This is a genomic window from Elusimicrobiota bacterium, from assembly GCA_016180815.1.
In the GTDB taxonomy this organism is placed as follows: Bacteria; Elusimicrobiota; Elusimicrobia; order JACQPE01; family JACQPE01; genus JACPAN01.
Map to the genome: position 1 here is coordinate 114,880 of JACPAN010000010.1, position 42,604 is coordinate 157,483.

At 54.1% G+C, this 42,604-nt stretch carries 47 protein-coding genes and 3 tRNA genes (1 of these 50 cut by a window edge); 16 read left to right on the forward strand and 34 right to left on the reverse strand.

Annotation, left to right across the window (positions count from 1 at the left end; all coding sequences use genetic code 11):
* The 4 genes in view from HYT79_05565 to murJ are tightly spaced (each overlapping or abutting the next) and all read right to left on the reverse strand, a layout consistent with a single transcriptional unit that may run on beyond the window.
* Nucleotides 1–314: the beginning of an insulinase family protein gene (locus tag HYT79_05565; protein ID MBI2070053.1), read on the reverse strand. Its footprint begins 1,153 nt before the window's first position; only the first 314 of its 1,467 coding nucleotides appear in the window; it begins with the start codon at nucleotides 312–314; its stop codon lies off the left edge, out of view.
* Nucleotides 311–1,804: an insulinase family protein gene (locus HYT79_05570; protein ID MBI2070054.1), complete on the reverse strand. Its 1,494-nt coding sequence runs from the start codon at nucleotides 1,802–1,804 to the stop codon at nucleotides 311–313. The genes HYT79_05565 and HYT79_05570 overlap by 4 nt, the downstream gene beginning before the upstream one ends.
* Complete coding sequence (locus HYT79_05575; GenBank protein MBI2070055.1) at nucleotides 1,801–3,144, reverse strand: excinuclease ABC subunit UvrC; 1,344 nt, start codon at nucleotides 3,142–3,144, stop codon at nucleotides 1,801–1,803. The genes HYT79_05570 and HYT79_05575 overlap by 4 nt, the downstream gene beginning before the upstream one ends.
* Nucleotides 3,141–4,451, reverse strand: coding sequence for a murein biosynthesis integral membrane protein MurJ (gene murJ, locus HYT79_05580; protein MBI2070056.1), 1,311 nt, complete (start codon nucleotides 4,449–4,451; stop codon nucleotides 3,141–3,143). The genes HYT79_05575 and murJ overlap by 4 nt, the downstream gene beginning before the upstream one ends.
* A gap of 50 nt (nucleotides 4,452–4,501) precedes the next feature.
* Here murJ and HYT79_05585 point away from each other — a divergent pair, with 50 nt between their 5' ends.
* Complete coding sequence (locus HYT79_05585) at nucleotides 4,502–5,143, forward strand: lysophospholipid acyltransferase family protein (GenBank protein MBI2070057.1); 642 nt, start codon at nucleotides 4,502–4,504, stop codon at nucleotides 5,141–5,143.
* A gap of 127 nt (nucleotides 5,144–5,270) precedes the next feature.
* A complete protein-coding gene (locus HYT79_05590) occupies nucleotides 5,271–6,338 on the forward strand; it encodes a DUF3187 family protein (GenBank protein MBI2070058.1) in 1,068 nt (355 codons plus the stop codon).
* A gap of 22 nt (nucleotides 6,339–6,360) precedes the next feature.
* Here the strand turns inward: HYT79_05590 and HYT79_05595 are convergent, their stop codons facing one another.
* Entirely contained in the window at nucleotides 6,361–7,158 is a 798-nt protein-coding gene (locus HYT79_05595; protein MBI2070059.1) for a hypothetical protein, read from the reverse strand.
* A 113-nt stretch (nucleotides 7,159–7,271) separates the two neighbouring features.
* On the opposite strand from HYT79_05595, the gene rpsT reads away from it, so the two are divergent.
* The gene (rpsT, locus tag HYT79_05600; protein MBI2070060.1) at nucleotides 7,272–7,580 is read left to right on the forward strand and encodes a 30S ribosomal protein S20; all 309 of its coding nucleotides are present in this window, start codon (nucleotides 7,272–7,274) and stop codon (nucleotides 7,578–7,580) included.
* Here rpsT and HYT79_05605 read toward each other — a convergent pair.
* The 6 genes from HYT79_05605 to HYT79_05630 are packed head-to-tail and all read right to left on the reverse strand — an operon-like array spanning nucleotide 7,533 to nucleotide 14,702.
* Nucleotides 7,533–8,639 carry a hypothetical protein gene (locus tag HYT79_05605; GenBank protein ID MBI2070061.1) on the reverse strand — a complete coding sequence of 369 codons (1,107 nt, stop codon included), beginning with the start codon at nucleotides 8,637–8,639 and terminating at the stop codon, nucleotides 7,533–7,535. The two genes, rpsT and HYT79_05605, sit on opposite strands and share 48 nt — an antisense overlap.
* Before the next feature lie 3 nt (nucleotides 8,640–8,642).
* On the reverse strand, nucleotides 8,643–9,236 hold the full coding sequence (locus HYT79_05610) for an LptE family protein (protein MBI2070062.1): 594 nt from the start codon (nucleotides 9,234–9,236) through the stop codon (nucleotides 8,643–8,645).
* Nucleotides 9,220–11,778 carry a leucine--tRNA ligase gene (locus tag HYT79_05615; protein MBI2070063.1) on the reverse strand — a complete coding sequence of 853 codons (2,559 nt, stop codon included), beginning with the start codon at nucleotides 11,776–11,778 and terminating at the stop codon, nucleotides 9,220–9,222. The genes HYT79_05610 and HYT79_05615 overlap by 17 nt, the downstream gene beginning before the upstream one ends.
* A 5-nt stretch (nucleotides 11,779–11,783) precedes the next feature.
* Complete coding sequence (locus HYT79_05620) at nucleotides 11,784–13,130, reverse strand: hypothetical protein (protein ID MBI2070064.1); 1,347 nt, start codon at nucleotides 13,128–13,130, stop codon at nucleotides 11,784–11,786.
* Nucleotides 13,123–13,869 carry a TlyA family RNA methyltransferase gene (locus HYT79_05625; GenBank protein MBI2070065.1) on the reverse strand — a complete coding sequence of 249 codons (747 nt, stop codon included), beginning with the start codon at nucleotides 13,867–13,869 and terminating at the stop codon, nucleotides 13,123–13,125. The genes HYT79_05620 and HYT79_05625 overlap by 8 nt, the downstream gene beginning before the upstream one ends.
* A complete protein-coding gene (locus HYT79_05630; protein ID MBI2070066.1) occupies nucleotides 13,866–14,702 on the reverse strand; it encodes a polyprenyl synthetase family protein in 837 nt (278 codons plus the stop codon). Before HYT79_05630 ends, HYT79_05625 begins: the two co-directional genes overlap by 4 nt.
* 59 nt (nucleotides 14,703–14,761) lie before the next feature.
* On the opposite strand from HYT79_05630, the gene HYT79_05635 reads away from it, so the two are divergent.
* Entirely contained in the window at nucleotides 14,762–15,406 is a 645-nt protein-coding gene (locus tag HYT79_05635; GenBank protein MBI2070067.1) for a hypothetical protein, read from the forward strand.
* A gap of 6 nt (nucleotides 15,407–15,412) precedes the next feature.
* Here HYT79_05635 and HYT79_05640 read toward each other — a convergent pair whose 3' ends face one another.
* From HYT79_05640 to HYT79_05705, 14 genes are all read right to left on the reverse strand, one after another.
* A complete protein-coding gene (locus HYT79_05640) occupies nucleotides 15,413–16,144 on the reverse strand; it encodes a hypothetical protein (GenBank protein MBI2070068.1) in 732 nt (243 codons plus the stop codon).
* A 58-nt stretch (nucleotides 16,145–16,202) separates the two neighbouring features.
* Complete coding sequence (locus HYT79_05645) at nucleotides 16,203–16,658, reverse strand: hypothetical protein (protein ID MBI2070069.1); 456 nt, start codon at nucleotides 16,656–16,658, stop codon at nucleotides 16,203–16,205.
* Nucleotides 16,659–16,662: 4 nt separating this feature from the next.
* Nucleotides 16,663–17,013: a type II toxin-antitoxin system PemK/MazF family toxin gene (locus HYT79_05650; GenBank protein ID MBI2070070.1), complete on the reverse strand. Its 351-nt coding sequence runs from the start codon at nucleotides 17,011–17,013 to the stop codon at nucleotides 16,663–16,665.
* Nucleotides 17,013–17,267: a hypothetical protein gene (locus HYT79_05655; GenBank protein MBI2070071.1), complete on the reverse strand. Its 255-nt coding sequence runs from the start codon at nucleotides 17,265–17,267 to the stop codon at nucleotides 17,013–17,015. The genes HYT79_05650 and HYT79_05655 overlap by 1 nt, the downstream gene beginning before the upstream one ends.
* Nucleotides 17,268–17,360: 93 nt before the next feature.
* The gene (locus tag HYT79_05660) at nucleotides 17,361–18,644 is read right to left on the reverse strand and encodes a replication-associated recombination protein A (protein MBI2070072.1); all 1,284 of its coding nucleotides are present in this window, start codon (nucleotides 18,642–18,644) and stop codon (nucleotides 17,361–17,363) included.
* Nucleotides 18,644–18,949, reverse strand: coding sequence for a hypothetical protein (locus HYT79_05665; protein MBI2070073.1), 306 nt, complete (start codon nucleotides 18,947–18,949; stop codon nucleotides 18,644–18,646). Before HYT79_05665 ends, HYT79_05660 begins: the two co-directional genes overlap by 1 nt.
* Entirely contained in the window at nucleotides 18,946–19,233 is a 288-nt protein-coding gene (locus HYT79_05670; protein MBI2070074.1) for a cell division protein ZapA, read from the reverse strand. Before HYT79_05670 ends, HYT79_05665 begins: the two co-directional genes overlap by 4 nt.
* A 3-nt stretch (nucleotides 19,234–19,236) precedes the next feature.
* Entirely contained in the window at nucleotides 19,237–19,479 is a 243-nt protein-coding gene (locus HYT79_05675) for a hypothetical protein (GenBank protein ID MBI2070075.1), read from the reverse strand.
* Nucleotides 19,479–21,923, reverse strand: a complete 2,445-nt coding sequence (locus HYT79_05680; protein MBI2070076.1) for a phenylalanine--tRNA ligase subunit beta — start codon at nucleotides 21,921–21,923, stop codon at nucleotides 19,479–19,481. The genes HYT79_05675 and HYT79_05680 overlap by 1 nt, the downstream gene beginning before the upstream one ends.
* Nucleotides 21,923–23,011 (reverse strand): phenylalanine--tRNA ligase subunit alpha, encoded by a 1,089-nt coding sequence (pheS, locus tag HYT79_05685; protein ID MBI2070077.1) that lies wholly within the window; start codon nucleotides 23,009–23,011, stop codon nucleotides 21,923–21,925. The genes HYT79_05680 and pheS overlap by 1 nt, the downstream gene beginning before the upstream one ends.
* Nucleotide 23,012: 1 nt before the next feature.
* Complete coding sequence (gene rplT / locus HYT79_05690) at nucleotides 23,013–23,360, reverse strand: 50S ribosomal protein L20 (GenBank protein ID MBI2070078.1); 348 nt, start codon at nucleotides 23,358–23,360, stop codon at nucleotides 23,013–23,015.
* 29 nt (nucleotides 23,361–23,389) lie between these two features.
* On the reverse strand, nucleotides 23,390–23,587 hold the full coding sequence (rpmI, locus tag HYT79_05695) for a 50S ribosomal protein L35 (GenBank protein ID MBI2070079.1): 198 nt from the start codon (nucleotides 23,585–23,587) through the stop codon (nucleotides 23,390–23,392).
* A gap of 20 nt (nucleotides 23,588–23,607) precedes the next feature.
* On the reverse strand, nucleotides 23,608–24,117 hold the full coding sequence (locus HYT79_05700; protein MBI2070080.1) for a translation initiation factor IF-3: 510 nt from the start codon (nucleotides 24,115–24,117) through the stop codon (nucleotides 23,608–23,610).
* A gap of 99 nt (nucleotides 24,118–24,216) precedes the next feature.
* On the reverse strand, nucleotides 24,217–25,122 hold the full coding sequence (locus tag HYT79_05705) for a LysR family transcriptional regulator (protein ID MBI2070081.1): 906 nt from the start codon (nucleotides 25,120–25,122) through the stop codon (nucleotides 24,217–24,219).
* Nucleotides 25,123–25,262: 140 nt separating this feature from the next.
* On the opposite strand from HYT79_05705, the gene HYT79_05710 reads away from it, so the two are divergent.
* The 3 genes from HYT79_05710 to HYT79_05720 are packed head-to-tail and all read left to right on the forward strand — an operon-like array spanning nucleotide 25,263 to nucleotide 27,546.
* A complete protein-coding gene (locus HYT79_05710; protein ID MBI2070082.1) occupies nucleotides 25,263–25,727 on the forward strand; it encodes an SH3 domain-containing protein in 465 nt (154 codons plus the stop codon).
* Nucleotides 25,728–25,732: 5 nt separating this feature from the next.
* Nucleotides 25,733–26,263 carry a peptidoglycan-associated lipoprotein Pal gene (gene pal, locus HYT79_05715; protein ID MBI2070083.1) on the forward strand — a complete coding sequence of 177 codons (531 nt, stop codon included), beginning with the start codon at nucleotides 25,733–25,735 and terminating at the stop codon, nucleotides 26,261–26,263.
* A gap of 41 nt (nucleotides 26,264–26,304) precedes the next feature.
* Nucleotides 26,305–27,546, forward strand: coding sequence for a M23 family metallopeptidase (locus tag HYT79_05720; GenBank protein ID MBI2070084.1), 1,242 nt, complete (start codon nucleotides 26,305–26,307; stop codon nucleotides 27,544–27,546).
* Nucleotides 27,547–27,582: 36 nt separating this feature from the next.
* On the opposite strand, the gene traF is transcribed toward HYT79_05720, so the two are convergent.
* Together traF and HYT79_05730 are read right to left on the reverse strand one after the other, a co-directional pair.
* Nucleotides 27,583–29,181 carry a conjugal transfer protein TraF gene (traF, locus tag HYT79_05725; protein ID MBI2070085.1) on the reverse strand — a complete coding sequence of 533 codons (1,599 nt, stop codon included), beginning with the start codon at nucleotides 29,179–29,181 and terminating at the stop codon, nucleotides 27,583–27,585.
* 102 nt (nucleotides 29,182–29,283) lie between these two features.
* Nucleotides 29,284–31,047 carry a threonine--tRNA ligase gene (locus tag HYT79_05730; GenBank protein ID MBI2070086.1) on the reverse strand — a complete coding sequence of 588 codons (1,764 nt, stop codon included), beginning with the start codon at nucleotides 31,045–31,047 and terminating at the stop codon, nucleotides 29,284–29,286.
* A 34-nt stretch (nucleotides 31,048–31,081) separates the two neighbouring features.
* Between HYT79_05730 and secG the strand changes: the two genes are divergently transcribed.
* The 6 genes from secG (at nucleotide 31,082) to HYT79_05760 (ending at nucleotide 33,578) form a co-directional block, all read left to right on the forward strand.
* Nucleotides 31,082–31,429, forward strand: a complete 348-nt coding sequence (secG, locus tag HYT79_05735) for a preprotein translocase subunit SecG (protein MBI2070087.1) — start codon at nucleotides 31,082–31,084, stop codon at nucleotides 31,427–31,429.
* 22 nt (nucleotides 31,430–31,451) lie between these two features.
* A tRNA-Leu gene (locus HYT79_05740) sits at nucleotides 31,452–31,532 on the forward strand.
* Nucleotides 31,533–31,556: 24 nt separating this feature from the next.
* Nucleotides 31,557–31,630: transfer RNA gene (locus tag HYT79_05745), tRNA-Gly, on the forward strand.
* 29 nt (nucleotides 31,631–31,659) lie between these two features.
* On the forward strand, nucleotides 31,660–32,976 hold the full coding sequence (locus tag HYT79_05750) for an FAD-binding oxidoreductase (GenBank protein ID MBI2070088.1): 1,317 nt from the start codon (nucleotides 31,660–31,662) through the stop codon (nucleotides 32,974–32,976).
* Between the two features lie 4 nt (nucleotides 32,977–32,980).
* Nucleotides 32,981–33,469: a DUF192 domain-containing protein gene (locus HYT79_05755; protein MBI2070089.1), complete on the forward strand. Its 489-nt coding sequence runs from the start codon at nucleotides 32,981–32,983 to the stop codon at nucleotides 33,467–33,469.
* A gap of 35 nt (nucleotides 33,470–33,504) precedes the next feature.
* Nucleotides 33,505–33,578, forward strand: a tRNA-Gly gene (locus HYT79_05760).
* A gap of 236 nt (nucleotides 33,579–33,814) precedes the next feature.
* Here the strand turns inward: HYT79_05760 and HYT79_05765 are convergent.
* Nucleotides 33,815–34,075: an SWIB/MDM2 domain-containing protein gene (locus tag HYT79_05765; GenBank protein MBI2070090.1), complete on the reverse strand. Its 261-nt coding sequence runs from the start codon at nucleotides 34,073–34,075 to the stop codon at nucleotides 33,815–33,817.
* An 89-nt stretch (nucleotides 34,076–34,164) separates the two neighbouring features.
* Nucleotides 34,165–35,220, reverse strand: a complete 1,056-nt coding sequence (locus HYT79_05770) for an alkaline phosphatase family protein (protein MBI2070091.1) — start codon at nucleotides 35,218–35,220, stop codon at nucleotides 34,165–34,167.
* A gap of 3 nt (nucleotides 35,221–35,223) precedes the next feature.
* On the opposite strand from HYT79_05770, the gene rlmD reads away from it, so the two are divergent.
* A complete protein-coding gene (gene rlmD / locus HYT79_05775) occupies nucleotides 35,224–36,612 on the forward strand; it encodes a 23S rRNA (uracil(1939)-C(5))-methyltransferase RlmD (protein MBI2070092.1) in 1,389 nt (462 codons plus the stop codon).
* Here rlmD and HYT79_05780 read toward each other — a convergent pair.
* From HYT79_05780 to HYT79_05790, 3 genes are read right to left on the reverse strand one after another with little or no spacing between them, the layout of a single operon-like run.
* The gene (locus HYT79_05780; protein ID MBI2070093.1) at nucleotides 36,588–37,361 is read right to left on the reverse strand and encodes a class I SAM-dependent methyltransferase; all 774 of its coding nucleotides are present in this window, start codon (nucleotides 37,359–37,361) and stop codon (nucleotides 36,588–36,590) included. The genes rlmD and HYT79_05780 overlap by 25 nt on opposite strands.
* 2 nt (nucleotides 37,362–37,363) lie before the next feature.
* A complete protein-coding gene (locus HYT79_05785; protein MBI2070094.1) occupies nucleotides 37,364–37,723 on the reverse strand; it encodes a DUF309 domain-containing protein in 360 nt (119 codons plus the stop codon).
* Nucleotides 37,724–37,734: 11 nt separating this feature from the next.
* Complete coding sequence (locus HYT79_05790) at nucleotides 37,735–38,193, reverse strand: C40 family peptidase (protein MBI2070095.1); 459 nt, start codon at nucleotides 38,191–38,193, stop codon at nucleotides 37,735–37,737.
* A 39-nt stretch (nucleotides 38,194–38,232) separates the two neighbouring features.
* Between HYT79_05790 and HYT79_05795 the strand changes: the two genes are divergently transcribed.
* The gene (locus HYT79_05795; protein MBI2070096.1) at nucleotides 38,233–38,958 is read left to right on the forward strand and encodes a hypothetical protein; all 726 of its coding nucleotides are present in this window, start codon (nucleotides 38,233–38,235) and stop codon (nucleotides 38,956–38,958) included.
* Here HYT79_05795 and HYT79_05800 read toward each other — a convergent pair.
* A complete protein-coding gene (locus tag HYT79_05800) occupies nucleotides 38,955–40,967 on the reverse strand; it encodes a hypothetical protein (protein ID MBI2070097.1) in 2,013 nt (670 codons plus the stop codon). The two genes, HYT79_05795 and HYT79_05800, sit on opposite strands and share 4 nt — an antisense overlap.
* A gap of 294 nt (nucleotides 40,968–41,261) precedes the next feature.
* Between HYT79_05800 and HYT79_05805 the strand changes: the two genes are divergently transcribed.
* The gene (locus tag HYT79_05805) at nucleotides 41,262–41,870 is read left to right on the forward strand and encodes a hypothetical protein (GenBank protein MBI2070098.1); all 609 of its coding nucleotides are present in this window, start codon (nucleotides 41,262–41,264) and stop codon (nucleotides 41,868–41,870) included.
* Here the strand turns inward: HYT79_05805 and HYT79_05810 are convergent.
* On the reverse strand, nucleotides 41,867–42,604 hold a 738-nt coding region (locus tag HYT79_05810; GenBank protein ID MBI2070099.1), incomplete at its 5' end, for a transposase. The two genes, HYT79_05805 and HYT79_05810, sit on opposite strands and share 4 nt — an antisense overlap.

Consider the following 42,604-nt stretch of genomic DNA (forward strand, 5'->3'; position numbering starts at 1 on the left):
AATTCCTTGGTCAGTTCATCCGCCTTAATTTTTTTGGTTCCGCCATAAGGCCAAATCGCGGCATAAAGGGACGTAAGACCGATTTTATCCGCAGGATCAGCCACGGCGCCGCCATGGAACATCACGGAGAGCTGCACCTGAGGCAGCTCATGATCCTCAAGAAAATAAACCACTAATTTATTGCTCAACTCAAATCGCTTGCCTTTCGGCACTCTAAAATGAAGCGGCTTGAGCTCGGGGAGTTTAGGCGGCGTCGCCCGGACGCCGGTGGTGATTAAAGAAACGAGCGCGGCAGCGATAAAAAAAGGCCTCACAGATTGCCTCCTTTCTTTTTGGTGACAAAGCCCACGGTTTTATTCTCCCTGTTCAAGTATTTCTTCGCCGCTTCCGTCAATTCTTCGGGTTTAATCGCCTGCCATCGCGTCGCGACGTCCCAATGATAAGACCAATCCCCGTAAAGAATCTCGTTCATGGTGATCGTATCCGCGATGCCTTCGTTGTTGTCCAAAATTTTGACCAGCATGGCTTCCATATTGTTTTTTGCGCGCTCAAGCTCCCAAAGTTCGGGCGCCTTTTGCTTGATCGCTTCGATTTCTTGTTCAACGGCGCGCTCAAGGTCCAACGCGCTATGCGGACTCCTCGGGTAGCCCATCACCAGAAAAAGATTCGGGTAGCGGGCGCCCGGATCATCGTGGTAAGCATTGACGGATTGCGCCACCGCTTGTTTCTCGATCAAATTGCGATAAAAACGGCTGGTGCGCCCGGAAGATAAAATATCGGAGAGCAGGGCCAGTTTTGTGTCGTCGGGGTGAGGGGCATTGGGCTTATGCCAGCCCATCAGCAGGATAGGCTCCGCTTCCCACATCAACTCCACGCGGCGTTCGCCTTGCTGGGGCGGCTCCTCGCCCGAAAATTCGACGGCGCCGTCTCTGGCCGGGATGGACTCGAAATATTTGCGTATGTTGACAAGCGTTTCTTTGGAATCAAAATCCCCCACCAAAGAGATGACGCAGCGCGAAGGCACGTAGCGCGTGGCGAAAAACCATTCGGCTTGGGTGGCCGTTAAGCGCTCCAAATCGCTCATCCAACCAACGACTTCCCGGCGATAGGGGCTGACGATAAAAGCATTGGCGGCGAAGAGTTCGTAGAGTTTGCCCAACGGATTGGACTCGGTTCGCATGCGGCGTTCCTCCATGACCACGTTGCGCTCGCGGTAGAACTCGCGCAGAACCGCGTTCTGGAACCGGTCCGATTCCATGGCCAGCCACAAATCCAAACGGTTCGACGGCAAACTGACCATATACCCGGTGACATCGTTCGAGGTGAAGGCGTTAAATCCCCAAGCGCCGTTGGCCTCGTAAATTTTTTCGTACTCGTCCTTGATCTCATATTGTTCGGCTTCGGCCTGCTTGGCCTGAAGTTCGGCTTGAAGCTTAGCGAGTTTTTTCAGGTCGGGGCCGCCGGGACGCGCCTGCTCTTTATTGATTTTTTCCGCGATGTCCTCAATCGCATTTAAAACGGTTTTCTCCTTGTGGTAATTCTTCGTGTTTACCGTCTTTGTGCCTTTAAAAGCCATGTGCTCGAACATATGCGCCAAGCCGGTTTGACCCATCTCCTCATCCACGGATCCCACGCGGTAATAAATTCGGAAGGCGACTCCCGGCATGGAATGGCGCGGGTAAAGCAGCACGCGGATGCCGTTGGCCAGGGTATGCTTCTCAATCGGAGGCTTCGGGGGGACGGCGTAAAGCGAAGGCCGCCAACACAATAAACCGGCCGATAAAATTAATTTCCAGCTTTTCATGAGGCCTCCAAGAACTTTTTCTTGCGCAATTTCTTGTGGTAAGTTATAGCAAAACGATGGGCTTCGTCCCGGATCCACATGCACAGTTTCAGTCCCTCGTGCGATTTGGCCAGGCGGATTTCCTTGGGGGGTCCGGGCGAACGATCCAGATAGAGCGTCTCTTCCTGCTTAGCCAAGGCCGCCAACGCGGGCCGGGTGCTCTTACCCGGCGCGGGTAACACCGTTTCCAGAGCGGAGCGGGCGGCTGAAAGCTGGCCCAGGCCTCCATCGATCAAAATCAAATCAGGCAATCTCTCCTTGCTTTCGATCAGGCGGCGATAGCGCCGGGAAACGACTTCACGCATCATGGAAAAGTCATCGATTCCGGCAACGCTTTTGATGCCGAAACGACGGTAATGCGCCTTATTGGGGCGGCCGTCCATAAAACAAACCATGGAACCGACCGAATGCGTTCCGAACAACGTTGAAATATCGAAACCCTCGATATGCCGGGGCCGGCCCCCGGTCCCCAAGGCCTCCTGAAGTTTTTTCACGGCGGCTTTCGGCTCATACAAAGAGGCGAGGTCCTCGGCTTGAATTTCAGACAAAAGCACCCGTTCCCCGATATGCTCCAGGGCCTCGACTTCCCCCTTGATCCGTTGGGCTTCCTCAAACGCCAACTGCTTGGCCGCGGTTGTCATCCGGGCTTTCAGCGATGAGACCAGCCGTGACCGTTGCCCGCTGAAAAGCCGGGCCGCTTTTTGCGCGATGTTTCGATAATCCGTCTTGCTGATGTTGCCGGCGCAGGGCGCCGGGCATTGGGCGGTATGAAAATACAGGCAGGAATTAATGATTTTTTGGGCCAACGGCTTTTTCAAAGAAAAATCCCAGCGGCAAGGACGAAGAGGAACCGCGCCTCTTCGAAAAAGCGTCCGGATCAGGCCTTTCACTTTGCTGACGTCCGGATAAGGCCCGAACGCCGAGGCTCCCGGAGGGATGTGCTTTTTCCTGGCCAGGTAAAGCCTGGGGAAATCTTCCTGCATGGTCAAGACGACGTAAGGGTACGATTTGTCGTCCTTCCACATGGCGTTGAACACGGGCTGATATTTCTTGATCCAGGATTCCTCCAGGAGAAGGGCTTCGCGCTCGCTGGCGCATAAAACGTAATCCACGCGGCGGACGACTTCTACGAGCGCCTGAATTTTCGGCCCCACGTCCGTTTTTTGAAAATACGAGGAAACCCGCTTCTTAATGTCGTTGGCTTTGCCGATATAAATAATACGGCCGGAGGCATCCCGCATCAAATAAACGCCGGGGCCGGAAGGAAGCTCGGATAATCCGAGCCCCGCGAATGAACTCATAGGTAATTTTTCTTTTTAACGATCAAAAACATGGCGACTAGACCGACCAAACTCGATCCGGTGAAGGCCAGGCCGATGCCCACGGCGCCCAAGCTCTCAAGCAAAAGGAAACATCCCGATGCGCTGACGAACAATTGCAGGACGCTGGTCAGCACCAAACTTTTGGTGTCGCGGTGGGCATAAAAAAGGCCCAAGAAAATTTTTTGGAGCGAATAAAAGAGCAGCGTGGGGCTTGATACAGCCAGCACTTTGGCCGTCAGGTAAAGGGCTTGTTCCTGGAAGCGCCCGTGAAAATAGAGAAGGCGGATGATCAGTTCCCCAAAAAAAATAAAGGCGAGGATCGCGGGAATTTCAAACATCAGCATACGCTTGGCCTGAGACCAAGCCAAACGCCGCACCGCCGCTCGATCGTTGCGCTGAGCTTCCTGCGACAACAGGGGAAGCGCGGTGACCAAAGACCCCACGCCCACCAGCCCCAACGGCAATTGGATCAGCCTGCTGGAATTATAAAGCGCGGCGATCGTGCCCGCCTCCGCAAAACTTCCGAAAAACGTGCCCACGAAACCGTTCACTTGATCCAGCGAAAACGTCAGGGTGTAGGGCCCGAACAAAAGCAGGGATTTTTTGAGCTCCGGATGGCCGGCCCAAAATGAGCGCCACTTCAAACGGCCGATCACGCCGTGGAGCTGGGGCCAGAGAACCGCGAACTGCAGAAACCCTCCGATCGTCGTCGCCCAGGCCAAACCCACGATCAACAGGCGCGGGCCCGGCGCGCTTGAACGCGACATCAAGAAATAGGCGATGATGGCGATCGAAGCGAACGCCGGCGACAGGCTGGACCAAAAAAATTTATTGTGCGCCTGGAGGGTGGCTTGAGCCCAGGCCGCCAAAGTGACGAACAAAAGAAAAGGGAGCAAAATTTTGGTCAAGGTCACGGCCCAAACCATTTTTTCCGGATCCGCCGAAAACCCCAGGAGCATGCCGCGGGTCAAGGGTTCGGCGAATAAAATACCCAGACCTACGATGACCGCCAAAACAGCCGCCAACCGGCCGGCATAAGATCCGGCAAATCGCGCGGCATCTTCCTTATCTTGGGCGACAAGCGGGGCATAAACGGGCGTATACGCCGCATAAAGCCCGCCCTCCCCGACCAAATTGCGCAATAAGTTGGCCAAGCGGAACGTCGCAAAATAAAGATCGGCCCAACCGCCGCCGCCAACGAAGTGAGCGATGGACAAATCGCGCAAGTAGCCGAAAACGCGGGAAATCAGCGTTGCGCCGAAAAATTTGGAGAAATTCCTCCCCACAGGCAATATTTAGCATTTCTAAGCCGCCCTAGTTGGGTATACTTTTTGATATGTGGCGGGCTTTAAAATTTACGCTGGTCACCCGGTTGCTTTGGCTGTATATGACTTTGGTTGGGAAGACCACAACAACCATCAGTTTAAATAAACAGCATCGCTTGGATTTGGAAGCTGAAGGACGGCGTTACATTTACGCGCTGTGGCATGATCGCCAGGCTTTTTTTGTCTACTCTCACCGCAATTCCAAGATCACCTCGCTCGTGTCGCCCAGTAAGGATGGTGAGATCATGGCGCGAGTTTTGAGTCTATTCGGTCTTGATGCTGCGCGGGGATCGTCGCGGCAGAACCCGGCCCGGGGCCTCATTTCTTTGATGCGCCGGGTGGAGAGCGGCTATCATCTGGGCATTACTCCGGACGGACCTTTGGGCCCGCGCCATGAAGTGAAACCCGGAGCTCTTTTTTTAGCTAGGAAACTGGGCCTTCCGATCTTGCCGATCGCCAACGGCGTCAAACGCAAATTGGTTTTTAAGAGTTGGGACCGTTTTCAGTTCCCGTTGCCGTTTAACCGCGTTGCGATCGTGTATGGTTCTCCTATTTGGATCGGGCCGGAGGACAGCTTAGAAGATAAAGCACGGGATCTCCGGAGCGTGCTTAATGAAATTACGGAGCGCGCGGATCGGGAGGCGTGTTCTTAACAGCCCTGAAGAATTAGCGGATTCTTCGCACCCTTCACCCTCCTAAATCCATTTTTTGACCCGTAGCCTTTTTTCGCGGTGCGGGACATATGAAAATTAGCCGTTATTCAGGTTAAAATATACGGCATTGACGAAAAAAAGCCTTCCCGCGCTCATCCTTTTGCTATCCGCCCTCGGCCTCCGTGCCCAAACGCCGGAACAGTCGGCCGGCGACTCAAACGCTATTTTTGAGCGGACTCCCAAAATATCCAGAGGCGCAGGCCCTTTGCCGGCCATGGATTGGAACCCGACGCATGCCGTTTTCCTGAGTTTGCCTCCGGAAACCGCGCAAGTTCTGCCCCGCGGGCGGATGCGCTGGGAAACGACCTGGACCCAGACAAACTCCATGGAAGGAATTAAAACCCAAGACGGCGGCAACGGCCTTCTCCACGCTGAAACCACGCGTTTGACGCAGGTCTGGAGGATCGGTTTAGGCGAAGGTTTGGAAGCCGGAATTCAAATTCCGTTCATCTACCGCTCGCGCCCCTGGATGGACGGGCTCATCGGCTGGGTTGAGGAAACAGCCGCCGGAGAGATGTCCGCCACCCGGCGGCGCTACCAAGGCGACTCAACAACGTACGAAGTCAATCATCCTGAATTCACCGTCAAAGACAGAGTGGATCAATACGGACCTGGTGATATCGCTTTGATCATCAAAACGCTGCTGGTTGAAGAAACCCCGCATCAACCGGCGCTGGCCGTAAGGGTAGGCGTTGAACTGCCCACCGGAAGCGTGACCGATGGACGCGGCAGCGGGGCCGTGGACGTTGCCGTTGAATTGGGGCTTCAAAAAGCCTTGACCTCTTGGCTTAACGCCTACGGTAATGTCAGCGCCACCATGCCCGGCAATGACTCCCCTTACGTGCGGCCTTTCGGCGGCGCCTCATTCGCGCTGGAATTGCTCCCCCGCGAGAATATTTCATTGACCGCCCAATACTCCACGTTTTCTTCCCCGTACCAAGACACGAACGTCAAAGTTTTGGACGGACGCGATGATTTGGTCCTGATGGGCGTTAATTACAAATACCCGCTGTCTAAAAACCGGAAACTCACGTTTCGATTGTTCGCCGCGGAGAACACCTTCTGGCGGGCGCCGGGCGAATGGGCCGGCAGCGCCGCGGATTTTACCGTCGGCAGCGGCATTTTTCTGGAATAACGCGCGCGTTGGCCGGACTCATTTATTCAGAATAATCCCGGTAACAGGCCGCCTGGGCCAAACGATTATGGCCGGCTTGCCCCAAATACGCTTGAAGCGGGCTCTGAGCAGCGCCCGCGCGGCGGGGAGTCACCGGGGTAGGCGAAGTCATGGCTTCTCCGCCGTAACGCTCAACCCAGGCCGCGTTCTCATGCAGCTCTTTGACGGCTTCCCGATCGGCCCGGGCCAAAAAACCTTCTTCCGAACCGTCATCACAGGCTTTCTTGACGACCTTCTCATTAGCTGTAAAAGGCAACCGGTCGCGCGGCGTGCTGGCATACCGGCCGTTATTCTGAAGGCTAATCATCATAATGCGGGCCTCAAAATACTCCATCAATGCTTCGTCGAACGCCGTTCGATCATAATCGCCGGAATTTTCGCAGATGGTCTTGGCGTCATTGCTCATTTCATCGTTGATTTGAGGCGTTTGATTGGCGGCTGCGATGCGAAAATCCCGGCTTAAAACCTCGATATCCACTGAGGGACCGCTCGTTGCGCTCGCTCGTTCGGCGCGCGCTTCGCAAATAATGGTGATCACATCTGCTGTCTGCTCCGCGTCCAAGGGCTCATCCGTGGACGTCAAGACTCTCCTTCCGTCTTCACTGATTCCAAAACCGCTTTCTTGAACGGCGGCCCGATCCTCGGCTGAGAGCCGGGCGGCATCCACCGTTCTCGGACGCGGAGCCGCGCAAGGATAAGTTTCCGCGGCTGCGGCCCGGAAAGTTCCAAAGGTCATAAAAAAACCGACTGCCAGGACCCTGTGAAGCGAAATTAATTTCATAAAACCCCCGCAATTCCTCATAGCAATAGCCTATCAGGGAAAGCCTCCTATTTCCAGAGCACCGGCCACAGTCGGGCATTGGCTGTGGGGCCGGGCTTTACTATAATGACGCCATGGCAAAGATTAAAAAGACCGGGCGTCATACGGGCGCCATTAAAACTGCACGCCAGTCCCTGCGCCGCCGTCTGCGCAATTACAAAAAGAAAGAAGAAATGAAATCGCTGGTTAAAACAGCGGTCGGCGCCGTCGGCACAAAGGATCAGACGAAGGCCGAGGAAACGTTCCGCAAATACGCCTCACAGATAGATAAGGCCATTAAAACCGGCCTCCTGCACTGGAGAACAGGCGCTCGAAAGAAATCGAGCCTGGCGCGTTTAGTGGGTTCCCTGCGCGGCAAACAAACGGCTGCCGCCGCTTCCTGAAGCCCCGCTCTTGCCCGCAACGCAGGCATCGGTGAAAGCCATTAGGAATTTTTTAGCGGCGCTTTCGGGCGCAAGACGCCCTGTCTTTAAATCCATTTCTCCATCGATTAAGACGCTGTAAAGTTTCCTCACGCTCTCCCAGGACCACAACGAAGCCGCTTTCTTAAGTCGAACGCCCAAATTGTAATCCCTTTTCTGCCGGCTCGAATACGTGCCTGATTTAGCCACCCCCAGCTCGTAAACAGCGTCCGCGAACGCGCGCATCAATCGCAGGGCCGCGGCCTGAGGGCCCTCGACGCCGGCGGCGAACAGGCCGTCGGATAAAAATAATGCCTGTCCCAGGCAGGCCGGCGCGGATCTGGAACGATCCAACAGCGCATAGGCGGTATCGCTTAATTCATCAAGCAGCCGGTCTTCCTTGGGCGAAGAATCCGCCAGCAGCATCTCCACATCCTGAGGCTCCGCCCGTTTCTTCGAGCCCAGGCTTAACTCCAAATTTTTAATCAAATTGGCCCAACTGTAAAGTTCGTTGGCATAGGACCGGGCGATACGCTCAAGAGACTCCTGGCCGACCTCGATATTTTTCCGGCGCAATTCGCCTTTGGCCCACGAAACGACGTCTTCCTCGGTTAAAACCGGAAAAAACACATGCGCCGCGCTGGGATTGGCCAGCAAAAAACCCTCCAGAGGATCGGCGACGTCCATGCGTTGGGCCTCGGATATCATCACAACGATTTTCCCCGCGGCCTCGGTCTCGAAATACGCTTCCAAAACCTCCAGCATCGAACGTTTGTCGGCGGCCTTGATTTTTTCCACTTTCTCGATGATGATGATTTCCCCCGAGGAAAAAAGCTGCGGGGAATTCAGGCTGTCCCATAATTCTTGAACGTCGAGTTCGCGCCCCTGCATGCGAACCCGGGCGAAACCGGCGCAATCGGGGCGCGCCAGCAGGCGCTCTTTGGCCCGGAGCTTAAGATATTCTTCGGGGCCGGTGAGATAAAAAACGGTAGGGGTCAGCTTATCAAGCTTGATGAAAAAATCTTTGAAACCGAGCTTCAAGACTTAGTAACTGCCTGAGCCGGGAGCGGGCACTTCCGGCGCAATTTTGCGCTGGCTCTCGCCGGTCACGGAGCCGAAGCCTTTGATCGTACGCTTTAAAACATCCTTGGATAAACGGTCCCAAACAATTTCACGCGCCTGTTCCTCGGTCATGCCGCCCGGCGAACTGGAAACCGGATAAACGATGGAGCCCACCAAATTCGGCTCTTCCCAAAGAACCTGATTCGTTGTTTTATCGATAAACCGGATTTGGACCACCACATCGAGCTTATATTGGGTCGCCACCAGATTAGAGTCGTAAGCGATGGGGATATGGATATAGCGGGAAATTTCCCCGGCCAAGATGCCGTCCGCCTGATCATCGGAAACGATTTTATAGGTCCCGTCCGTCAAAAAACGGTTGTTGACCGCGATGGTCAGCTTGTCTTCCAACGCGAATTGCTGCGTCCTGTTGACGAAGGGGTGCATCGCCACTTTTCTGATATGAGAGGGCATGATTTGCGGCGACGGGTTGTAAACGACCCCGTCCTTCGTCGACGCGCATCCGATCAGGCCCAGCGCAAAAAATAAAGGCCAGAATTTAATTGTTTTGACCATCGGTTGACTCCTTTTGAATCACAAAATTCAGGATCCGTCCTGGGACATAAATCACCTTGAGGATTTTGGCATTTTCAAGGTGCTTGGAAACCCGCGGGTTCTCTTTTGCCAGACGCACCAGCTCCTGCTGGCTGATTGCGCCGCGGCCCAGCTCAAGCGTCTCCCTGACCTTGCCGTTGATTTGCACCGGCATCGCGACTTTCTCATCCTGCGCCAAATTTTCGTCGTAAGACGGCCAAAGCGCCGAAGAAACGAACGGCTTGTTGCCCAAGAGCTCCCAGCATTCCTCGGCCAAATGAGGAGCGAACGGCGACACCAGCTTCAACAACGTCTCCAAATCTTCGCGCCCGGCGCCCTGCGCGATCAGGGCATTGACATATTCCATCAACGCAGTGATGGCGGTGTTGAATTTAAACGACTCGATGCGCTCGGTCACCAGCTTAATCGTTTTATGCCGCAGCCGCGCACAATCATCCGAACCGGATGCTTTGGCGCCGGATTTTTCCGCGACCAAGCGCCAAACGCGCTGGAGGAAACGGTGGACGCCTTCGATTTGAGTCATGTCCCAGGGCTTAGAGAGCTCGAATTCGCCCATGAACATCTCGTAAAGGCGCATGGTGTCCGCGCCCCAATCGCGGATAATCTCATCGGGATTAACCACGTTCTTTTTCGATTTCGACATTTTCTCGATGCGCTTGCTTAAAACTTCGCCTGTGGCTTTCAGCCGGGGGTTTTCAGCCGATGCGTCGAGTTCGTCATAACCATGATAAGCGCCGCGCTGATCCTGGAAGCTATAAGACAAAATCATCCCTTGATGGCGCAGTTTAATGAAGGGCTCTTTGGTTGAAACAAGGCCCGAATCATAAAGCACTTTATGCCAGAAGCGCGAATAAAGCAGGTGCAGAACCGCATGCTCGGAGCCGCCCACATAAAGATCAACGGCCATCCATCGCTTCTCCAAAGCCTTATCCCAGGCCGCTTGATCGTTTTTAGGATCGATGAAGCGCAGGTAATACCAGCATGAGCCCGCCCACTGGGGCATCGTGTTGGTTTCCCGTTCAGCCGGTCCGCCGCAATCCGGGCATTTGGTATTCACCCAATCGCGCAGCCCCGCCAGCGGGGATTCCCCCGTTCCCGCCGGTTCATAACGCGCCACATCCGGCAATGTCACCGGCAAATCCTTCTCCGCGACAGGCACGGCCTTGGCGCAGCGGCCCTTGCAATGAACGATGGGGATCGGTTCCCCCCAATAACGCTGCCTGGAAAAAACCCAATCCCGAAGCTTGTATGTCCGGCGTGCGAATCCCAATTTGCGATCCTTCAGCCATGCTGTGATTTTGACTTTGAATTCGGCCGTGGGCAAACCGTTAAACTCGCCGCTGTTGTGCGCGAACCCGTCATCCTCGTACGCACGGTCCACGGCAAAATATTTATCCGAAGTGGGCCAAACGACTTGGCGCATGGGCAGGTTATAAGCTTTGGCGAATTCAAAATCCCGCTGGTCATGCGCAGGAACGGACATAATGGCGCCGGTTCCGTAATGATAAAGAACATAGTCGGCCACCCAAATTGGAATTTTCTCCCCATTAACCGGATTGAGGGCGTAGCCGCCGGTGAAAACCCCGGTTTTCGCGCGGCCTTCATCCGTGCGCTCGATTTCCGTTTTGGCTGAGGCCGCCTGGCAATACTGTTCGACCTGACTGCGTTGTTGGGCCGTGGTTAAATTGTTGACCAACGGATGCTCAGGGGCCAAAACCATGTACGTCGCTCCGAATAAAGTATCGGGCCGGGTCGTAAAAATCGCGATTGTTTTGCCCTTGGATTGGGCGGGCTCCGCCACCTCAAAATCAACCTGGGCTCCGTCCGACAAACCGATCCAATTTTTCTGCATCAACAGGGTGGATGCCGGCCAATCCAAACCTTCCAAATCTTCAAGCAATCGATCGGCATAAGCCGTAATTTTGAGCATCCATTGGCGCATGTCTTTTTTGATGGCGGCCGTGCCGCAGCGCTCGCAGCCGCCCTGATGCACTTCCTCATTAGCCAAACCGGTTTTGCAGGAGGGACAAAAATTGATGGGCACAACGGCTTCGTAAGCCAGCCCTTTCTTGAACAACTGAAGAAAAATCCACTGAGTCCAACGGTAATACTCCGGGTCGGTTGTGTTGATTTCCCGGTCCCAATCGTAAGAAAAACCTAACGATTTGATTTGGCGCCTGAAATTCGTCACGCAATCTTGCGTCACCTTGGCCGGATGAATGCCCGTGGCAATGGCGTAGTTTTCCGTGGGCAGTCCGAAAGCGTCCCAGCCCATGGGATGAAGCACGCTCATCCCCTGCATTCTTTTCATGCGCGCGATGATGTCCGTGGCCGTGTAGCCTTCGGGATGGCCGACATGAAGCCCGGCCGCGGAAGGATAGGGAAACATATCGAGAATGTAATATTTTGGGCCGGACCCCTTGTCCTGCGAACGAAAAATTTTGGCCTCTTCCCAACGCCGCTGCCACTTGGGTTCGATGCTGCGGGGCTCGTACCTGGACATGACGGCTATGATTTTACCTTTGGCCGGAACGTCAGGCGAATAAAATAAATGCTTGTGCCCATCGAGCTGATCTGCCCCCTGATCCAACTTGAATTGGGACGATCCAGGGGCGATGTGTAATTGGCGATTAGAAAATCATGCGGCCCCAAGCGCATAATGGATGGGAACGCCGTATCTCCGGCCGAAGGCAAATCCGCGATCAACGCCACGCTCTTGGTTTTGCGGTCGATTTTATACAACGCGGTTCGCTTGGCGCGCCAAGAATAGCCGAGCATGTTGCGCGCGCGCTGAAGCCAGAAAGGAAGATTGCGGCCCCCGCGATCAAAAGGGCCGCCGATATCGCGCCGGGCGATCATGTAAATCTCATCGCCGTGGCGAAACATGCGCGGCGAATCATAACGATCGGGATCGCTGGTTTGAGGAAAATCCCAGCGCCCCGGAGCGCCCGGCTGAGCCGTCGCCACATGAGAACCCCAGCCCGTGGCATCCCCGTCCTCATTGCGCGTCACCGCCCATAATGACCCATCCCGGGCAAACTCGAAAGCGGCTTCGGAGACCCCTCCCTGATACACGAAGGGCTGCGAAGAATCCACGTTTTCCCAGTTAAGCCCGTCCGTTGATTCCTTAAAATAAAGCTCGATACGGCTCTGCTCGGCCCAGGCATAATGATTGCCTTTGTAAGAGGTGGCCCAAGCTTTGCCGTTGCGGACTTTCATTTCCCAAATGATTTCCCCCGGCGCGCCGATGGACACCGGCTGACTCCATTGTCCGGGCCCCGCGTAAACAATGGCCTTTGTCCCCCGAGGCTCAAAAGCGCTCGCTGATTGCCCGGCCTCCATGTAATAAAAAATCAGCTTTCCCCCCACCGTCAAAAAAAACGGTTCGCGGATATCCCTGCCGATGGCGATGGAATGCTCAAGCTCCCAGTTTCGCCCGCCGTCGGCCGAAGAAACCACCTGCATCACGGTTTTTTTAGAAGCGAAATGAATCGGCCCCGTGCGCCAAGCCATGAACAACCGGCCGTTGTGCGCGGTGATGGCGACATTGTTGTTTGAGGCTTGGGCCAAGGCCAGGGAATTCAACGACGGGGAAGGAGCGACCCAAGACGGCTGGGAAAACACAGCCTCATACTCGCGGCCAACCTCGACTTGTTTATCCATGCTTTCTTCGCCGGGCAAATGCAAAGCATCCGGCGGCAACAGAAACTCCCGGCCTAGCATCTCTCCTGACGCCTGCGATTGAGCCCCGCCGGCGCCATTGGCCTTGGGAGCAACCGGTAAATTTTTGCCGGTCTGACTGAAGACAAAAACATACGGAGCCAACACAAAAAACAGAACAATGTTTTTAAGCATCTTTAATGTATAAAAAATGTTCCACGTTACCCTCGGGCCCGGGCACGGGACTGGGGCACTCGCCGGCCACAGTCAAACCCATTTCCGCCTCGATAAACCGGCGGACGGATTCAATGGCTTTGCTGCGCAGGGCTTCGTCCTTGACCACGCCCCCCTTGGTCTTGCCGCGCCCGACTTCAAACTGCGGCTTAACCAGGGCTATTATCTCAAAAGGCGGCTCCAAACAGGCGGCAGCCGGCGGCAAAACCATATTGACGGAAATAAAAGACACATCAATCACCGCTAAGCGGGGCTTGTGGTCGAATAGCTCAGGTGACAAATACCGGGCATTCATTTTTTCAATCAAACGCACCCTGGGATCAGCCCGCAAACGCTCATGCATAAGGTTTTGGCCCACATCCACGGCATAAACCAATTGAGCCCCGGATTGGAGCAGGCAATCCGTGAATCCGCCCGTTGACGAGCCCACATCCAAGGCGATTTTGCCGCTGACGCTGACCCCCAATGCCTGGAGCGCGCCCTCAAGTTTCAACCCCCCGCGAGAAACGTATTTAAGCGTGGAGCCCGGTGTAATTTCGATCTCCGCCCCTGAAGCGACGCGATCCCCGGCCTTGGGCTTGGGCTCGCCGTTAACCAAAACACGCCCCGCCAAAATCAAGGCCTGGGCTTTGGCGCGCGTCGGCGCCAAGCCCTTGGCCACAATCAATTCATCAAGACGGGGTTTGATGGGATTTTTCAAGGGGTTAAATAAAGCTTACGAACCAAGCTCAATAAAATCGAAGGATACGGCTTTTTAAGCGGCAACGCCACGGCCTTCCTCTCCAGCTTACGCTCAAGATTTCTAAGCCTGGCCTCAAGTTCCTTGGTTTTGCCCCTGGTCGCCAATGTTTGCACGTTTTTCTTTTTCTCTTCTTTGGCGTCGGCCAAATCATCCGCGATTTGGAAGCACTCGCCGAACAAAACTCCGAATGATCGCAACAGCGCCGCCGCTTGAGCGCCCTTAGAGGAACAAAAAGCGGCGCCCACGATCGAAGCCTCAAAAAGACAGGCTGTTTTAAGCTGATTAATTTTGTTCAAGGAGCGCGTGTCGTTTTTCTTGCCGCCTCCTAAACCCAAATCAAGCGCCTGGCCTAAAATCACGCCCCGCCCGCCGATGGACCGGGCCACAAGCCGCCCGATTTCCGGACGGCAACCGGCCAAAAGCTCAAAGGCATGGGTCAAGAGCGCGTCCCCGGTCAAGATGGCGCAGGCTTCTCCGTATTTTTTATGAACGGTGGGTTTTCCCCGGCGAAAATCATCATCGTCCATGGCCGGCAAATCATCGTGAATCAAGGTGTAATTGTGAATCAACTCCAACGCGCAGGCGAAATCAAGCAATGGCCGAGATTTCGCACCCAAACCCTCGCCGATCGCCATGGCCAGCAAAGGCCTGATCCTCTTGCCCCCCGGAAACAGCGCATGTTGGGCGGCTTCGCGCAAAATGCCGAAAGGAAAAAACGCGCCCATATGCGCTTTCAAAGAGCGGTCGATGAGCTTTTTGCGGGAGTCGCAATACTTTTCGAATGTCCCCACGCAACTAGGCTATCAAACTTTATGGCATAGGGCTCGTTTTCATGGTATATCCATAGAGAATGGCCGAAAATCCCTTTATCAAAGAATCCCGGCGAATCAACCCCCTCCCTGTCATCATTGTCGCCGTCATCGTGATGGCGGGTTTGTTCTTAGCGCGCAAAGGCGCGTTCATACGGCAACAACAAGAACAGCAAAACACGGAGGCTCCGGTTGCGATAACGCAAGTTGAATCACCGCCGCTTGAGTCACAGCCCGTTGAAGAAATCCTCCCGCTTAATGAAGAAACCTCCACGATAGAATCCCAAGAACAGGAACTAGCTGCAGCCCAAGAAGCCAGGCGCGTCCACAAGCAAAAACAATTCAATATCGCTGAACTTCTTTTTACGACGCTGTTTTTATCCATATTCGTGGGCATCGGATTTTTCGTGCTGGGCCGGGCCATCGCGAGCCGGCATGTCTTTCTTATTATTTGGGGTTCTTTTTTCGGAGGAATGCCTTATATCGCTTCCAACCTGCCGCTGCTGAATAATGGTATTTTTTGGCCGTTTCTCTGGCACACCTTGCTGGCCGTCGCGGCCTTTAAGATGGGAAAAAAATTCGATCCGATCAAAGCCATGGACCGCATGATGGGCCCCAGAATCCGCATCAAAAAGCCGCCGACGAAACCCCCCAACGGCGACAACGATTTCATCAACGGGAATTAAAACGAATTATTTGCGTTTTGACTTTCTCTTCGATTTAGACTTCGATTCATCAAGCCGATAGTCCGAGCGGTAACTTTGACAACGGCTGGTGGCGTCATCACTGATGAGTCCGTTCTCCCCGGAAATCCCATCTCCCTCCAGGAATTCAACGAACAACTGACCGGCTATCGTAGCTCGAAATGAGGATTGCTCGATCAAATCTTTAATTGCTTCATTCTCAATTGGAGTAGTTTGATTAGACGGAGGAAAAAATTCCACCGTACGGCAGTCTGTTCCGACTCCAGCAATTGCTTGGGCGGGTGTAGGCTCGCCGTTGACCCCGATGTCCAGAGCCATCAAATAACATTGGATTTCACCCACGATATCCCATGCCTGCCCATAAAATTGCGTGGCCTGTTCCTGGGCTGTTTGCGCGCGTTCAACCAGACCGGGGTCAGGCGGACGAGCATTCCTGGCACGTATCCAGCTACGCCGCGCCTCGCTCTTGAAACACTCAAGAACCCTCGTCGCGCCTACGGCGTGATTAAGATTACCCCCCACAAGGGTTCGCGCGCGGTCAGCACAATGTTCACGCTGGCTGAATTCACCGCAAAAACAATCGATCACCGGACTATCGCTGGAACATCCTCCGCCTTCATCGGCCGATGCGGCATCATCACCTTGGGCCTGCAAACCCTGGGGCCAAAGGCAAAAAACAAACCCCGCTAAAGCAACGACTGGAATGACTTTGCTCCTCATAGCCACATTTAATTTATAACAGGAATTCCGACGTAAAACAAGACCGCTTAGATTAGGGTCAGGTCTTTATTCCCCGTATGATGACACGACTAAATCTTGTCAAATCTGTTGGAATCGACCAGACAGCTTGCTGCGCAGAATTGAAGGGATTCTTGATTGCGACTACTCGTCCATCAGAAAAAGATTCGGGTTGAAAATAGTAGGTGAAATCCGGAGAGGCGAAGACCGCTTGACTCTGAACATCGATCACCAGAAGCCTTTGTCGTCTAAAAATCATGAACCTATAAAAAAACTGCGGCACCGCAAGATACCGCGAGTCATCGGACCACAGGAAGCTCGGATTGCATCGTTCGATTTGGAGGCCCGTGGAAAGGCGCAGAGTTCCATAAGTCGGATCGCTCATGCCCGCTTCATATGCGGGGTCGATCTCGGCCCAGAGCCGGCCGTCGGGAGAAACCGAGCGATGAGCGCTGCGAAAAATCGGCAGATTATACGGCCATTCCAAATCCGTCATCTGATTAAGCTAGAGCCAAGCTGATTCTCAAAGCCTTATCGACTTGAGATGAAAAAACCAAGGGCAGTTCCCCCAGCTTTCCTTGCAATAAAGTCTTGTCCACCGTGACCAAAACGCCGCAATCGATAACCGAATCTTTAGACAAACCGCCGATACCTTTGGGCACAGAGACATGGACAGGCAATCCCTTGCCCGTTTCCGAATGAATGGCGGCTACAATAGTTTTGGGAGAATAACGGTTTCCCAGATTGTTCTGCACAATCAACACCGGCCGTTTTTTCTCCATGGGTTTGGCAGGCGAACGGCTAAAATCCAACCAAAAAATATCGCCACGCTTGATATTAATCAGACTCACTAATCAGGCCAATCCTCAAGACCGGCGTCTTGCCAATCGCGCACCAAGTGCCGCTCTCGATTTTCATTCTCCGGCAGGGAGTAATAGCTTCTGTAGGCCTCCTCCATGCGTCGGCTCTCGCGAAAGGACAGGTAAAAATCAACGGCCTTTTGAATGACAACGCTATAAGGAGCTTTAGCGCGTTTAGCGATCTCCTGAATCTTTCGATCCTGTTCTGATCGCAAGCTGATAGCTTTCTTGACAACCGATGGCATAAATTACCTTAGTATTACCAATAGTATAACCAGAAAGAATACCAATTGTCAATAAGCCACCATCAAAAATAGGAAGGAGCACTTTCGCGTTTATTAATAGCTTCGCTTCCAAAACTTTTCCAGGCGTTCCTTCATTGTGGCTTCGGATCCGATCGTGGTGGGTTTATAAAACTGGACGAATTTTTCCATGTATTTTTGGGTTACGAAATGCTCCGGGTAATCGTGGGCGTAGAGATAGCCTTCGCCGTGGCCTAATTCCGCGTCCAAATTGGAGTCTTTTAAATGGATGGGGACTTCTTGTTTATTCTTTTTTACCTCTTCCTGCGCGGCTTTTAAGGCCAAATAACAGGCGTTGGACTTAGGGGCGCAGGCCACGTAAATGGCGGCGTGTGCCAAGGGAATGGCTCCCTCCGGCAAGCCCAACATTTCGATGGCGTTAAAAGCGCTTTGGGCCACTACTAAAGCCATGGGGTCGGCATTGCCCACGTCCTCGCTGGCTGCGATCACAATGCGGCGGGCAATGAATCTGGGGTCTTCTCCCCCCTCAAGCATGCGCGCCAGCCAATAAATCGCGGCATCCGGGTCCGTGCCGCGCATGGATTTGATGAAGGCGCTGGCTGCGTCGTAATGCGCATCTTCTTTCTTGTCATAAAGGATTTGTTGGCGGCCCAAGAGCCGTTCCACGTCCTTGGCGCTCCAGGCGCTGGCCAAGGTTTGTTTGGCCACTCCGGATAAAAACTCAAGCGCGTTTAAAAGTTTCCGCCCATCGCCGGCGGCAAAACGAAGAAGAAAACGCCGGGCGTCATCGCCCAAGGGCAAAGGCCGGCCTTTCTTGGCGATCGCGCTTAATGATCGATCCAGCACAATGCCCAAGGCCTGATCGTCAAGGCTTCTGAATTCGTACACCAAAGCCCGGGATAAAATCGCCTTGTGAATGTAAAAAAACGGATTTTCCGTGGTCATGCCCACCATGGCAATCACGCCTGATTCCATGTACGGCAAAAGAATATCCTGCTGGGTGCGGTTTAAATGATGAATTTCATCGAGGACCAAAAGCGTCGTGCGCCCGGTCGTTTTTAATTTGAGTTCGGCGCCGCCGATGGCCTCTTTAATTTTAGGCAACCCGCTGGTGGCGCAGGAAATTTCCACGCAGTCCATGCCCTTTTTCTGGGCCAAGAGCCGGGCGAATGAGGTTTTGCCGCAGCCGGGCGGCCCGAAAAAAATGGCGTTAAAAGGCTGCTCGGATTCCAAAGCCAGACGCAAAGGGCAGCCGGGTCCGACCAAATGTTCCTGGCCGGTGAATTCGTCGAGGGTTTGAGGGGCGGATTGACGGGCTAAGGGAACCCAATCGGCTTTTTTAGTTTCGAAAAGTTCCATTAATCGAAGTCAAAAGGCCGTTCGGGCGGGCCTTCGAGGCCTTCTTCTTTCACTTTTTTCAGCTGTTCGCCGAACAGGTCATCCGTTTTCTTTTTCTTTTCTTTCAACCGTTCGGCAGCCGAGGAGAAAAACTCATCCCTTTTTTTCTTGCCTTCTTCGAGCTTCTGCACGGCCTCGGAGAATCGCTCGCCCGCGGGCTTGTCCTTTCTTCCCCCTTCCCATTTATTGACGACTTTGCCGCTGCCGGCGTCAACCTCAAGGGTCCCTTTGCAAAAGGGGCAATCCACCAGATGAGTCTTGTTCACTTTAAAAGCTCCTCTAAAATTTTCTTTAAAGAAGAAACGCGGCGGCCGACGGTTTCAACGGTTTGATCGTGTTTGACCTGCAGGCGGCGAAGCTCATCCGCGAAATTCAACGCCGCCAGAACGGCCAGTTTCGAAGTATCCACGACCCTGGATTGACGCTGCAGCTCCATAATTTTCTCCGCCACCAAATTAGCCAGGGCGCTGGCTTCGATTTCCGTCAAGCCTTCGATGTCCAATTCATAGCGGCGGCCCAAAATCTCGACGGTAATTTTCTCTTGAATCATCGGTTAAATCCTCAGGCGCTCGAGCCGGTCCAAAAGCTCGGTGATTTTTTCCCTCATGCGCTCTCGATCCTTCTGCATTTTTTCAAAATCATTCAAGAGCCGGGAGGCCTTTTTCTGATCGCTCTCCATGGCCGCCACCAGGCTGTTTAATTGAATGTTCTGCTCGCGAAACGCCTTGTGCCGCTTGGACAATTCCTGGAGCATGGACAACGACGAATCCAAATCTTCAATTAATTCCTGTTCCATTACGCCCTCAACTCAGCGCCCACGTCGCGCTTCAACGCGCCGACGGCTTTCTCAAGCCAGGATTGAATCTCTTCCTGGGTCGGGGTTTTTTCCTTGGGCCTTAAGGACAATCGCAAGGCCACGCTTTTTTTATTTTTTCCAAGCTTGGGCGAAGCGTAAACGTCGAAAGGCCGGATTTGCTCCAACAAGGGGCCCAATGCTTGGCGCACGGACGCCTCAATGGATGACCAGGGAATGTGCTCGTCGACAAGAACAGCCAAATCCTTTTGAATAAGTCCGAGAATCGGGATCGCTTTGAAACGCAATTCGGGAATTCCCCGGCAGCAATCCCCCAGGGCATCCAAATTGATTTGGGCGTACGCGAGAGGAAAATTCGTTTTTGAGTCCAAGGACTCGTCCGTGGCCAACTCAGCCGCGCACCCGATGACTTTCCCGCAGGAAAGCCAAGCCAGTCTTTTCCCAGGATGAAAAGCGGCAAACGCGTCTTGGGTTTCGCCGCGTTCAAATGAAATCCGCAATTGCCCGAGCGCGCCCTCGACCAAACCGACCATCTCCCAAAAACCGACCGGAGACTTTTCCTGGCGCAGCCAATTGGGCTCGACCATGCTTCCAAAAGCAATGGCTGCCCAGATGGATTCGCTCACAAACGGCTCGGGGCCGGCCTGATCACCCCGGCCATGCACATACCCCGTCTCTTGAAGAAAAACTCTTTGCCTGGGATGATTTTTATTGGCCAACCAATTACGATAAAGCCCGATCAATAGAGAAGGCCGCAAGCAGGATAAATCCGCTGAAACCGGATTAGCCAAGCGGGCTGTTTTTTCCAAAACAGATTCGCCGCAAAGCTCATTGATTTCTTTTTCGCCGCAAAGAGGGTAATTGGCCGCCTCATGAAACCCGACACCCCGGAACGTATCGCAAAAATGGGCTGAGAGTTCGCGATTGCCGCGTTTAAGCTCATCGGGCAAATTCGTCAGCGCCGGGATGCGCGCCTGATAACCCTCCTGCCCGGGCACGCGCGAAAAACCAAGGTAACGCAAAGCCTCCTCCGCCACATCCTCGACCAAACGCAAATCCCCCCGGTGGCTGCGCGGAATCACCACCCATTCATCCGCCGAAACTTTCTTCGTCTCTTCGCACAGCGGCGTCAAAACCGAAAAGAGCTCGTCCGCGCCGAGCTCCAAACCTAAAATTTTACCGACGACGGACGGCGAGAATTCGATTTTGGCCGGGGCCGGAGGCTTTGGGTACACGCTAGTCACGGAGCGCACCGTGGCGCCGCCGGAATTTTGAATCAGCTCAAGCACGCGGCCCAAAGCCGCGGGCAAAGCCGCGATATCCGTTTCCTTCTCAAAACGTGAGGATGATTCGGTTCTCAAACCCAGACGCCGGGCCGCGGGCCGCACCGCCGACCTGGAAAACCAGGCGCATTCAAAAAAAATGTCCTTGGTGGCGCCGGTAACGCCGGTTTCTTCGCCGCCGATGACGCCCGCCAAAGCCACGGGCCGCTCAGCGTCCGCAATCACCAAATCCGATGATAAAAGCTCGTATTCGCGCGCGTTCAAAGCCTTCAATTTTTCTCCCTGTTTAGCCCGGCGAACTTCGATCCTTGGCCCCCTGATCGTAGCCCAATCAAAGGCATGCAAAGGCTGGCCCATCTCTAACGTAACGTAATTAGTGGCATCCACAACATTGTTGATGGCCTTAAGCCCCAAAAGCTCCAAACGCCTCTGAATCCACCAGGGGCTGGGTTTAACCTGGCAGCCGGTCAGCAACAGCCCTTCGTACCGGCCGCAGGCTTCGGCCGCGTCCTCGGTAATGGTCACGGAAACCGTGTCCTGAGCGGAGGCCGGAAGCCCGGAAAATTTTTCCAGCGCGCAAGCGCGCCAAAAATAAACGGCCAGCTCCCTGGCCAAGCCCAAATGGCTGGTCAAATCCCAGCGATGAAAAGGCAATTCGATATCTAAAATGGTTTCCGGCCGGATATATTTGTCGAGGGGCGCTCCCAGCGTCCAATCCTTGGGCAACACAAGAATGCCGTCATGATCATCGCCCAGGCCGAGCTCTTTAGAGGAACAAATCATGCCCTCGCTTTCCGAATTCCTTATTTTTCTTCGCTCGATCAACAAGTCCTGCCCGCCGGGCTTCAACCGGGCGCCGATAGGCGCAAAAGCCACTTTTTGATTCTGGGCCAAATTGGGGGCGCCGCAAACAACCTGATATGTTTTGGCGCCGTCGGAAACCCTGGCCATCCTTAAGCGATCCGCATTGGGATGGGGCCAAACTTCCTGCACCTCGCCGATCACCACTCCTTGAAAAGTAATCGGGTGCTGATCAACGGCCGCGACTGAAAGCCCGACCTGTTCCAAGGCCTCGATTGTCTTATCGACTGAAGGAAGAGGCTGGGGCAAAAATTCTTCGATCCAGCTCAATAAATAGCGCATCAGAGACCCTTAAATTGCTCTAAAAATTCCAAATTATTTTCGTAGAACAAACGGATATCGGGGACGCCCCAGCAAACCATGGCCACGCGCTCAAGCCCCAAGCCGAAGGCAAACCCGCGCCATTGTTTCGGGTCATGGCCCAGGCGCTTCAAAATCAATGGATGAATCATGCCCGCGCCGAGCATTTCGATCCATCCGTTTTTGCACGTGGGGCAGCCCTTGCCCTGGCAGCGGAAACAGCGCACCTCAACCTCGCAGGAGGGCTCGGTGAACGGAAAATAACTGGGCCGAAAACGGATGGCCGTCCCCCTGCCGAAAAGCTCGCCGGCCCAAAGTTCAAGCGTCGCCTTCAAATCAGCGAGACTGCAATGGGAATCGACATAAAACGCGTCGATTTGGTGAAAAACGGGCAAATGCGTGGCATCCACGGCCTCGCTGCGAAACACCTTGCCGCAGGTCACCACGCGCCAAGGCGGAGGGCTGTTTTTCATGATGGGGATCCAGACCGGGGTCGTGTGCGTGCGCAATAACCGCTTCCCGGATGTTTGGCCGGCGCCTGTTTCCAGATAAAGCGTGTCATGCATGTCCCGGGCCGGATGATCCTCGGGGATATTCAGCATGGTGAAATTGTTTTCATCCGTCTCGATTTCGCGGCCTTCCACATAACGAAAACCAAGGCGGGAGAAAACCTCAAGGATGCGCTCCGCAACAATGCCCAAGGGATGGCGGCGGCCTGCGGGCAGGGACAAGCCGGGCAAAGACAAATCTTCGGCGGAAGCCTTATCCAGGAGGAATTTTCTTCTCAATTCCCCGGCGCGCGCGTCAAAGGCCTGTTCCAACGCCTGCCTGGCCGCATTGGCTTTGGAGCCCAAATCGCGCTTCTCTTCGATGGACATGTGGGCGAGCGAGCGCAACAACAGGCTTAACTCGCTTTTACGGCCCAGGGTTTCAACGCGCAAATCCTCGAGAGCTTCGAGGGTTGCGGCTTGGGCGAGCGAACGGAGGGCTTTTTCTTTTAGCTCGTCGATCTGGCTTGCCGAGGACGGTTTTGACGCGGAGTCCTCAGGGAGCGGACGCGGCTTCGCCACATTACGACGTCTTGGCCAAATCCAACAGCGCGCCGAAATTTTTGGGGTCGCTGACCGCCAGATCAGCCAGGCTCTTTCTATTTAGGTTGATGTTGTTTTTCTTCAAAATAGAAATAAACCGGGAATAGCTCAGCCCCGCCTCGCGCGTGGCCGCGTTGATCCTGGTGATCCAAAGGCTGCGGAAATCCCTCTTTTTCTGGCGCCGGCCGAGATAGGCGAAGCGCAGCGAACGCTCGACCTGCTGTTTGACTTGCCTCCAACGCCGGCCTCGATCAGAGTAATAGCTTTTGGCGATCTTAAAAACTTTCTTTTTTCTACGTCTGGTGTAAACGCCGCTTTTGACTCTCATTGCCGATTAACTCCTTTCTAATTGAAATCCTAGGCGTAAGGAAGCAGGGTTTTAATAACGTCAGCATCGCCCTTGGGCAGTTGCCCTCTTTTACGCCTTGAACGCCCCAAATTGGAACTCCACCCGGCCAATAAATGGCGGGAGCCTGATTTTTTGTAAAGCACTTTGCCTCTTTTCGTTACTTTAAAGCGCTTCTTCGCTCCACTATGCGATTTCAATTTGGGCATTGTTATTCCTCTTTCCGCCGCTATTTCGGCGATAAAATCATCATGAGCCTCTTGCCTTCCAAGTGCGGCTCTTTGTCCACTTTTGCCTTATCCTTCAATCTCGTTTTAATACCGTCCATCAACCGGCGGCCGATATCCGGGTGCGTGATCTCCCTGCCCCGGAAAAAGACCGTGATGCGCACCTTGTCATGCTCGGCCAAAAACTCTTCGACATGCTTAAGCTTGGTCTCCAGATCATGATTGTGCACCGAGGGCCGGAAACGGACTTCCTTCAACTCCCCGGACTTCTGCCTCTTGTGCGTATCTTTCCACTTTCTGATCTGATCGTACTTAAACTTGGCGAAATCGATGATCTTGCACACCGGCGGGTTCGCCTGGGGCGCAACCTCGACTAAATCAAGCCCGTGGGTTTCCGCCAGCCTCACCGCCTCATGGATGGGTTTAATGCCCAACTGAACGCCCATAGGATCGATGAGACGGACCTGAGAAGCCCGTATATCGCGATTAATCCTCCAACGCGGCAGCGAAATATAAATCGGAGTTAACGGCCTCCCGGCCCTGTTGTCTTAATCATGCTTGGTAGGAATTTTACCTAAAAAATACGGTCGTCAAACAAGCCCCGCGCACCTTTAAACACGAACGACAAAATTCCCCATAAGATTTTGAATAACCCGCTGCAAAATGGGGTTAGGTTTGGGATGTCTTCCGGAAATAAACCAGACACATTCCTTAACGCCGACGGCTTTGCGGTGCAAAGCCACCAGGCGGCGGCGCGCTAAATCATTGCGCGCCGTCAAAGCATCCATGGCCGCCACTCCCTGCCCGCGCAGGGCTAAAAAACGAATGAGCTCGGCATCCTCGATCTCCGTTTCCACTAATACGGAAATTTTATGACGCCACAGAAACTGATCCACCTCCTTGCGGACGGGATTCTCGGGGGCCATCAAAAGCATCGGCAGCTTGGAGAGGTCCGCCGGAAACCGCCGGATCTTGGCCTTGAGCCTCGGCGGCGCGACAAAATAAACGGGGATCGTTCCGGCCAATCGGCTCCTGAACTCCACGCCCATTTGCGGCGAGAAGTCCACGTTGGAGACGACCAAATCCAATTTATGTTTTTCCAATTGTTCCCTCAGTCCTTCGGCCGAGCCGCCTAAAATGCTGGTCCGAATCCGGCGGTTTAGACCGTAGGCGCGCTCAAGGATCTGCAGCACGACGTAGCGGGAAATCGGCCCCGCCACCCCCAGGCGAAAGAGCGCGGGCCTGACCGTTCGTCCCGGCTGCAACGCCGCGACCAGTTCGTCGCCTTGAGAAAATATCCGCTCGCAGTAATCGAAAGCGATCCTGCCTTCCTGCGTCAGCCTGACGCCCCTGCGGCTGCGCTCAAAAAGCCTCCTTCCCAGCGAGCGCTCCAACTGCTTGATCTGCAGGCTCAACGTAGGCTGAGCCAGGTACAGACGGCGGCTCGCCGCTCCGATGCGTTCCAGTTTCGCCGTGATCCAAAAATAATAGAGATGGTGATAATTGATCGGTATCATTTATTTAATAAATGAAAAATATTTAATTTATAAGTTATATAAATCATTCTATATCATAGTAGAATAATTTTTAAAGAAGCTTGCGGCAATAGGGCCGTCGTTTCTTCCGGACGATCGAAATTTAGACTGATGACATGTTGATGAATAAAAAACCGTGCCGCCTCACGATGGCAGGCTTGGCGTTTCTTCTGATTTGCTCCCATGGCAACGCCGAGTTCATGAGCCTTGCATCGAATAAAGCCAACATCAGGAAAGGGCCGGGAACCGAATATCCCGTGATCTGGCAGGCTTGGCGTTTCACGCCTTTTGAAATTCTGGAACTGGGCAATGAATGGGCCAAAGTAAAGGACTTTGAAAACGATATCGGTTGGATTCATCAATCGCTGCTCTCGGATGTCTCCACGGTTATCGTGATGGGTAAATTCGCCAATATCCGCAAGGGCCCAGGCTTAAAGCACGCCGTCTTATGGATCGCGTACCGCGGCTATCCCCTGAAAGTGCTCGATCGCGAAGAAGATTGGCTGAAAGTTTCCGATGGAAAAAAGATCAAAGGATGGATTTTTAGGACGCTTGTTTGGGGAAGCACAAAAGAAGGAGGAGGTTAATACCAATGATGCGATATGCAGAATTGATCACAAAACTATGCCTTATAGCGGCCCTATGCGGCTGCTCGGCCGCGAAAATGGCGGGCAAGACGTCCGGTCAAACCCAATCCCCCGCCGGACACGCGCCTGAAGCCGCCATCCATGGCTCGGAATTCACAAGCACTGCCGAGCTTAAAACCATCCATTTCGATTTCGACCGCTATGATCTCACTAAGGAATCGTTAAGGATCATCGAACAAAATGCCGAAGCCATCAAAAATAACAAAGATTGGGAGGTGCTGGTCGAAGGCCACTGCGATGAATGGGGAACGAGCGAATACAACCTCAGCCTCGGGCAAAAACGCGCCAAGGCCGTTCGGGATCACTATATGCGCCTTGGAATTTCCGGGACCAGGATCGCGACGCTTTCCTATGGAGAAGAAAAACCGGCCTGCGCACAACCTAAGCAAAATTGCTGGGCTGAAAACCGCAGAGCGGAAAGTAAAATTAAGACTAAGACCGCTGAAGCAGAGGCGAAATCGAAAGTGGATGATTAACATCCTTATTTCACGAGGGAATCGGTTTGGGCGCTAAAGAAATGCGGCCTCGCCGCTTGAAAAACCTTATTTTCCGGACGCTTCTCTACGGAACGTCTCTGGGTTTAATCTGGATGGGGATGCGCCTTCATATGCGGCTTAACGCCCATGCAGCCTTTCACAATAATCGGCCTGATCAAGGGGCGGCCGCTTACGAAGGAATACTCAGCCGCCGGCGTCTCTATGACATCCTCAGGGAGACCGGATCGGATGCTCAAGAAGCGACCGCCACATCGCAGGCCCTGGGAAAAGCCATAAATGTCCGGCGCCTGGGCCCGCAAGACCGCTATCGCGTCGTCCGCTCCACGTCGGGATCCTTTCTGCACCTGACATTGACGCACGAACTTGAACGCTATATCGTCACGACGGATGATGAGGGAAGATTCCGGGCTAAAAAACGCCGGATGGCCCTGATCGCCCATAATAATCATGCCGCCGGAACCGTTGAAAACAGCCTCTGGCTTTCAATGGAATCCGCCGGTGTTCCCGCCGAAATCATTCTGCGTTTTACGGAAATTTTCCAATGGACGGTGGATTTCCTGACCGAACCCCGGGACGGCGACCGCTTCACCGTCGTCTGGAACGAACACAAAACAACGGACGGACGGCCTTGGGGTTACTCCATTAAATCCGGCGCTTACCGGGGCGCCGTCACCGGGGAACGCTGGGCCATCTTATTTGATAATGACTACTATGATGAAAAGGGAGAATCCCTCAGGCGCATGTTTTTAAGGGCTCCCCTGAGGTTCTCCAGAATCTCCTCCCGTTTCTCGAGGGATCGCTACCACCCCGTGCTCAGAATCAACCGTCCCCATCACGGCACCGATTATGCCGCTCCCCGGGGGACGCCGGTGCACAGCGTGGCCGGCGGCGTCGTCATCGCCGCCCACAGGGAACGGGGGTTCGGCAACATAGTCACAATCCGCCACAACGCGGTGTACACGACTCTTTACGGGCACCTGAATAAATTCGCCAAAGGAATCCGTAAAGGCGTTAGGGTAAAACAAGGAAAAGTCATCGGATATGTCGGTTCCACCGGCCTGGCCACCGGCCCGCACCTGCATTTTCAAATAGAAAAAAACGGCCGGTGGATGGATTTTCTCAAGCTTGACCTTCCCTTCGCCCATTCCATCGCCAAAAACCGCAGGGAAGCCTTTCTAGCCCACAGGAACAGGATCATGGCGGAGATTGAAGGCGCGACGGCTTCCGCGCAATCATCCGAAGCCGATGTCAAAATCCAATAAGGCGTTGCGCTGCAAGCCGAAACCGAAGCGCGAGGATTAAAACAACAGCGCGAATTGGGCGGCCACAGAGGCGTTGGCTGGGACTTCCTTCTCTTTGCCCTTGTCATCCGTAAACTTTTCCGTGGACGTGGACACCGATCCGCCGATGTCAATAATGAAATGCAGGAAATTGAATCCGACGCCGCCGGTGTAGGCGACTTTTGATCCCGACTCGGCGACGTTTTTAGCCAAGCCCACGCGCAGCGGGATATTCAACCACGGACGATTGAACACATTGATTTCCGTGCCCGCGCCCATCATGCGGGACTTAAAGCCGGGGATTTGCGTCTTATTTTCCGTGATATCCATGTCCGCGGCCAAGGTCCAAAAATTAAGAGGATTAAGCGCAACACCCATGCGGACTTGGCTCTCTAGAGCATACTTATCCCCTTCTCCGTTTTGCTTGGCCAAATCCGGCTGGTCGAATTTCGGCCTGTTGATGTTTCTGGCTACAGCGCCCACCCTGGGCCGAAACGGCAAAAACCCGAACGTTTTGTTTAAGTCGTACAAGACGCCTAGATCAATGCCGGGTTGCATGGATTTCTTTGCGTTTTGATCAAAATCGCTGAAAACATCCGATGATTCTGTCTCCTTCTTTAAAACATCGAATTTGGCATAGCCGATATTGCCCTGAATCGCCTTTAAATTAACGCCGACAAGGAGACCGGGTAAGACCAGTGGGCGCGCGTAACCCAAAGAAAGCTCCGTAAAAGAGGCGCCGCGCAAGGTCAAATTGCTGGTGTTGTTGGTATAGGGATTTGAAGAAAGCGCCGCGCCGATCAGCGTGGCCGCGGAAGCGGAATTATCGGCGATGATTTGAGCGGCCTGTGAAATCTGATCCACGCTCAAGCCTCCGTCTTCCGCCTGATCCACCAGCGCATTGGCGAAAGCATCCGCGTTGGTGATAGCGGCGTTCTGAGCGGCCAAACAGCCCGCAGAACCGCAAATCAACGATTCAATGCCGGTAAATCCGATGGTATTGATCGCCGATTCGATTTTATCAGACGAGGCTTGATTGGAAGCGCTGATGGCGGTATCGACGCCGCCGCCGGAAAACGTCACGCCTCCGGAGCCGCTGATTTGCCCCAAACCGATGTTCTTGGTGTCCACGAACGGCCGGCCGCCGACGGATGTGTAATTGTTGACGGCCAAAACCACGCGGCCCAATTTCAAATTAAATCCGGCGTTAACATCGACCAATATGCCCTTGCCGTCTTTATTCAACGATTCCAACGTGACGATGCCCTGCAAAAACGCGGCCATTTTATCGGCATCGATGGCTTGACTGTTTTTCTGAGCGTCCTGAAGGGCGCTGTATTTGGCCGCAATATTGGACAAATTGTGGGCATCTTTAAGGAGACCGGAGGTAAATTCGACCCGTCCGCCGACGGGAATCTGAATCCCGGAAATATTATTTTCCTGAGCCAAACCAGCCGGGTTCCAATATTGGGCCAAATTTCCCCGGGCCACGCCCACGAAGGAGCCGCCCATTCCCATGGGCTGAGGACCCAAGGTCTGCCAGGATTCGGCGTAACCCGGACGCCCTGTGAAAGCGATCAATAAAGCGATAAGAACTTTTACGGCTGATCGATGCATGCTCGTTCCCTCCCAAAAAATAAACAAAGTCACTCTAAGTTTAACAGGAGGTTTCCGGGACGCAAGGTGTAATTTCTAACTAAGCAATACCGCTGATCCGGCTTACTTTCCGGAACGGGCGAGTTTGGCCAGGAGAATCGGCAAGTCGGTCAAGGGCACGGCGCCCAAATTGGCGCCGTCTCTGGCGCGCAGGGTCACGGTCCGGGACTCTTTTTCCTTGGGCCCGATCACGGCGATCACGGGAACTTTTTCCAACGTGGCGTTTCTAATTTTGGCGCCGATGGTCGCGGGTTCGAGATCAAGCTCGACTCGATAGGAATCCCTGCGCAGCAAGTCGGCGGCTTCGCGCACGTACGAGGCCGTGTCGTCGCCGACGGAAACGAACTTCACCTGGACGGGAGCGAGCCATAGAGGGAAAGCCCCTCCGTAATGTTCGATTAAAACGCCGAAAAAGCGTTCCAAAGAGCCCAAGAGCGCCCGATGAATCATCACAACATTGTGATCCTTGCTGTCGGAAGCCCGATAAGTGACCTTGAAGCGCTGGGGCAGGTTGAAATCAAGCTGCACGGTGGAGCATTGCCAAAGGCGGCCCAACGAATCTTTGACCTTGACGTCGATTTTAGGGCCGTAAAAAGCGCCGCCGCCTTCATCAATTTCATAAGGCAGGCCTTGATGATCAAGGCTGGCTTTTAACGCGGCCGTGGCCTTTTCCCAATTTTCCTCGGACCCCACGTATTTCTCAGGCCGGGTGGAGAGCATGATGTTTAAATCATTGAACCCGAACATGCCCAAATAACGGCGGGCCAGACTCAAAACATTTTTCAGCTCCTCCTCCAGGCCGTCCAAGGTCAAAAAAATATGGGCGTCGTCGATGGTGAAGCCACGCACGCGCAAGAGGCCGTGGAGCACGCCGGATTTTTCAAAACGATAAACGGTCCCCAATTCCGCATACCTTAAGGGAAGCTCGCGATAGGAATGCAGGCCGCTTTTATAAATCATGATATGGCCGGGGCAATTCATGGGCTTGGCGCGAAACGGTCGGCCCTCGACGTCCATGGCCCCGTACATCAGCTCGGAATAAGCCTCAAGATGCCCGCTGATTTTGTAAATCTCCTCGCTGGCGATATGCGGGGTGTACACCAAGTGATAGCCGTTTTTGAGATGCTCTTTGCGCCACAAATCCTCGATCATCATGCGGATGGACGCGCCCTTGGGGTGCCAATGAATCAGCCCGCCGCCGATTTCCTCGTGCACGGAAAAAAGGCCCAGCTCGACCCCAAGCTTGCGATGATCGCGCTTTTTCGCTTCTTCCAAGCGCTTCAGATGGGTTTCCAATTCTTCCTTGGTGGGCCAGGCCGTGCCGTAAACCCTCTGAAGCATGGTGTTCTTCTCGTCCCCGCGCCAATAGGCGCCGCTGACGTTCAACAGCTTGAAATGCTTCAGCTCCCCCGTTTTTTCCAAATGCGGCCCGCGGCAGAGATCGATAAAAGAATCGTGCTGGAAAAAAGAAACAGGTTCACCGGGGCCCAGGCCCTCGATGATTTCTATTTTGTAGCGCTCCTGGCGCTCGTGAAAAAAACGCAAGGCCTCTTCTTTTGACTTTTCGCTGCGGACGAAGGCATGATTGCCTTTGGCGACCTGGCGCATGCGTTCCTCGATGCGGGATAAATCCTCCGGCGTGAAACGATGCGGCGAATCAAAATCATAATAGAAGCCGTCTTCGATGGTCGGGCCGATGGCGAGCTTGGTGCCCGGAAAAAGCTCCTGGACCGCCTGAGCCATGACATGAGCGCAGGAATGGCGCAGGCGATGAAGCGCCTCCTCCCTGGCGTCCTTATATTCCTTCTGTTCGGCCGTGTGTCCCATAAAACTCTGTCGGAATTATCCTAAAATTAAAGCCATGTATACGATTTTTACGGTTATCCACGTCATCACCTGCGTTCTCATTGTCGCGGCCGTGCTGCTTCAAAGCGGGCGCTCCGGCGGCTTTGCCGGCGTTTTCGGATCAAGCGGCGAAGTCATTTTTTCGACTCCGTCGGGCTCTTCGTTTTTAAGGAAATTGACCACGGGCCTGGCGGTTGTTTTTGGAGTCACATCCTTGACGCTGGCCGTTTTGTCCAAGGCCAGAATGTACCGCTCCGTCGTTTTAGAGCAGGGTGCGGTGTCGCAACCCGCCCCCCAACGGCAACAACAGGCTCAGCCGGCGGCCCCGGCCCAGCCGCAGCCCTCTACGCCGGCCCCGAAATAAAAATCTCTTAAATTAAATTTAAGCCGCGGTGGTGGAATGGCAGACACGTACGTTTGAGGGGCGTATGCCGAAAGGCGTGAGGGTTCGACTCCCTCCCGCGGCAATTTTTGTAGTAAATTAGCCATGCGCGGGTGTGGTTCAATGGTAGAATGCGTCCTTGCCAAGGACGAGACGACGGTTCGATTCCGTTCACCCGCTCCAGATTTTAACGACCACCAACCAGAGGCCTCATGCTCACCCATGATCAAAAAATAAACAACATCATCCGACAGCTCAAGGAACGAACGAACGCGGCGCCCGTCTCCTTCAAGAAAAAAACCGTTTCCCACGAAGTCCCCAAGCCCGACGACCGGCGTCATTTAGATGAAAAAATCGATATCAGCAGCCTCGACGCCGTTCTTCACATCGACCCGGTTGAACGGACCTGCATCGCGGAATCCGGGGTCACCTTCGTCGACCTGGTGGCCGCGACCATGAAATACGGCCTGGTCCCCATCATCGTGCCGGAACTTAAAACCATCACCATCGGCGGAGCGGTTGCCGGCTGCTCCATCGAATCCATGTCCTACAAATACGGCGGATTTCATGACACCTGCCTGGAGTACGAAATCATCACCGCGCAGGGGAACGTCCTGACTTGCACCCCGGACAACGAAAACAGCCTGTTGTTTCAAATGATTCACGGCACATTCGGAACGCTCGGCATTCTGACGAAATTAAAATTCAAGCTGATTCCGGCCAAACCCTACGTGAAAGTCACCTATGAGAAATACGGCGACCTGGCAAGCTATCAATCGGCGATCTGGAACCACTATGTCAAGCAAGACGTCGACTTCATGGATGGGATCATCCACTCGCCCGCCGAGTACGTGCTCAGCGCCGCTAATTTCACGGATCACGCGCCGTACACGCACAGCTACGACTGGGTAAGGGTCTATTACCGAAGCACGAGCACGAGAAAAGAAGACTACCTCAAAACGCCGGATTATTTTTTCAGGTACGACAAGGGCGTAACCAATGTGACGCCCAAATCCTTCGCCGCAAGGCTCCTGTTGGGCAAATTCATGGGCTCCAACGAAATTCTCAAAATAGCCAAGACATTCCGCCGTTTGATTCCGTCGGATAAAATTCCCGTCACGCTGGATGTGTTTATCCCCTTCTCGAAAGCCGGCGATTTTATGCAATGGTACAAACGAGAAATCAATTTCTTCCCGCTCTGGTGCGTGCCGTATCGAGCCGTCAGGAAATATGAATGGCTGTCGCCGGAATTCTTTAAAAAAACCAAGGACGAGCTTTTCCTGGACCTAGCCGTTTATGGCATGAAGAAAAGCGGCGATAAAGACTGCTACAAGCTCATCGAAGACAAACTCATGAGCATCGGAGCGCTCAAGACTCTGATCTCGACCAACTATTATTCCGAGGAAGATTTTTGGAAAACCTGGAATAAACCCAACTATGCCCAGGTCAAACGCGCAACCGACCCCAACAACACCTTTCGCGATCTTTACACCAAAACCTGCAAAACAATGCGAGGGTTGGACCCTTAACGATATGCCGGCACGGGTGATTCTTGGATTTCTGGCGCTGGCGTTGGGCGCTTGCTCTACGGCATCCTCCAAAGGGCGCGTTGAAAAATTCGAACGAACCGTTCCGCTCTCCAGCTACCAAAGAATCGAGCTCGCGGCTAAAAACAAAAAAATGCGCGTTTACCTTGCGGATGATTCGGACAAGCGCCGCGAGGGGTTGATGCAGGCCGGCAAAAACGATTTGGGGCCGGAAGAAGGCATGTTGTTTGTTTTTCCCACCGATGGATACCTCAGCTTTTGGATGAAAAATACGCCCTTGCCCTTGGACATCGCTTTCCTACGCGCGGATGGGACCGTCATCAATATCCTGGCGATGAAGCCTTACGATCTTTCCAATTACTCCTCGGCTGAACCAGCCCGCTATGCGCTGGAAACCCATGCCGGATGGTTCCTGCGCAATGACATTGAGCCGGGGGACAGATTCGATTTAAGCCTCCCGGCCGCTGGCCGATAGCCAGAGAACCTGTCTATAATAAAGTGAGTATTCGCGCGGGCATAGTTTAATGGTCAAATGACTCCCTTCCAAGGAGTAGTTGCGGGTTCGATTCCCGCTGCCCGCTCCAAATCCCGCCAATTATTCTCCTCTTTCGCAGAGTTCCGAGGACGCTGGCCCGCCGTAGGCGGGACCCCTGCAGTCCTTAAAAAAGAAAACGACAAACCATGATTAGGTTTGCCGTCTCATAGAGAGCCTACCCCGCTAGAGGTTCCGAGAGCCGCCCTCTCTCCGCCGGAGCGATCCCGGGTCGCGCCGCCAAGCTTTCTTCAAACCCGGCGGCGGGACGCGAGGAGCCGTTGCGAATTAGTTAAGGTGTTTGTTGACGACTTTCGCCAATTCAAACATGCTGACGACGGCTTTGCCGCCGAATAGAGGTTTAAGTTTGGCGTCAGCTTTGATATTCCTTCTGTTCTTGGAATCCTGCAGCTTATTCTTCTTGATGTAATCCCACAGTTTTTTGACAACCTGGGTTCTCGGCAGAGGCTTCGTTCCGACGACCTCGCCCAGAACTGTGTCCGGTTGCAAAGGCTTCATGAATGCGGAGTTCGTTTTTTTAGCGGCCATTGGCCCTCCTTAATTAATTTGCGAATGCGCCCCTCTCGTCGAGGAGATGGGTAGAATTTACCAAATTACCGAGGGAAAAAAGCGCTTTTTCATTGGGAGCAAGACGGGATTCCGGACGTAACCTCGGTCAGCGGCAAACCGCAGCGCGAACAGCTTTGTGGGCAAAGACCCATCAACAACTCAATCGTCGGGCGAATATCGAGGTGCGTGTGCGCGGGCCCGCCGGAAAGAACGCCTTTGGGTGAGACATGGGGACCGCGCGCATAAAGCCAAATCGCTCTGGCTTGGGGCACCTTCACCCCATGGTCCGTCCATTTCGCGCCGTTGCCGCGGCCATGATCCGTAGTGACGATCAAGGTCGTCTTAGGGCCGTAATCCTCAAGCCCGTCGATGGCCGCCGCCAATTGCGCCAGCCACGCATCATACTGCCTTAACGCGCCCAGGTATTTTGCGTAATCGCCGCGATGCGCCCAATCATCGGAATCATTCAAGGAAATGTAGAGAAAACGCGGACGATTCGCAGTCAAATACGCTAGGGCTTCGGGGAAGGTCAATTTATCCAAACGCGCCTCAGACGACATTAAATCCTCCGGCTGATCCCCCGCCTGGGGGCCGCATTTAACGGAGGTTGTTCCTTCGGTCCGCTCCACGGCCAATGCAATTTTCGTCCACGAAGCCAACGTCGCCACCTCAGCCGATCCCAGGCTCAATTCGCTGATGAGACGCTCAGGGAACGTCCCCCTGGTGATGCGTCCGCACTCATTATTCAAACACCTCGTCGTGACGCCCGCCATGATGCTTTGATAAGCGGGAAGGCTCACCACCGCCAAATTGGCGATGGTCATGACATTGTTGGCGGCCGGATTGCCGTAAACAACGCCTTCGGAAGCCATGGCCGACCAAAAACGTGAAAAAACCCGCCCCGTTTCATTGGGAGCCAGGGACGGGTCAGGATCGCCGAAAAATTCCTGCCAGCGCACCCCGTCCAACGTCACCAGGACCACATTGCCAGACGGCCGGTCTTGAGCGATCGCTTCGGTCGCCAGGGCGCAGCCCACGAGCGAAAAAAAACCGCAACAGACGATGGCCGGCGACAGCGCGCGGGCGTGATGTTTCAGGAAGCGTGAGAAAAAGTTTAATCTCATGGAATGAACCATTATAAAACGAAAGCGACGGATAAGAACGGCCGCTTCACGCTGAGCATCGACAAATTGGTTGACGGCGGCGACGGCCTGGCCTTTAACGAGAAGACGGCTGTTTTTGTCCCCCTGGCGGTTCCGGGCGATTTAATCGAAGCCTCATGGGAAAATAAACGCAAAAGCTACGGCTTCGCGCGCATCGAACGCATCATCAAAGCGTCTCCGGAACGCACTCAGCCGCCCTGCCCGCTATTCGCTCCTAACGGAAAAAATCCGGGATGCGGCGGCTGCCAATGGCAAATGGCTCAATATGCCTACCAGTTGAAAGCCAAAAAAGCGATCGTCGGCGAAACGTTTGAGCGCATCGCGAAAATTCCTCCGGGTAAACTTCCCTTGGAGGACTGCGTCGGCATGGAGGAACCCTGGCATTACCGCAATAAAGTCCAATACCCTCTGGGCCGCCGCGACAAGCGCTTGATCCTGGGTTATTATGCGCGCAACAGCCACAACGTCATCGATCTGGAAAATTGCCCGGTTGAGCTGCCGATCTTCGACGCCGTGTTGCCTCGCGTTAAAAAAGTATTGGCTCAATCCGGCTGCCCCGTTTATGAAGAAGCGCGCCACGACGGGCTGCTACGCTATTGCTGCCTCAGGGGATCGCAGCGCACGAACGAACTCTTGTTCATTGTCGTCGCCAGGCAGCAAACCCCCGCTTCGTTCGGGCGTGATCTGGCTCAGGCCGGCTTGCCGGGATTAGTCGGCATCGTGGAAAACGTCAACCCCAAAAAAACCAATATCATTTACGGCTCCGCCAGTCGCGCGCTTTGGGGACGGCCTTACTACCACGAAAAAATTCTCAATAAAACTTACCGGATTTCAGCGACGTCGTTCTTTCAAACCAACACCGCCCAAGCCGAAAAAATCATCGATGACGTGATCAAACACCTCCCCGGCCGGTTTGATGTCGCGGTGGACGCTTATTCGGGCGTCGGCCTATTCACCCTATTCTTGGCCGAACGCGCGAAACAAGTGATCGCCATCGAAGAACACCCCGGCAGTTACGAAGACGCGCGGATCAACGGCCGATCCAACGGCCACGACAATATCGAATGGCAGAACAGCCGCGTCGAGAACCGGCTCCCCGGACTCGCCGGCGCCCCCGATTTGGTCTTTCTCGATCCTCCCCGCCAAGGTCTCGATCCTAAGGCCGCGAAGGCGCTAATCAACCTAAAACCAAAAAAAATCGTCTATCTGTCCTGCGATCCGAAGACTCAAGCGCGGGACATCGGCTTATTGGCGGACGCCGGTTACACGCTGGAGCGGCTTGTGCCCTTCGATCTTTTCCCCCACACTTATCATATCGAGACATTGGCTTATTTGGCGTCAAACGGCCGCTGAGCCAAAACAACAAGGCGAGGCGAATGCAAGGGCCGGTAAGGCGCAACGGCTGTTTCGCCGTAAAACCGCACGATCCGGAATCCCGCCTTCTTGAGAAGGCGGCCCAGGCTTTTGTTGTCGTACATGCGTACCAAAGAAATCATTTCCTTTCTGTAACCGTTGCGAATAAAAATCCAACGAGTTTTAACGGCGCGCTTCCGGCGAACAAGCTCGCAATCTTCGAGAATCAGCATGCCGTCCGACCATTCGGTCCATTTATTCGCGACGAAATGCCGCAGAATCCGGGGACCGTTGATAGTATCAAGCAGAAAATAACCGCCCGGTTTAAGCGCGGCGTAAATTCCGCGCAGCACGTTAAGGTCATCGCCGGCTTTTGAAAAATAGCCGAAGCTGCTGAACATATTGATCGCCGCGTCAAACTCCCGGCGGAACCTTAAGCGGCGCATATCTTGACGCAAAAAACGCGCCTTCACCTTAAGGCGCGCCGCTTGCTTCCTGGCCTCGGATAAATAAACGGGCGAAATATCCACGCCGGTCGCTTGACAACCGCCTTGAGCCAATAAAAGGGCATGGCGCCCTTGCCCGCAAGCCACATCCAAAACTTTCGAGTCCGGACGTAAACCTAAAACTTTCTTTAAAAAAACAACCTGCCGTCGTGTTTTCGTCCGCCACTGAAGATTATTCTCAAGGCTCTTGAGCGGGTAAACGCCTTTCTCAAAAGCCCCGCGCCACCAAGTTTTAAGCGGCATTCTTAACAAACCCTACCCTCCAATTTAGGGATACGCTCTAAATGAACGGCTCCCCGGCGAAGCGCCTTCAGGCAAACGGAGGCATCCTCGCGAAAAGCGTTCAATAACAACCCGGCATGCCCGTCCTGAAATCCGGCCAATTTCTCGAGCCCGCGCTCCAACAAATACCGGGCGCCGCCGGGATTACCCTGCTCCAAGAATTTATAAAAGCCCGCGGCGATCTGAATCAATCCTTGAAGAAAAACCCGCACGTTCTCATCGCTTTGCCGGCGCCAGCAGTCCTCCCAGGCTTCATGCGCCTCGAAAAACTTCCCCTCATTGAACGACGAAATGCCTTGGATGAAATCCGGATCCTTCATCATGGCGCGAGGGGTCAAAAACCCCGATATTTGCGGACGCCGACCAAGCGGTTTAAATAATAAGGCTTGTCGATGGATTCGATATGAACACCGTGCGTGACCGAGGCGTGGATGAAATAGCCTTTGCCCATGTAAATGCCCACATGATCCACCTTGGCCGTGCCCGGATTTTTCATGGCGAAAAAAACCAAGTCGCCGGGCAGGACATCCGAGGGCTTGAGGTTATGCGTGGCGGAAAATTGCGCCCTCGAAACTCTGGGCAAATGCAAACCGGCCTTGGCATAAACGACTTGAACGAAACTCGAGCAATCAAGACCGGTTTTAGGATGACGCCCGCCCCAAAGATAAGGGACGTTAAGGTAGAGCACGGTTTCATCAACGACTTCTTCGCGCGCCTGTTTGACGGATTTGGCTTCAAGGACGCCCGGAATAAGCGCCGCGCAGCACCATGAAACAACAATAAAAAACCTCATCGTTGCGGTAAATTGTAATATTCACTTGAAGCTTTTGCTATGCGTCATCGAATGATCCTGCCGTTGTTGCTCTTCTTGATGAGCGCATCCTCCGCCCAAACGCAGAGAATCCCCAACCTGCAGCGCCAGGACCTCTGGGGACAGGAAGAAAAAAACGCCTTCCTGAAACACCTTAAATCAAATCAAATCATCCCCCCATCGGGACAAGTCAAAGAAATCGGCCCGCCTCCCAAGGAAACCTATGCCATCCGCAAAGCGCGCTATATCACGCTCGCCGCGGCCTCGGATTCGCTGTTCACCGTGGATGAGGACGGCAGAATCCATGACGAATCCACCAGCGTCGGGCCGAAATTACTGCTTGGAGGACACCTATTCTCCTGGATTCGTTTTTACACCGGCGTCCAATACAACAGATTCAAGCAGCGAAAGTTCTCAGGCGCAACAGCCTTCATCGATCATTACCAGGCGCCTGCGGGCCTTGAGCTGGCGCTCATCCCTCTGGGAACCCCGCACACGCGCTATATTATTTTGCGCGCGGGCGCGGCCGCGCATTTCTTCTCCAGTGAAGATGATAAAAGTGAATTTCGAACTCCGCTGTTGGGCCGAAGAGGAACCTGGAATTTAGGCCTGGGTTATGAATGGCAAATCCCGAATACCGGCTGGCGCATCCATCTGGCCGCGGAAGGATACCGGGCCTTTAATCGCAAAGGTTCCCAGCGTTTCTTAGGTGGAGGAGGAACGTTGGGCGTGGTTCGAACCTTCTAGAAAGGGCCCACAAGCGAACGGTCCAGGGCGTTGAGCGCCCGCCGCCGCGTTAAATCCGAGCCCCTGGCCTCATCGTTAAAGAACTCCCGGCCACGGGAACGAGGCAGGCCCGGCTCACCGTGCAAAGTCGTGGCGTCAAAAAGAGCCCGGCCCTGTTCCGGGTAAATCCGGCCCGCATAAGCGCCTCGATCGCTCGAATCGCCCACCGTATGAAGAACGGCCACGGAACCCGCGCGGCCCTGATAAACGGCCAACGCCGCCTGCGGATCAAAAGTGTTGGTTGGAACAATCGTTCCCCAATCCACGAAAACAATGCCCTCGCCCGGAATCCTGATCATGGGCACCGCGTGACCGCCGGGCTTATTGTCAACCGTGGACACCGGATCCGCCTCAATCGCGATGCCCAAGCGTTGCCCGAGCCTCTCCGCCAACTCCGAAGCAAGCTGCGCCGCGCCGATGCAGATCGCAACGGGAGCCCGGTCCTCCTCATCGGCGGAAAGATACACGCCGCGCCAGCCGCTGTAAATATCCGGCGTATTGCCGGCGTTTAAAACTTCTCCCTCGGTATGGTTATAACCGATATCATTAAGCGAACGGGTCATCAAAGAAACGGCCCGCAGAATATCCCCGACGCCCGCGACAGGCAGGTTGCCCGCGAACGCGTCGAAATCTCTTGATTTCCCAACGGCATTTCTAAAAGAATCCTCGTAATCGCCGGTGTTGGAATATTCCTGCCCGCGGGCGATGATCCCCTCGGCCTCCGGGTCATCATGGACTTGCCTGACCATGGTCCGCCGGACGCTGACGCCGCTTGCGTTTTCTCCCGGCGTCCAAGTCACGCCGCCGACTACATTAAAACCGTAAGGGAGCGAATTGTCTTCATAGTCGCGCCGTTCCATAACCGAACCCGTCACGCCCAGGCCCAAGTCTTCAAGCGGCCGCCATTGAACGCTGACGGCGCCGCCGCGCTCGCCGACAAACCACGGGCTGTTCGTATCCTGGAAACGCCCGGCCATCGCCAAAGTCACAGGGCCCAGGCCCAGGTCCATGCCCGTATCCACGCGATGGTACACATTGCGATTCGTGTACTGGACCCACGGCCTCAAGTAATCCTCATGACCGAACGTGTGCGTATAATCGGCGCCCGCGCTCACGCCTTCCAAATAAACCTGGCCGTTAAAATCCGACACTCGGTTGGGGCCGTCCACGTTGCGATAGGAATCTGCGCGGCTTAACGTCCCCTCGACCTGCCCCCAAGCATGAACCGTATGGGAAGGAGCGAATCGCCAGGCCGCGGCTAAGCCCACATTGCCGTCGAGCATCATTTGGCTGTCCGCGCTCGAGAGCGCCCATGCTTCAACGCCGGCGAATGGAGCCATCGCGACATTGCGCGCGAATCGAATGACCGGGATAGCGTCTCCGTAAAAATGTCCGGCGCCGGCATGCTCTTCGATGGCGCCGCGCGAATTCGAATCATAGGGCAAACGAATGCTGGGCTCGGAACGCAAATAAAGATAACTGCCGGTCACGGCCGCCATGGAATAAAGAACAGGACCCTCGGATTCGGCGGAAACCGTGCCCGTGACATAAGGCGACGGCTGCAAAGTCGCATAAGGAATGCTTGGGCCGCCCAATAAATTTGTGCCGCTGATCATGCCGGCGCGCAACCCGACTCTAAAAATAGGCCAATAATAATCGCCCGAAGCCTCAATGCGATGATCTTCAATCGTCGTCAAGGCCCTGCCGCCCAAAGGCCGGGGAGGGATGGCATCCGGCCACAGCCTGTATCCGGACCCATGCGCGTCCTCGGGTTGTTCCCGGTTCTCTTCTTCGCCCGCGTCAGCATGAACCGGCACAGCCGCGATTTTTTCGGAACTTCTTTTGCCTTTTCTTCCGGCGCTGTCAAAACGAACGTCCAATTCATCAGCGTCATCAAAAGCCTCGGCGTTCTGCCCAAAAGACGAGTAGGGGCCTCCGATGAACAATAAAACGATAAGGGGTCCGGACAAACGAAAACAACCCAATCTCACAATATAAGTTTTACCCGAAACCAACAGGTTTTGATGGGACTTTAGCCTTAAAAAACAGCATTTAAGTCCTATTTTTAGGCTAGGACTTTAGTCCTACATTCCAATCTTTCCGTCGAAAAACGCCTGGAATACGCAGGAAAGTCCTGGTACCCTTAGCTGGAGCGATCCACTGGCATGAAAAAGGCTGCTTTATCTCTGCTCGCGCAAATTTTATGTTTTAACGCCCTTTTATTGGCGGAAGTTGAACCCCCCCGATGCCCACCTGCTCAACCTGTGCCTACAGCGGATGCCGGAGATGCCGCCGACGCTCAAACGCCCCCTGAATCCCCCACCCCTGAGCCTCGCTCGATTTACGAAATCATCTGCAATAGCTGGACCGTAGTTTCAGCTCATTTGACCGCGGCGCACTCGGGTTCAGCGGCGCTCATCAATTCATTTCAAACCGTCAATCCTGAAATTTTTGAGGTGTCGGCCGTGGGCTGCCTGCCGGAAGAAACGGAGCGGGAACAGATTCTGCCCTTGGTCAAAGAATGGCCATTGGAACAGAAAGCGCAAATGACCTTCTGCGCCCTGGAAACGATGCAGCGCAATCGAACGGCCTTAGGCGTGATCGCCGGCCAACGCCTGGGCGCCCGCCAGCAAGGCGCTCTTTCAGCCGCGGCCCGACGCCAGCGCAAAGCAGCTGAAGCGGCGCCCGCCGATCAAGCCGTCGATTTGGCGGCCAACATCGACGGCCAGGGGCAACAAAGTCAAGATTCGCCGGAAGTTCCTGATCCCGTGCTTGCGAACACGGATGCCGGCTCAGACGCCCCGCGCCGCAGCGGCAGAAGACAAGACGGTTCCAAAACCAAACTTCCCGTCTTCCGAGTTGGGACACCCTAGGATTTACGAATAACGTCATAGACAACTTCCTGCTCGGCATCCATTTTTAGCACCCGCCTCTTGATTTCACCGGAACCAGGCAAAGCGTACTCCAACTCATACATATTCTGCGTCAATTCGGCGGCTCGTTTCACGCTGATGGCAGCGCCATGCTTTTTGAGCAGATATTCCAGTTCCTTGTAAATAGCGTAGGCGACAAAAGCAATAGAGATATGCGCCTCGATTCTGCGTCTTAAATAATGATGGATGGGGCGGACTCTGAGGTCCGTTTTAGAAATACGGAAGGCATTTTCGATCTGCCACAATTGGACATAGTTTTGCGCCACCTCTTTAGCTGAAAGCTCGGTATTGGTCATATAACCTTTAAGGCCGTCCCAGTGGTGGTCCGATTTCACTTTATCCTCGTCAATAGAAACGTTGGCCTCTCCCCGGATGGTTAAGAAACGGTTGTAGCCGCGGTTATTGATACTTTGCTTGGTTAAGCGTCCTGATTTTATCTGAATGCGTAATTTCTTAAGACCCCGTTCGCGGTTGGCGGCGTCCTTTTTAGCGCGTTTCTCGGAATAGGTCACGACCAAGCGGGTTGCGTTATCCTTTTTCAAAATAAAACTGTCTCCATCCGTCATGCCCTGGGTAGCCTTGAGTATTTCGGCTTTGGTTTCTTCGCTTTCATTTTTGATGCGCGCGCCGATGATAAACTGATAGCCTTCTTGGGCCAGGTTTTTAAGATTCTG

Excerpts from the sequence above, each read along its gene's own strand:
- HYT79_05585 (MBI2070057.1), top strand. The coding sequence starts at position 4,502 with ATGTGGCGGGCTTTAAAATTTACGCTGGTCACCCGGTTGCTTTGGCTG.
- traF (MBI2070085.1), bottom strand. The coding sequence starts at position 29,181 with ATGCATCGATCAGCCGTAAAAGTTCTTATCGCTTTATTGATCGCTTTC.
- HYT79_05615 (MBI2070063.1), bottom strand. The coding sequence starts at position 11,778 with ATGTCCAGGTACGAGCCCCGCAGCATCGAACCCAAGTGGCAGCGGCGT.
- HYT79_05785 (MBI2070094.1), bottom strand. The coding sequence starts at position 37,723 with ATGATGAAGGATCCGGATTTCATCCAAGGCATTTCGTCGTTCAATGAG.
- HYT79_05710 (MBI2070082.1), top strand. The coding sequence starts at position 25,263 with ATGAATAAAAAACCGTGCCGCCTCACGATGGCAGGCTTGGCGTTTCTT.
- secG (MBI2070087.1), top strand. The coding sequence starts at position 31,082 with ATGTATACGATTTTTACGGTTATCCACGTCATCACCTGCGTTCTCATT.
- HYT79_05570 (MBI2070054.1), bottom strand. The coding sequence starts at position 1,804 with ATGAAAAGCTGGAAATTAATTTTATCGGCCGGTTTATTGTGTTGGCGG.
- HYT79_05610 (MBI2070062.1), bottom strand. The coding sequence starts at position 9,236 with ATGGTCAAAACAATTAAATTCTGGCCTTTATTTTTTGCGCTGGGCCTG.
- HYT79_05670 (MBI2070074.1), bottom strand. The coding sequence starts at position 19,233 with ATGATTCAAGAGAAAATTACCGTCGAGATTTTGGGCCGCCGCTATGAA.
- rlmD (MBI2070092.1), top strand. The coding sequence starts at position 35,224 with ATGAACCATTATAAAACGAAAGCGACGGATAAGAACGGCCGCTTCACG.
- HYT79_05780 (MBI2070093.1), bottom strand. The coding sequence starts at position 37,361 with ATGCCGCTTAAAACTTGGTGGCGCGGGGCTTTTGAGAAAGGCGTTTAC.
- rpmI (MBI2070079.1), bottom strand. The coding sequence starts at position 23,587 with ATGCCCAAATTGAAATCGCATAGTGGAGCGAAGAAGCGCTTTAAAGTA.
- rpsT (MBI2070060.1), top strand. The coding sequence starts at position 7,272 with ATGGCAAAGATTAAAAAGACCGGGCGTCATACGGGCGCCATTAAAACT.
- HYT79_05640 (MBI2070068.1), bottom strand. The coding sequence starts at position 16,144 with ATGAGGAGCAAAGTCATTCCAGTCGTTGCTTTAGCGGGGTTTGTTTTT.
- HYT79_05750 (MBI2070088.1), top strand. The coding sequence starts at position 31,660 with ATGCTCACCCATGATCAAAAAATAAACAACATCATCCGACAGCTCAAG.
- HYT79_05795 (MBI2070096.1), top strand. The coding sequence starts at position 38,233 with ATGCGTCATCGAATGATCCTGCCGTTGTTGCTCTTCTTGATGAGCGCA.
- HYT79_05765 (MBI2070090.1), bottom strand. The coding sequence starts at position 34,075 with ATGGCCGCTAAAAAAACGAACTCCGCATTCATGAAGCCTTTGCAACCG.
- HYT79_05645 (MBI2070069.1), bottom strand. The coding sequence starts at position 16,658 with ATGACGGATTTGGAATGGCCGTATAATCTGCCGATTTTTCGCAGCGCT.
- HYT79_05720 (MBI2070084.1), top strand. The coding sequence starts at position 26,305 with ATGCGGCCTCGCCGCTTGAAAAACCTTATTTTCCGGACGCTTCTCTAC.
- HYT79_05680 (MBI2070076.1), bottom strand. The coding sequence starts at position 21,923 with ATGCGCTATTTATTGAGCTGGATCGAAGAATTTTTGCCCCAGCCTCTT.
- HYT79_05730 (MBI2070086.1), bottom strand. The coding sequence starts at position 31,047 with ATGGGACACACGGCCGAACAGAAGGAATATAAGGACGCCAGGGAGGAG.
- HYT79_05790 (MBI2070095.1), bottom strand. The coding sequence starts at position 38,193 with ATGAGGTTTTTTATTGTTGTTTCATGGTGCTGCGCGGCGCTTATTCCG.
- HYT79_05595 (MBI2070059.1), bottom strand. The coding sequence starts at position 7,158 with ATGAAATTAATTTCGCTTCACAGGGTCCTGGCAGTCGGTTTTTTTATG.
- HYT79_05620 (MBI2070064.1), bottom strand. The coding sequence starts at position 13,130 with ATGCTTAAAAACATTGTTCTGTTTTTTGTGTTGGCTCCGTATGTTTTT.
- HYT79_05575 (MBI2070055.1), bottom strand. The coding sequence starts at position 3,144 with ATGAGTTCATTCGCGGGGCTCGGATTATCCGAGCTTCCTTCCGGCCCC.
- HYT79_05705 (MBI2070081.1), bottom strand. The coding sequence starts at position 25,122 with ATGATACCGATCAATTATCACCATCTCTATTATTTTTGGATCACGGCG.
- rplT (MBI2070078.1), bottom strand. The coding sequence starts at position 23,360 with ATGAGAGTCAAAAGCGGCGTTTACACCAGACGTAGAAAAAAGAAAGTT.
- HYT79_05655 (MBI2070071.1), bottom strand. The coding sequence starts at position 17,267 with ATGCCATCGGTTGTCAAGAAAGCTATCAGCTTGCGATCAGAACAGGAT.
- HYT79_05755 (MBI2070089.1), top strand. The coding sequence starts at position 32,981 with ATGCCGGCACGGGTGATTCTTGGATTTCTGGCGCTGGCGTTGGGCGCT.
- HYT79_05635 (MBI2070067.1), top strand. The coding sequence starts at position 14,762 with ATGGCCGAAAATCCCTTTATCAAAGAATCCCGGCGAATCAACCCCCTC.
- pal (MBI2070083.1), top strand. The coding sequence starts at position 25,733 with ATGATGCGATATGCAGAATTGATCACAAAACTATGCCTTATAGCGGCC.
- HYT79_05660 (MBI2070072.1), bottom strand. The coding sequence starts at position 18,644 with ATGGAACTTTTCGAAACTAAAAAAGCCGATTGGGTTCCCTTAGCCCGT.
- HYT79_05675 (MBI2070075.1), bottom strand. The coding sequence starts at position 19,479 with ATGGAACAGGAATTAATTGAAGATTTGGATTCGTCGTTGTCCATGCTC.
- HYT79_05770 (MBI2070091.1), bottom strand. The coding sequence starts at position 35,220 with ATGAGATTAAACTTTTTCTCACGCTTCCTGAAACATCACGCCCGCGCG.